53 protein-coding genes, 2 tRNA genes and 1 pseudogene (2 of these 56 cut by a window edge) are annotated in these 54952 nt (G+C 61.7%); 26 read left to right on the top strand and 30 right to left on the bottom strand.

What is annotated here, in order from left to right; genetic code table 11:
- From AC0Z8Z_RS04530 to AC0Z8Z_RS04520, 3 genes are all read right to left on the bottom strand, one after another.
- Nucleotides 1–10, bottom strand: partial view of a transketolase gene (locus AC0Z8Z_RS04530; protein ID WP_272634095.1) — the beginning only. 839 nt of this gene lie to the left of the window's left edge; the window shows 10 of its 849 coding nt (coding positions 1–10); its start codon is at nt 8–10; its stop codon lies beyond the left edge, outside the window.
- 17 nt (nt 11–27) lie between these two features.
- Nucleotides 28–1326 carry an MFS transporter gene (locus tag AC0Z8Z_RS04525; RefSeq protein WP_205902615.1) on the bottom strand — a complete coding sequence of 433 codons (1299 nt, stop codon included), beginning with the start codon at nt 1324–1326 and terminating at the stop codon, nt 28–30.
- Nucleotides 1327–1414: 88 nt separating this feature from the next.
- Complete coding sequence (locus AC0Z8Z_RS04520) at nt 1415–2164, bottom strand: SDR family NAD(P)-dependent oxidoreductase (protein ID WP_485618059.1); 750 nt, start codon at nt 2162–2164, stop codon at nt 1415–1417.
- Between the two features lie 221 nt (nt 2165–2385).
- Here AC0Z8Z_RS04520 and AC0Z8Z_RS04515 point away from each other — a divergent pair, with 221 nt between their 5' ends.
- Both AC0Z8Z_RS04515 and AC0Z8Z_RS04510 read left to right on the top strand, forming a co-directional pair.
- Nucleotides 2386–3303, top strand: a complete 918-nt coding sequence (locus AC0Z8Z_RS04515) for a LysR substrate-binding domain-containing protein (protein ID WP_485618058.1) — start codon at nt 2386–2388, stop codon at nt 3301–3303.
- A gap of 122 nt (nt 3304–3425) precedes the next feature.
- Nucleotides 3426–4610, top strand: coding sequence for a DUF2252 domain-containing protein (locus AC0Z8Z_RS04510; protein ID WP_172611662.1), 1185 nt, complete (start codon nt 3426–3428; stop codon nt 4608–4610).
- A gap of 842 nt (nt 4611–5452) precedes the next feature.
- Here the strand turns inward: AC0Z8Z_RS04510 and AC0Z8Z_RS04505 are convergent.
- Nucleotides 5453–6675 (bottom strand): annotated as a pseudogene (locus tag AC0Z8Z_RS04505) (PAS domain-containing sensor histidine kinase).
- Nucleotides 6635–7450: an alpha/beta fold hydrolase gene (locus AC0Z8Z_RS04500; RefSeq protein WP_485618057.1), complete on the bottom strand. Its 816-nt coding sequence runs from the start codon at nt 7448–7450 to the stop codon at nt 6635–6637. The pseudogene AC0Z8Z_RS04505 and the gene AC0Z8Z_RS04500 overlap by 41 nt, the downstream one beginning before the upstream one ends.
- Before the next feature lie 238 nt (nt 7451–7688).
- On the opposite strand from AC0Z8Z_RS04500, the gene AC0Z8Z_RS04495 reads away from it, so the two are divergent.
- Nucleotides 7689–8165 (top strand): hypothetical protein, encoded by a 477-nt coding sequence (locus tag AC0Z8Z_RS04495; RefSeq protein ID WP_485618055.1) that lies wholly within the window; start codon nt 7689–7691, stop codon nt 8163–8165.
- Here AC0Z8Z_RS04495 and AC0Z8Z_RS04490 read toward each other — a convergent pair.
- Nucleotides 8155–9084 (bottom strand): polyprenyl synthetase family protein, encoded by a 930-nt coding sequence (locus AC0Z8Z_RS04490; RefSeq protein WP_485618054.1) that lies wholly within the window; start codon nt 9082–9084, stop codon nt 8155–8157. The two genes, AC0Z8Z_RS04495 and AC0Z8Z_RS04490, sit on opposite strands and share 11 nt — an antisense overlap.
- A gap of 199 nt (nt 9085–9283) precedes the next feature.
- Here AC0Z8Z_RS04490 and fni point away from each other — a divergent pair, with 199 nt between their 5' ends.
- The 5 genes from fni to crtB are packed head-to-tail and all read left to right on the top strand — an operon-like array spanning nt 9284 to nt 15275.
- Nucleotides 9284–10339, top strand: a complete 1056-nt coding sequence (gene fni, locus AC0Z8Z_RS04485) for a type 2 isopentenyl-diphosphate Delta-isomerase (RefSeq protein WP_485618053.1) — start codon at nt 9284–9286, stop codon at nt 10337–10339.
- Nucleotides 10336–11610 carry a glycosyltransferase gene (locus AC0Z8Z_RS04480; protein WP_485618052.1) on the top strand — a complete coding sequence of 425 codons (1275 nt, stop codon included), beginning with the start codon at nt 10336–10338 and terminating at the stop codon, nt 11608–11610. The genes fni and AC0Z8Z_RS04480 overlap by 4 nt, the downstream gene beginning before the upstream one ends.
- Complete coding sequence (gene crtY / locus AC0Z8Z_RS04475; RefSeq protein WP_485618051.1) at nt 11607–12797, top strand: lycopene beta-cyclase CrtY; 1191 nt, start codon at nt 11607–11609, stop codon at nt 12795–12797. The genes AC0Z8Z_RS04480 and crtY overlap by 4 nt, the downstream gene beginning before the upstream one ends.
- 1 nt (nt 12798) lies before the next feature.
- Nucleotides 12799–14289, top strand: coding sequence for a phytoene desaturase (locus AC0Z8Z_RS04470; protein WP_122538097.1), 1491 nt, complete (start codon nt 12799–12801; stop codon nt 14287–14289).
- Entirely contained in the window at nt 14286–15275 is a 990-nt protein-coding gene (crtB, locus tag AC0Z8Z_RS04465; RefSeq protein ID WP_485618050.1) for a 15-cis-phytoene synthase CrtB, read from the top strand. The genes AC0Z8Z_RS04470 and crtB overlap by 4 nt, the downstream gene beginning before the upstream one ends.
- Here the strand turns inward: crtB and AC0Z8Z_RS04460 are convergent.
- The gene (locus AC0Z8Z_RS04460) at nt 15157–15702 is read right to left on the bottom strand and encodes a sterol desaturase family protein (RefSeq protein ID WP_485618048.1); all 546 of its coding nucleotides are present in this window, start codon (nt 15700–15702) and stop codon (nt 15157–15159) included. The two genes, crtB and AC0Z8Z_RS04460, sit on opposite strands and share 119 nt — an antisense overlap.
- Nucleotides 15703–16039: 337 nt before the next feature.
- On the opposite strand from AC0Z8Z_RS04460, the gene AC0Z8Z_RS04455 reads away from it, so the two are divergent.
- Together AC0Z8Z_RS04455 and AC0Z8Z_RS04450 are read left to right on the top strand one after the other, a co-directional pair.
- Nucleotides 16040–16855 carry a hypothetical protein gene (locus AC0Z8Z_RS04455; RefSeq protein WP_485618047.1) on the top strand — a complete coding sequence of 272 codons (816 nt, stop codon included), beginning with the start codon at nt 16040–16042 and terminating at the stop codon, nt 16853–16855.
- Nucleotides 16856–16957: 102 nt separating this feature from the next.
- Complete coding sequence (locus tag AC0Z8Z_RS04450; RefSeq protein WP_485618046.1) at nt 16958–17206, top strand: hypothetical protein; 249 nt, start codon at nt 16958–16960, stop codon at nt 17204–17206.
- A 98-nt stretch (nt 17207–17304) separates the two neighbouring features.
- On the opposite strand, the gene AC0Z8Z_RS04445 is transcribed toward AC0Z8Z_RS04450, so the two are convergent.
- Nucleotides 17305–19707 (bottom strand): glucose/quinate/shikimate family membrane-bound PQQ-dependent dehydrogenase, encoded by a 2403-nt coding sequence (locus tag AC0Z8Z_RS04445; RefSeq protein ID WP_485618045.1) that lies wholly within the window; start codon nt 19705–19707, stop codon nt 17305–17307.
- A 387-nt stretch (nt 19708–20094) separates the two neighbouring features.
- Between AC0Z8Z_RS04445 and AC0Z8Z_RS04440 the strand changes: the two genes are divergently transcribed.
- A complete protein-coding gene (locus AC0Z8Z_RS04440; RefSeq protein WP_485618044.1) occupies nt 20095–20565 on the top strand; it encodes a hypothetical protein in 471 nt (156 codons plus the stop codon).
- A 223-nt stretch (nt 20566–20788) separates the two neighbouring features.
- Here the strand turns inward: AC0Z8Z_RS04440 and AC0Z8Z_RS04435 are convergent, their stop codons facing one another.
- From AC0Z8Z_RS04435 to AC0Z8Z_RS04395, 9 genes are all read right to left on the bottom strand, one after another.
- Nucleotides 20789–21181: a RidA family protein gene (locus AC0Z8Z_RS04435; protein ID WP_485618043.1), complete on the bottom strand. Its 393-nt coding sequence runs from the start codon at nt 21179–21181 to the stop codon at nt 20789–20791.
- A gap of 333 nt (nt 21182–21514) precedes the next feature.
- Nucleotides 21515–21781 (bottom strand): hypothetical protein, encoded by a 267-nt coding sequence (locus AC0Z8Z_RS04430; protein ID WP_065988488.1) that lies wholly within the window; start codon nt 21779–21781, stop codon nt 21515–21517.
- A 217-nt stretch (nt 21782–21998) separates the two neighbouring features.
- Nucleotides 21999–22421, bottom strand: a complete 423-nt coding sequence (locus tag AC0Z8Z_RS04425; protein WP_485618041.1) for a cupin domain-containing protein — start codon at nt 22419–22421, stop codon at nt 21999–22001.
- 237 nt (nt 22422–22658) lie between these two features.
- On the bottom strand, nt 22659–22973 hold the full coding sequence (locus AC0Z8Z_RS04420; RefSeq protein WP_122538115.1) for a hypothetical protein: 315 nt from the start codon (nt 22971–22973) through the stop codon (nt 22659–22661).
- Nucleotides 22974–23186: 213 nt separating this feature from the next.
- A complete protein-coding gene (locus AC0Z8Z_RS04415; protein WP_485618039.1) occupies nt 23187–24617 on the bottom strand; it encodes a DUF2723 domain-containing protein in 1431 nt (476 codons plus the stop codon).
- A 37-nt stretch (nt 24618–24654) separates the two neighbouring features.
- Nucleotides 24655–25641 carry a lysylphosphatidylglycerol synthase transmembrane domain-containing protein gene (locus AC0Z8Z_RS04410; RefSeq protein WP_485618038.1) on the bottom strand — a complete coding sequence of 329 codons (987 nt, stop codon included), beginning with the start codon at nt 25639–25641 and terminating at the stop codon, nt 24655–24657.
- A complete protein-coding gene (locus AC0Z8Z_RS04405) occupies nt 25638–26378 on the bottom strand; it encodes an SDR family oxidoreductase (RefSeq protein WP_485618266.1) in 741 nt (246 codons plus the stop codon). The genes AC0Z8Z_RS04410 and AC0Z8Z_RS04405 overlap by 4 nt, the downstream gene beginning before the upstream one ends.
- 8 nt (nt 26379–26386) lie before the next feature.
- Nucleotides 26387–27703: an FAD-binding oxidoreductase gene (locus AC0Z8Z_RS04400; protein WP_485618037.1), complete on the bottom strand. Its 1317-nt coding sequence runs from the start codon at nt 27701–27703 to the stop codon at nt 26387–26389.
- Nucleotides 27700–29151 (bottom strand): UbiA family prenyltransferase, encoded by a 1452-nt coding sequence (locus tag AC0Z8Z_RS04395; RefSeq protein WP_122624693.1) that lies wholly within the window; start codon nt 29149–29151, stop codon nt 27700–27702. The genes AC0Z8Z_RS04400 and AC0Z8Z_RS04395 overlap by 4 nt, the downstream gene beginning before the upstream one ends.
- Nucleotides 29152–29530: 379 nt before the next feature.
- Here AC0Z8Z_RS04395 and norR point away from each other — a divergent pair, with 379 nt between their 5' ends.
- The gene (gene norR / locus AC0Z8Z_RS04390; RefSeq protein ID WP_485618036.1) at nt 29531–31087 is read left to right on the top strand and encodes a nitric oxide reductase transcriptional regulator NorR; all 1557 of its coding nucleotides are present in this window, start codon (nt 29531–29533) and stop codon (nt 31085–31087) included.
- Between the two features lie 1117 nt (nt 31088–32204).
- On the opposite strand, the gene AC0Z8Z_RS04385 is transcribed toward norR, so the two are convergent.
- Complete coding sequence (locus tag AC0Z8Z_RS04385; RefSeq protein ID WP_485618035.1) at nt 32205–33641, bottom strand: MFS transporter; 1437 nt, start codon at nt 33639–33641, stop codon at nt 32205–32207.
- Nucleotides 33642–33755: 114 nt separating this feature from the next.
- Between AC0Z8Z_RS04385 and AC0Z8Z_RS04380 the strand changes: the two genes are divergently transcribed.
- Nucleotides 33756–35075: an Nramp family divalent metal transporter gene (locus tag AC0Z8Z_RS04380; protein ID WP_485618034.1), complete on the top strand. Its 1320-nt coding sequence runs from the start codon at nt 33756–33758 to the stop codon at nt 35073–35075.
- 30 nt (nt 35076–35105) lie between these two features.
- Here the strand turns inward: AC0Z8Z_RS04380 and AC0Z8Z_RS04375 are convergent, their stop codons facing one another.
- Nucleotides 35106–35564, bottom strand: a complete 459-nt coding sequence (locus AC0Z8Z_RS04375; protein ID WP_122624181.1) for a DUF2214 family protein — start codon at nt 35562–35564, stop codon at nt 35106–35108.
- A gap of 354 nt (nt 35565–35918) precedes the next feature.
- Nucleotides 35919–37037, bottom strand: coding sequence for a GNAT family N-acetyltransferase/peptidase C39 family protein (locus AC0Z8Z_RS04370; RefSeq protein ID WP_485618033.1), 1119 nt, complete (start codon nt 37035–37037; stop codon nt 35919–35921).
- Between the two features lie 89 nt (nt 37038–37126).
- On the opposite strand from AC0Z8Z_RS04370, the gene AC0Z8Z_RS04365 reads away from it, so the two are divergent.
- Both AC0Z8Z_RS04365 and AC0Z8Z_RS04360 read left to right on the top strand, forming a co-directional pair.
- Nucleotides 37127–38710 (top strand): RimK family protein, encoded by a 1584-nt coding sequence (locus AC0Z8Z_RS04365; RefSeq protein ID WP_205484017.1) that lies wholly within the window; start codon nt 37127–37129, stop codon nt 38708–38710.
- A gap of 4 nt (nt 38711–38714) precedes the next feature.
- A complete protein-coding gene (locus AC0Z8Z_RS04360; protein WP_485618031.1) occupies nt 38715–39647 on the top strand; it encodes a magnesium transporter CorA family protein in 933 nt (310 codons plus the stop codon).
- A gap of 44 nt (nt 39648–39691) precedes the next feature.
- Here the strand turns inward: AC0Z8Z_RS04360 and pbpG are convergent, their stop codons facing one another.
- From pbpG to AC0Z8Z_RS04345, 3 genes are all read right to left on the bottom strand, one after another.
- Nucleotides 39692–40642, bottom strand: coding sequence for a D-alanyl-D-alanine endopeptidase (gene pbpG / locus AC0Z8Z_RS04355; RefSeq protein ID WP_485618029.1), 951 nt, complete (start codon nt 40640–40642; stop codon nt 39692–39694).
- A gap of 335 nt (nt 40643–40977) precedes the next feature.
- Nucleotides 40978–41160 carry a hypothetical protein gene (locus AC0Z8Z_RS04350; RefSeq protein WP_122538145.1) on the bottom strand — a complete coding sequence of 61 codons (183 nt, stop codon included), beginning with the start codon at nt 41158–41160 and terminating at the stop codon, nt 40978–40980.
- Between the two features lie 238 nt (nt 41161–41398).
- Nucleotides 41399–41758, bottom strand: a complete 360-nt coding sequence (locus AC0Z8Z_RS04345; RefSeq protein ID WP_122538147.1) for a hypothetical protein — start codon at nt 41756–41758, stop codon at nt 41399–41401.
- Nucleotides 41759–42007: 249 nt separating this feature from the next.
- Here AC0Z8Z_RS04345 and AC0Z8Z_RS04340 point away from each other — a divergent pair, with 249 nt between their 5' ends.
- Nucleotides 42008–42820, top strand: a complete 813-nt coding sequence (locus AC0Z8Z_RS04340; RefSeq protein ID WP_485618028.1) for a shikimate 5-dehydrogenase — start codon at nt 42008–42010, stop codon at nt 42818–42820.
- A gap of 205 nt (nt 42821–43025) precedes the next feature.
- On the opposite strand, the gene AC0Z8Z_RS04335 is transcribed toward AC0Z8Z_RS04340, so the two are convergent.
- Entirely contained in the window at nt 43026–43712 is a 687-nt protein-coding gene (locus AC0Z8Z_RS04335; protein WP_485618027.1) for a YceH family protein, read from the bottom strand.
- Nucleotides 43713–43821: 109 nt separating this feature from the next.
- On the opposite strand from AC0Z8Z_RS04335, the gene AC0Z8Z_RS04330 reads away from it, so the two are divergent.
- The gene (locus AC0Z8Z_RS04330) at nt 43822–44331 is read left to right on the top strand and encodes a DUF1993 domain-containing protein (protein WP_485618026.1); all 510 of its coding nucleotides are present in this window, start codon (nt 43822–43824) and stop codon (nt 44329–44331) included.
- Nucleotides 44332–44488: 157 nt separating this feature from the next.
- Complete coding sequence (locus AC0Z8Z_RS04325; RefSeq protein WP_485618025.1) at nt 44489–45646, top strand: MFS transporter; 1158 nt, start codon at nt 44489–44491, stop codon at nt 45644–45646.
- Here the strand turns inward: AC0Z8Z_RS04325 and nhaR are convergent.
- Nucleotides 45643–46539, bottom strand: a complete 897-nt coding sequence (nhaR, locus tag AC0Z8Z_RS04320; protein ID WP_122538157.1) for a transcriptional activator NhaR — start codon at nt 46537–46539, stop codon at nt 45643–45645. The two genes, AC0Z8Z_RS04325 and nhaR, sit on opposite strands and share 4 nt — an antisense overlap.
- A 117-nt stretch (nt 46540–46656) precedes the next feature.
- On the opposite strand from nhaR, the gene AC0Z8Z_RS04315 reads away from it, so the two are divergent.
- Nucleotides 46657–47421, top strand: coding sequence for a TerC family protein (locus AC0Z8Z_RS04315; protein WP_485618023.1), 765 nt, complete (start codon nt 46657–46659; stop codon nt 47419–47421).
- Between the two features lie 143 nt (nt 47422–47564).
- Here the strand turns inward: AC0Z8Z_RS04315 and AC0Z8Z_RS04310 are convergent, their stop codons facing one another.
- Nucleotides 47565–47741, bottom strand: coding sequence for a hypothetical protein (locus tag AC0Z8Z_RS04310; protein ID WP_272634145.1), 177 nt, complete (start codon nt 47739–47741; stop codon nt 47565–47567).
- A 226-nt stretch (nt 47742–47967) separates the two neighbouring features.
- Between AC0Z8Z_RS04310 and AC0Z8Z_RS04305 the strand changes: the two genes are divergently transcribed.
- Nucleotides 47968–48669, top strand: coding sequence for a peptidase C39 family protein (locus tag AC0Z8Z_RS04305; RefSeq protein WP_485618022.1), 702 nt, complete (start codon nt 47968–47970; stop codon nt 48667–48669).
- Between the two features lie 25 nt (nt 48670–48694).
- Here the strand turns inward: AC0Z8Z_RS04305 and AC0Z8Z_RS04300 are convergent, their stop codons facing one another.
- On the bottom strand, nt 48695–49978 hold the full coding sequence (locus AC0Z8Z_RS04300; protein ID WP_485618021.1) for an NAD(P)/FAD-dependent oxidoreductase: 1284 nt from the start codon (nt 49976–49978) through the stop codon (nt 48695–48697).
- A gap of 237 nt (nt 49979–50215) precedes the next feature.
- On the opposite strand from AC0Z8Z_RS04300, the gene AC0Z8Z_RS04295 reads away from it, so the two are divergent.
- Nucleotides 50216–50292: transfer RNA gene (locus AC0Z8Z_RS04295), tRNA-Val, on the top strand.
- A gap of 111 nt (nt 50293–50403) precedes the next feature.
- Here AC0Z8Z_RS04295 and AC0Z8Z_RS04290 read toward each other — a convergent pair.
- On the bottom strand, nt 50404–50625 hold the full coding sequence (locus tag AC0Z8Z_RS04290) for a hypothetical protein (protein WP_241043642.1): 222 nt from the start codon (nt 50623–50625) through the stop codon (nt 50404–50406).
- A 163-nt stretch (nt 50626–50788) separates the two neighbouring features.
- Complete coding sequence (locus AC0Z8Z_RS04285; protein WP_485618020.1) at nt 50789–51112, bottom strand: hypothetical protein; 324 nt, start codon at nt 51110–51112, stop codon at nt 50789–50791.
- Nucleotides 51113–51385: 273 nt separating this feature from the next.
- Here AC0Z8Z_RS04285 and AC0Z8Z_RS04280 point away from each other — a divergent pair.
- The 3 genes from AC0Z8Z_RS04280 (at nt 51386) to AC0Z8Z_RS04270 (ending at nt 52725) form a co-directional block, all read left to right on the top strand.
- Nucleotides 51386–51462 (top strand) — tRNA-Val (locus AC0Z8Z_RS04280).
- A 255-nt stretch (nt 51463–51717) separates the two neighbouring features.
- Complete coding sequence (locus AC0Z8Z_RS04275; protein ID WP_485618019.1) at nt 51718–52275, top strand: DUF4174 domain-containing protein; 558 nt, start codon at nt 51718–51720, stop codon at nt 52273–52275.
- Between the two features lie 153 nt (nt 52276–52428).
- A complete protein-coding gene (locus AC0Z8Z_RS04270; protein WP_240356690.1) occupies nt 52429–52725 on the top strand; it encodes a 2-oxoacid ferredoxin oxidoreductase in 297 nt (98 codons plus the stop codon).
- Between the two features lie 101 nt (nt 52726–52826).
- Here AC0Z8Z_RS04270 and AC0Z8Z_RS04265 read toward each other — a convergent pair whose 3' ends face one another.
- Nucleotides 52827–53459, bottom strand: coding sequence for a DUF5666 domain-containing protein (locus AC0Z8Z_RS04265; RefSeq protein ID WP_485618018.1), 633 nt, complete (start codon nt 53457–53459; stop codon nt 52827–52829).
- Between the two features lie 288 nt (nt 53460–53747).
- Here AC0Z8Z_RS04265 and AC0Z8Z_RS04260 point away from each other — a divergent pair, with 288 nt between their 5' ends.
- A complete protein-coding gene (locus AC0Z8Z_RS04260) occupies nt 53748–54839 on the top strand; it encodes an ABC transporter substrate-binding protein (protein ID WP_485618017.1) in 1092 nt (363 codons plus the stop codon).
- Nucleotides 54826–54952, top strand: the 5' portion of a protein-coding gene (locus AC0Z8Z_RS04255) for an ABC transporter permease (protein ID WP_485618016.1). 872 nt of this gene lie beyond the right edge of the window; the window shows 127 of its 999 coding nt (coding positions 1–127); it begins with the start codon at nt 54826–54828; the stop codon falls past the right edge of the window. The genes AC0Z8Z_RS04260 and AC0Z8Z_RS04255 overlap by 14 nt, the downstream gene beginning before the upstream one ends.

Here is a 54952-nt window from a genome sequence, read left to right as displayed (position 1 = left end):
TGATGTTCATGTGAGTGGCTCCTTTTATTAGCGATTGACGGACGCGGCGGGGATGCGCAGCACCAGCAGGGCGCCGATGCACAACACGCCGGTGATCAGGTACATGCCGATGGCGCTTGAGCCAGTTGCGGTGGTGATCCAGCCGATCAGGTACGGCGAGCAGAAGCCGGCGAGGTTGGCGAAGCTGTTGATGCCGGCGATCCCTGCGGCGGCGGAAACCCCGCCCAGCAGCGTGGTCGGGAGCATCCAGAACAGTGACGATGCCGAGAGCACACCGGAGGCGGCGAGGCACAGGCTGAGCACCGACAGCAGCAGATTGCCCCCCAGCAACGCCGCCAGCGACAGGCCAATGGCGCCGGCGATCATCGGGGCCACCAGGTGCCAGCGCCGCTCGCGGTGCTTGTCGCCGCTGCGGCCCATCAACAGCATGGCCGCGATGGCGCACATGTACGGCAAACTGGTCAGCAGGCCGATGTGCAGCGGGTCGGCGACGCCGGCGTTGCGAATCAGCGTCGGCAGCCAGAAGGTGATCGCGTACTGACCCATGACCACGCAGAAATAGATGCACGCCAGCAGCCACAGGCGCCGATCACGAATGAACTCCCCGACTGACGCGTGGGTGACTTTCTGGCTGTTGTCCTCGGCAAGCTCCTTGTTGACCAGCTCCTTTTCCTCATCGTTGAGCCAGGTGGCCTGGTGCACGCCGTCCTTGAGGTAACTCAGCACCAGCAGCCCGACGATCAAGGTGGGAATGGCTTCGATGACAAACATCCACTGCCAGCCGGCCCAGCCATGCACGCCGGCGAACTGGGTCATGATGAGCCCGGACAGCGGCCCGCCGATCATTCCCGACAGCGGGATGGCGATGAACCACAGCACAGTCATTCGCGCCCGGCGGTAAGACGGAAACCAGTAGGTCAGATAGAGCAGCAGGCCCGGTGCGAGACCGGCTTCGGCGATGCCCAGCAGAAAGCGCAGGCCATAAAACTGCCAGGCGGTTTCAACGAAAGCGAAGAGGGCGGAGATGATGCCCCAGGAAATCATGATGCGGGCGATCCAGCGGCGAGCGCCGACCCGATGCAGGATCAGGTTGCTCGGCACCTCGCACAGGAAATAGCCGAGGAAGAACATGCCGGCGCCGAGCCCGTACACCGCTTCGCTCAGGGCCAGATCGTTCATCATCTGCAGCTTGGCGAAGCCGACATTCACCCGGTCCAGGTAGGCGCACAGGTAGCACAGCATCAGAAACGGCATCAGCCGCCACGCGGTTTTGCGGTAGGCATTGGTGCGGACGGAAACGACCGCATCCAGTGAGAGGGTAGTCATGATGGTCTGATCTCTTGTTTTTATGGTCAGCTGCGGCTGAAACGTCGATTCAGAACAGCGCCGGCGGCCTCGGCCGGCGCAAAAGGCATCAATGGATGAGCATGCCGCCGTTCACGTCCAGGGTGATGCCGGTCAGGTAGGACGACAGGTCGCTGGCCAGAAACAGTGCGGCGTTGGCGACATCCTGCGCCGCACCCAGGCGACCCAGAGGAATGCCGTCGATGATCGCGTGACGGCGCTCGTCCTGCATCAGGCCGCCGGTGATGTCGGTGTGAATCAGGCCCGGCGCGATGGAGTTCACGCGCACGTTGTCCGGCCCCAGCTCCCGCGCCATCGCTTTGGCCAGGCCCAGTACGCCGGCTTTTGCTGCGCTGTAGTGTGGCCCGCCGAAAATGCCGCCGCCACGTTGCGCCGACACTGACGACATGCAGACGATGCTCCCGGCCTTTTGCTCGCGCATCAGCGGGATCACCGCCTGGGACATCTGCAAGGTGCCGCGCAGGCTGACGTCGAGCACTTTGTCGTAGTCGCCGGGGCGAATGTCGAGGGTCTGGAGGGGTTGGGTGATGCCGGCGTTGTTGATCAGCACGTCGATGCGGCCGAAGTGCTCGATGACCCGCGCGACGGCTTGTTTGACCTGCGCTTCGTCAGCGACGTTGGCGGCGAGGCCCAGGTGACCTTCGCCCAGGGAAGCGGCGGCGTCGCGGGCGGCGGATTCGTCGAGGTCGAGGATGACTACGCGGGCGCCGTGTTGAGCGAAGGTGGCAGCGGTGGCGCGACCGATACCGCGAGCGGAGGCGGCGCCGGTGATGATTGCGATTTTGCCTTGAAGGAGCATGGGCGTGATCTCGTGTGATTATTGTTATGGGCTGGATCAGCAGGAAGCGAACCTCTTCGCTGTCCGAAATCTCCGGCCGGATCAGCTTGTGCTCCGTCCAAGGGTCGAGCAATGACGCAAAAGTCATTGGATGCTGAAAAAAATTCAGCACTCGTCACGCCTTGTTCGGGGTGATTGAATGGCGGTTCCCGACATAACAAGAACTCACCCGGAGCCGGCCCATGAGGCGTATCGACGAAGCACCGGCCAGCGTGCCACCGCTGAAAGCCATTCAGGCCTTCGAGCAGACCGCGCGCTTTGGCAACGTCGCCCGAGCGGCGGAAGTGCTGGACCTGACGCCCTCGGCAGTCAGCCATCAACTCGCCAGGCTGGAAGCGATGATTGGCCGCCAGCTGTTTGTGCGTGCGGCGCGCGGGGTCACGCTGACGCCGGTAGGCGAGCAGTACCTGAAGGATATTTCCGGGTTGCTGCACAGCCTGGCCATCGCCACGGAGCGGGCGGGCAGCGACGTCAGCCTCGACTGCCTGCGGCTGCATTCCTCGCCCAGCTTCGGGCTGCTCTGGTTGATGCCGCGACTGGAGGCCTTCCGGCTGAGCCACCCCGACATTCAGATCAATCTGTCGTGCTCCTATGAGTCGCTGCATTTCAGTCGCGACAAAATCGACGTCGACATTCGCCACGGCGAGCCGAACTGGCCGAGCTTTGAAGTGCGGACGGTGCGCAACGAAACCTTCGCCGTACTGGCTTCACCCAAGCTCGTCGGCCAGCGTGCGGTCGCTCAGGCCTCCGACTTGCTGGACCGCGATTTGATTCTCTCGGAAGCCACGCTGCTGCGCTGGCCCGCCTGGTTTGCCCAACATGGTCTGGCGCGCCCCGAAAAACCTTACGCGCTGAGTTTTGACCGCTCGTACATGACGCTCGAGGCCGCCAGCCACGGCTTGGGTTTTGCACTCGAAAGCACGTTGCTGGCGCAGAAATACCTGGCAAGCGGAGCGCTGGTCGAGGTGGCGCCCGAAGCGCTGTCAGCCCCGGTCGCGGCTCATCATCTGGTGTTCCCCAAAGCCCACTCCGGATTTCCCCGGGTGCGGCGCTTTCTCAAATGGATGGAGGGGGAGTTGGGGCATGGGTTTGTGTTCTGAGGGCAGTCGGCGGAGGTGGATGATTTCTGTCATCACAACGCGTCATCCCAAAATCGTGAAACATTCCGCAACATTTCCCTTCGTGGTGAGTCAACGCTACATCTCCCTGCAAAGAATTCTTCATGAAGACCCCTCGACCCACCGCCCGTATCAAGCCGCTCAATGAATTACGTAATCTGAAGATGGCCCGCTCGGCCCATGCGTATGTACGCGGCAGCACGGTGCAGTTTTACGAATGGCTGCACAGTCAATCGGGCCGGCGTCTGCCCAGCGGCCCGCCGGTGTGGATCTGCGGCGACTGTCACGCGGGTAATCTCGGGCCGACCGGGGATTCCAAAGGGCGCATCGACATTCACATCCGCGATCTGGATCAGACGGTCATCGGCAACCCGGCCCATGACCTGGTTCGGCTGGCGCTGTCTCTGGCCACCGCTGCCCGGGGGTCCGACCTGCCGGGCGTCGCCACCGCGAGAATGCTCGAAGAGATGATGCAGGGTTATGAGCTGGCGTTCGAAGACGGCGCCGATGAGGAGCCCGCGCGCCCCGCGCAGGTGAAGGCGGGCATGCGCAGCGCGGTGCAGCGGACCTGGAAGCACCTTGCTCAGGAGCGCATTGAAGACACGCGGCCGACCATTCCGCTGGGCAAGCATTTCTGGTCGCTCTCCCGCGACGAGCGTCACGGCCTGAAAGACCTGTGCTCGACGCCGGAGATTCATGCGCTGGTCACTTCGCTCAAAGGCCGTTCGAAGGATGATCGCGTGGAGATGCTCGACTGTGCCTACTGGGTGAAGGGGTGCAGCTCGCTGGGCCTGCTGCGTTATGCGGTCCTGTTGAGCGTGGGCGATGACGAAGATCAGGAATATTGCCTGCTCGACGTCAAGGAAGCCGTCGCTGCCGCCGCACCGCGCACCCCTCGCGCGGGCATGCCCCGAGACAACGGCAAGCGCGTGGTGGAAGGCGCCCGGCATCTGTCTCCGGGCCTCGGCAACCGCATGCTTGCGACGCGCATGCTCGATCATGGCTTCTTCGTTCGCGAGCTCCTGCCCCAGGACATGAAGCTTGAGCTCGATCAACTGAGCGAACGCGAAGCCATGAAAGCGGCCGGTTACCTGGCCCGCGTCGTCGGTCTGGCACACGCCCGGCAGATGGACCTCGCCACGCGCACCTCGTGGATGCGTGACCTGCAGCTCAACCGCTCGCAGACCCTCGATGCGCCGTCGTGGCTGTGGAGCAACGTCGTGCATTTGGTCGGCAGCCACGAGCAGGGCTATCTGGAGCATTGTCGGCGGTATGCGCTGGAGAATTGATTAGCACCATATGCATTCCCGGCTAAAGCCGGTCCCACTATGGGCACGCGGTCGTTCGGTGGGACCGGCTTTAGCCGGGAAGAGGCCAGTGTGGGCGCCATCAATTTTGCAGCGTGACCGCTGACGCTTTCCCGGTTAAAGCCAGTCCTACAATGCGTACGCGGTCCCACTACGGGCACGCGGTCGATTAGTGGGACCGGCTTCAGCCGGGAATAGGCCAGTGTGAGCGCCATCAATTCTGGATCGTGCCTGCCGACGCCTTCCCGGCTAAAGCCGGTCCCACTATGGGTACGCGGTCGATTCGTAGGACCGGCTTCAGCCGGGAAGAGGCCAGTGTGAGCGCCATTCATTTTGCAGCGTGAATACCGACGCCTTCCCGGCTAAAGCCAGTCCTACAATGCTACGCGGTCCCACTGTGGGCACGCGGTCGATGAGTGGTACTGGCTTCAGTCGGGAAGAAACCAGTGTGAACACCATCAATTCTGCAACGTGCCTGCCGACGCCTTCCCGGCTAAAGCCGGTCCTACAATGCGTACGCGGTCCCACTATGGGCACGCGGTCGATTAGTGGGACCGGCTTCAGCCGGGAATAGGCCAGTGTGAACACTATCAATTCTGCAGTGTGACTGCCGACGCCTTCCCGGCTAAAGCCAGTCCTACAATGCCTGCGCGGTCCCACTGGGGGGACGCGGTCGATTCGTAGGACCGGCTTCAGCCGGGAATAGGCCAGTGTGAGCGCTATCAATTTTGGATCGTGCGTGCCGACATTTTCCCGGCTAAAGCCGGTCCTACAATGCGTACGCGGTCCCACTATGGGCACGCGGTCGATTAGTGGGAGCGGCTTCAGCCGGGAAGAGACGCTTCACCTGCACGCCGCGGCAGCCTTACCGTGAAGGTTGTGCCTTCTTCCGCGTCGGACACCACGGATACATCACCACCATGGGCCCGGGCAATTTCGCGGACGATGAACAGCCCCAGACCCACGCTGCGCAGGTCCGCATGGACGTCCGCGCCGCGGGTCAGCGGCTCGAAGAGGCGGGTGCGTTGCGCTTCGGGAATAACCGGGCCGAAGTTGTGCACGCTAATCGACACCGTCCCGACGTCCAGCGCAGAGGTAATGGTCACGGGTCTGGCATTGTCCCCATACGCCACGCTGTTTGCCGTGAGATTGCCGATCACCTGAAACAGACGGTCGTTATCCAGGGCCACCAGCCCGCTGCCGTTGGAGCGGTGCGCCAGCTCAGCACCCGGGAAGGCGACGCGCAGTTCATCAACGCAATGGCCGATGAAGGTGCGCAGGTCGACCTCTATAGGGTTGACGCTGATGCCGCGCCCGACCCGAATCACCGTCAGATCGAGCAGGTCGGCGATCATCCGGGTGGCGCGCTGCACCGAATCCCCGACGTGCTGCAACAGTCGGCTTTCCTGCGCCGTGCGTTGACCACGAGCGAGCAGGTCGGTGGCCATTTTGATCCCGGTGAGGGGGTTTTTCAGGTCGTGACTGACGATCGCCACCATCTGCTCGGCAAACGTCGCGCGCCGTTGAGCGGTTTCGTAAGCCTCGCTGAGTTCGGCCTGAGCCCGACGCAACGCGGCCTCGCGGCGATTTTTTCCTGCAGCAGGTCCTCCGCCGCCTTGCGCGCCTTGAGCAATTCGCGCTCGTATTTGTCTCGGTCAGCGGTGCCGAAAAAGGCCAGCTCGTTGTAGACCTTGCCTTCATGCTCCCGGCGCACGCCATTGAGCAGCATGATGATCTGGCGACGGTCGCGGTGAACGATGCTTAATTTCACCTCCGCCACCGAGCCCTGCAAGCGCATTAATGGCGCCCAGTGGGTCTGGTGGAAAATGCGCCCGCCGACCGTGAGCAGATTCTGGAAAGGCATGCCGCTCAACTCGGCGTCGGTGTAGCCCAGCCAGTCGCAGAAGGTGCGATTGGCGCGCAGAATGCGCCCGTCTTCGTCGGTGACGACCAGCCCGCAAGGGGCGCCTTCGAACAGCTCGAGGAGGTCCGGCGCTGCGACGACGTCACTCGCCACGGACGGTCGCCCACGGCCTGAGGAAGTCATCCATCGAGTCTGAACAGGCCGCCGGCGCACTCAGGTGCGGACAGTGCCCGACGTTGTCCACCAGACTCAGCGTGCTGTTCGGCAACGCAGCACGCAGGTATTCACCCACGGCAACCGGGGCGATCATGTCATCGGTGGATTGCAGGATCAGCGTCGGCGTGGTCAGGCCGTCAATGTCCCTGCGGTTGTCCGAGAGGAACGTGACCCGGGCAAACTGCTTGGCGATCTCCGGATCGGTGCGGCAAAAGCTGTTGGTCAGTTCTTCGCCAAGCGCCGGTTGACCCGGCGCGCCCATGATCACCGGGGCCATCGTGCTCGACCAGCCGAGGTAATTGCTGTCCAGCGTATCGAGCAGCGAATGCACGTCCTCTTCGGAAAAACCGCCAATGTAATCGCCGGAGTCAACGTAGCAAGGGGAGGGGCCGATCATCACGTGGGCGGCGATCAGCCCCGGGGTCTGTCGGTCCGCCAATACGCCGATCATCGCGCTGACCGAGTGGCCGACGATGATCACCGGCCCGGTGGCAAATTCGTGGATGAGCTCGGTGAGGTCGTGGGCGTACCCGTTCAGCGTGGCGTATTTGTCCCGGTCGTAAGCCTCGATCGCCGAATTGCCCGCCCCCACGAGATCGTAGAGCACGACGTTGAAGCGGTCGGCGTAATGGGGGCTGAGCAAGCGCCACATGGCCTGGTCGCAGCCAAAGCCATGGGAAAAAATCAGGGTCGCCCGACCGACACCCATGACGTGCACGTTGTTGCGCTGCTGAAGGTTCATTGAGTGTCCGGAAAATAGCGATGGGCGCGAAAGGTGCCGAGCCTCTAGGGTTACAGGGGATAAATCACCTGCAAAACCCATAACAGGCGAACCGCTTTAACCGCTTGCTGGTAAATTGGCGCACGCTTCATGTGTTGAGCCATCATGGGCGCCAGAAAGGCAGATTCGGGCAGGTACTCCAGCCCTTATCCTCGACGCTTGTTTTTGTTCTAACTCTCCTGCTAAAGGGATTTAAACCATGCGGCAATTTGCGGCCCTCGCTCTGTTTCTCAGTCTCAACGCCTTCGCCCAGGACGCACCCCAGCCGGTGACCAAGTGGACGCTGTTGGATCAATTCGACAAGGCCTACACGCTGGACGACCAGGCCCAGGTGTTGTTGATTGCCCGCAGCATGTCGGCGGCGAAGATGGTCAACGCCGCCCTTGAAGAGGGCCCCGAGGGGTATCTGGAGCAGCGCCACGTCGTTTATGTGGCGGACATCGAGAAGATGCCCTCGCTGGTGAAAATGGTGGCAGTGCCCGCCATGCGTTCGGCCAAATACCGCATCCTGCTCGACCGCGACGCCCGGGTCGCCTCGGCCTACGACGGCGACCGCGACACGGTCCAGTGGCTGACGCTGAAAAACGGCGCGGTCGTGCGTCAGGAGCGCTTCTCCGACGGCGAACAACTCAAGCAGGCCATTGCAAAACTGGGTTCGCAGTCCGCTAGCCGTTGAGCGCGGCTTTCTCGAAGATCAGCCGCAGGTAGCCGGCGATGGTGGAGTCGTCGCCGTACACCTCACGCAGGGCCTGCTCGGCGCTGGACAGGTGCAGGGCCAGTTGCCGCTTGACCTTGTCCTCGCCGTACAGCGAAACGAAGGTGGATTTGCCGTCGTCCTTGCCTTGGTCCTTGTCACTGTCGGCGCAGCGGTCGCGCAGATCGTCATACATCTGGAAGGCCTGGCCCAGCTCCATGGCGAAGTTCTGCAGCAGCGGCCGCTGATCCTCCCGCGCGCCGCTGATCAGCCAGACCATGTCCATGATCGCGCCGAACAGCACGCCGGTTTTCAAGTTATTGGTTAAAGCGATCTCGTCCGCGTTACGGCTGCGCTGGCCGTCGCGCAAGTCCTGGAACTGCCCGCGCACCAGACCTTGCATGCCAACAGTGTTGGCCAGCACTTCGACCAACTCGGTTCGAGTAGTGGCGGCCAGATCACTGATGGTGGCAACGACACCGAACGCCCGGCTGAGCAGGGCGATGGCAGTCAGAACCGCCACGTCTTCACCAAACTTCAGGTGGACCGTGGGCTGACCGCGTCGCAGCGCTGCGTTGTCCATGCAGGGCATGTCGTCAAGCACCAGCGACGCGGCGTGGATCATTTCGACAGCGCAGCCCAGGTCCACGGCCTGGCGCCTGATCGTGCGGCTGTTTTCACGGCCGTCCTCGACCAGCCCTTCGGCAGCGAGCACCAACAGCACCGGGCGCATGCGCTTGCCCGGCGCCAACGTCGATTCGCGCATGGCCAGCGCCACCAGGTCACGCTCGTTGCCGGATTCGGGCAGAAGCTCCGAGAGCCGCGTTTCGATGGCCGCCCGGACGTCTCCCAGTAGCCCGGCAAAGCCCGATTTGATTGTTGTGTCGACGTTACCTGCCATCGGTCTTTCCCTATGCTTTAGCGGTAATACTGTTCGTCGCGGACCGGTGAGGGGGTGCGGGGTCGGTCGTCACGGAACAACTGCTGTTTCTAAATGCCTCAAGATACGGCAAAGTTGTACAGGAAAATCGGTTTTGTACAAGATTGCGTCTGCAGAAGACCGTATAGCCGGTTCAATAATTCAGCTGCATGGAGCGAGTATGACTCACAGCGATATGGGTCGTCGAAAAGACGATCACCTCGATATCGTGCTGGACAGGCGCGCCAGCGTGCGTTCTTCCTTCTCCGGACTGGACGACATCCGCTTCGAACACTGCGCGCTGCCGGAGTTGAATCTGGACGACGTTGACGTGAGCAGCTCGCTGCTGGGCATTGCCTTGCGCGCGCCGCTGCTCATCAGTTCCATGACCGGCGGGGCCGACCGGGCCACCGCGATCAACCGTCATCTGGCCGAAGCCGCCCAGGAGTTGGGTATTGCCATGGGCGTCGGCTCCCAGCGGGTAGCCCTGCAGAGCGGCGGTGATCAGGGCCTGACTCGCGAACTGCGGCGTCTGGCGCCGGACATCGCGCTGCTGGGCAATATCGGCGCGGCGCAGCTGATCGAGCCTGACGGCCTGGACATGGCCCGCCGTGCGGTCGACATGCTTCAGGCCAACGCGTTGATCATCCACGTAAACCCTTTGCAGGAAGCGGTTCAGGCTGGCGGCGACCGGCGCTGGCAGGGCATTCTCGACGCCATCCACCGCGTAGTGCTTGATGTCGGCGTGCCGGTGGTAGTCAAGGAAGTGGGCGCCGGCCTGTCTGCCGATGTCGCACTGGCGCTGGTGAATGCCGGTGTGCAGGTGCTGGATATTGCCGGCCTTGGCGGCACCAGTTGGGCCGCGGTCGAGGCCGAGCGCTCGCAGAATCCGGCGGATCGTGAAGTCGCCATGGCGTTCGCTCAGTGGGGCATCCCGACCGCCGTCAGCCTGGCCATGGTTCGTCAGGCGTTGCCGGACACGCCGCTGATTGCCTCCGGCGGCATTCATAATGGCATCGACGTGGCCAAGGCCATTCGGCTGGGCGCGGATGTTGTGGGTCAGGCGGCGGGCGTGCTGCGTAACGCAACGCTGTCCACCGCTGCCGTCATCGAACATTTCGACATCGTTATCCGCCAGCTGCGTATCGCCTGCTTCTGCACCGGTTCGGCTGATCTTCGCGCGTTGCGCAGTGCCCGCTTGCTGGCGCCCAACACCCTGCAGTCGTTGCTGTCATGACGCATTTTGCCGTCGTGGCGCCGGCGTTCTACAGCCACTTTCAGGCGTTTCAGGCCCTGGCCGGAACGTTGATCGACCGGGGTCATCAGGTCACGTTTTTCCAGCAGGCCGATGCACGCCGTTGGCTGACCGATCCGCGCATCGGCTTCCATGCCCTCGGCGCCCTCAGTCATCCGCCGGGCAGTCTTGAAGCGGCGCTGCGCCGTGCCGCTTGTTCCAATAACCCGCTGCGCCTGCGCCGGGTGATCCGCGACCTGTGCGACACCACGCGCATGCTCTGCGCCGAGCTACCGTCGGCGCTGGCGCTGCGGCAGATTGAGGCGCTGCTGTGCGATCAAATGGAGGCGGCCGGCGGCATGGTTGCCGAAGGGCTGGGCTTGCCGTATGTCTCGGTGGCCTGCGCCTTGCCGGTCAACCGCGAGCCACAACTGCCGCTGCCGGTGATGCCCTTTGCCTACGCCACCGATGAGCGCAGTCAGCATATCTTCGAAGGCAGCCGCAAGGTGTACGACTGGTTGATGGGACCGTTGAGCAAGGTGCTGCGCGAGGCTTCACGCCGCCTGGCCATCGAGCCCCGCGACGGGCTGCATGAATGCCTCTCGCCCTATGCGCAGATCAGTCAGACCATCCCGGGTTTCGATTTCCCCCGACAGCATCCGCCCGCGAATTTTCACGCGGTCGGGCCACTGCGGGAGGCTCAAACCGAACAACGGGGCGAATGGCCGATTGACCCGAGCCGGCCCTTCATCTTTGCCAGCCTCGGCACGCTGCAGGGCAGTCGCTATGACATGTTCAAGCGCATTGCCGCGGCCAGCCGACAGCTGAATGCGCAGCTGCTGGTCGCCCATTGCGGTGGGCTCGACCGCCGGCAAGAGCAGCGACTGGTCAAGGCCGGCGCGACCTGGGTGACCGATTTCGCGCCGCAACAATGGGCGCTGCAACATGCTGATGCGGTGGTCACCCACGGCGGCCTGAATACGGTGATGGACGCGATCGTCGCGCGCACGCCGATGCTGGTCATGCCCATCGCGTTTGATCAGCCGGGCGTCGCTTCGCGGGTTACCCACGCCGGGATTGGCCTGCAACTGCGTCGCGGCGCCGCGGCAGGGCAGATCCGCGAAAGGCTGACGCAGCTGCGCGGGTTGTCCACCGAGCCTTTTGATCGCCTCGCAACGGAACTGGCCCGGGCCGGCGGCACGTCACGCGCTGCCGACATTGTCGAAGCCGTGGTGCGCACGGGTGAGCCGGTGCTGGCGGGGTTGGTGCCATGACCTATGACCTGATTCTCGCCGGCGGCGGCCTGGCCAACGGGCTGATCGCCTGGCGTCTCAAACAGCGGCGGCCGGAGCTGCGCGTGCTGTGCATCGAAGAGCAGACGCACCTCGGCGGCAACCACACCTGGTCCTTTCACGAGGGCGACCTCACCGCCGAGCAGCATCAATGGCTGCAGCCGTTGGTCGTGCAGCGCTGGGCGACCTATGACGTGCACTTCCCGCAACGCTCGCGACGGTTGAGCAGTGGCTATGCCAGCATCACGTCGGAACGCTTTGCCGAGGTCATCGAGCCCGCATTGGGCGACGCGCTGCTGACCGGCCGACGCATCACCGAACTCACCCCGAATGGCGTCGTGCTGGACAGCGGCGAGCGGCTTGAAGCCCGCGCGGTGATCGATGGCCGCGGCGTGCAGGCCACGGCGCACATGGTGTTGGGCCAGCAGGCGTTTCTCGGACAGTTGCTGCGCTTGAAGGCGCCCCATGGCTTGACCGCGCCGATCATCATGGACGCCCGGGTCGCGCAAAGTGAGGGCTATCGCTTCGTCTACGTGCTGCCATTCTCAGCCGACACCTTGCTGATCGAGGACACCCATTACGTCGACCAACATTCATTTACTTCTGACCAGCTTCGTCAGCACATCACTGATTACGCCGGGGCTCACGGCTGGGAAATCGCCGAGTGCCTGCGCGAAGAGCAGGGCGTGTTGCCGATCACCCTGGCCGGGGATTTCGCCGGGTTCTGGCGCGAAGCTGCAGGCCAGCCGCGATCGGGTTTGCGCGCCGGGCTGTTTCATTGCACCACCGGCTATTCACTGCCCCATGCCGTGCGGCTGGCGGAGTGGATTGCTGCTCAGCCAACGCTCCATTCCGACTCACTGGACGCAGGCATCCGCGCCATCGCGCAGCGTGCGTGGGAGTCCCAGCGTTTCTATCGGCTGCTCAACCGCATGCTGTTTCTGGCCGGGCGGCCCTCCAATCGCTGGCAAGTGATGCAGCGGTTCTATGGCCTGTCCGAAGGCCTGATCAGCCGTTTCTACGCAGGCCGCAGCACCCTGGCCGACAAGCTGCGCGTGCTGACTGGCAAGCCGCCCGTACCGATCAACGAGGCGGTCAAAGCCGCGGTCCGTTACCTGCCCAAGCATTACCAGGCCAGGCATCACCTGCCTAAGCACAACGAGAATTGAAATGACTCAAGCAAAAAGCGCAATTGTGATTGGCGCCGGTTTTGGCGGCCTGGCCCTGGCCATCCGGCTTCAGGCGGCGGGCGTGCAGACGACGCTGCTGGAAAAACGCGACAAGCCCGGCGGCCGCGCCTACGTCTACGAAGACGAGGGTTTCACCTTCGACGCGGGGCCGACGGTGATCACCGACCCAACGGCCATCGAAGAGCTGTTCACCGCCGCCGGTAAATCCATCAAGGATTACGTCGAGTTGCTGCCGGTGTCGCCGTTCTATCGGCTGTGCTGGGAAGACGGGACGAAGTTCGATTACGCCAACGATCAGCAGTCTCTGGACACCCAGATCGCAGCGATGAACCCCAAGGACGTCGCCGGTTATCAACGCTTTCTGGCGTACTCCAAAGCGGTGTTTGAAGAGGGTTATCTGAAGCTCGGCGCCGTGCCGTTCCTGTCGTTCCGCGACATGGTTCAGGCCGGGCCGCAGCTGGCGCGGCTGCAGGCATGGCGCAGCGTGTACTCGATGGTGTCGGAGTTCATCGAGGACGACAAACTGCGCCAGGCGTTTTCCTTTCACTCGCTGCTGGTGGGCGGCAACCCGTTCGCGACGTCCTCCATTTACACACTGATTCATGCTCTCGAACGTCAGTGGGGCGTGTGGTTTCCCAAGGGCGGGACCGGTGCGCTGGTGCAGGGCATGGTCAAGCTGTTCCAAGACATCGGCGGGCAGTTCGAGCTGAACGCCGATGTCGCCAGTATTGAGACCAGTGGCCAGAGGGTGACCGGCGTGCGGCTCAAGGACGGTCGGCAGATCAACGCCGATTGCGTGGCCTCCAACGCCGACGTCATGCACACCTACGCCGAACTGCTCGGCGGCCATCCGCGCGGGGTCAAGGAAGGGGCGCGATTGAAGGGCAAGCGCTTCAGCAATTCGCTGTTCGTCATCCACTTCGGACTCAAGCGTCCGCAGCCTCAGTTGCAGCACCATACGGTGTGCTTCGGGCCCCGCTACAAGGCGCTGATTCAGGAGATTTTCAAGGGCGCCGCGCTGGCCGAAGATTTCTCGTTGTACCTGCACGCGCCCTGCATCACTGACCCGAGCCTCGCGCCGCCGGGCTGTTCCAGCCATTACGTGCTGTCGCCGGTGCCGCACCTGGGCAACGCCGATATCGACTGGGAAGTGGAAGGGCCGCGTTACCGCGATCGCATTTTCGAGTACCTGGAGAAGCACTACATGCCCGGTCTGCGCGAGGACCTGGTCACCAGCCGCATCTTCACCCCGCAGGACTTCAAGGGTGAGCTCAACGCGCACCTCGGTTCGGCATTTTCCCTTGAGCCGATCCTGCGCCAGAGCGCGTGGTTCCGCCCCCACAACCGCGACGCGAGCCTGAGCAATCTGTATCTGGTCGGCGCTGGCACGCACCCGGGCGCTGGCGTGCCGGGTGTCATCGGTTCGGCCAAAGCCACGGCCGGACTGATGCTGGAGGAGCTGCACTCATGAGCGTGGCCGATCAGGCACTGCTCGACCACGCCACCCAGAGCATCGAAGTCGGCTCGAAAAGCTTCGCGGCCGCATCACGCCTGTTCGACCCGGTGACCCGTCGCAGCGCGGTGATGCTCTATGCGTGGTGCCGGCATTGCGACGACGTCATTGACGGTCAGGAAGCGGGGCATTCGGCGAAGGTGGTCAGTCAGCAGGAAGTCACCGAGCGGCTGCAACGGCTGATTGCCCAGACCCACGCCGTGTACGCCGGCACCCCCACCCACAGCCCGGCGTTCGAGGCGTTCAGGGAGGTCGTTCTGCGGCATGGCATCGAGCAGCGTTATGCCCTGCAGCATCTGGACGGTTTTGCGATGGACGTCAGCCAGCGCGAGTATCGGCGCATCGACGACACGCTGGAGTACTGCTACCACGTGGCGGGCGTCGTCGGCTTGATGATGGCGCAGATCATGGGTGTGAGCGACGAAGCGACCCTCGACCGTGCCTGCGATCTGGGTCTGGCGTTTCAGCTGACCAACATCGCGCGGGACATTGTCGAAGACGCCTCGGTGGGCCGCTGCTATCTGCCGGGTGACTGGCTGGATGAGTTGGGGATTCCCAGGGATCGGCTCGCGGATCCGCAGTATCGACCCCAAGTGGCCGTGCTTGCCCAGCGGTTGGTGGACATGGCAGAGCCCTATTACGAAAGTGCCAACGCGGGCCTGACCGCATTGCCGTGGCGATCGGCGTGGGCGGTGGCGACGGCGGGCTGCGTCTATCGCGAGATCGGCGTGAAGGTCAGGGCGCGCGGCGCTCGGGCGTGGGATGCGCGGGTGTCGACCAGCAAGCTGGACAAGCTGCGACTGGTGTTGGTGGGGGCGTGGAAGGCTAGCGTGAATCGTGGTCGGCAGTGGCCCGCGCGGCCTGCGAGCCTGTGGCAACGTCCGGGTCGGATTTCTGCAACGGACCGTCGTGCAGGCGTCGAAGCTGGGCGCGCAATCGAGTGACGCTCGGCGCATAGAGAAAGCCGAACGACACGCAACGCTCCTTGCCCGACACCGCGTGGTGCATCAGATGCGCCTGGTACAGGCGCTTGAGATAGCCATTGCGCGGCACGTATTTGAACGGCCAGCGCTTGTGCACCAGGCCGTCGTGGGCAATGAAATACAGGAAGCCGTAAGCGGTCATCCCGGCGCCAATCCATTCCAGCGGGTGCGCGCCCTGGGTGCCGAGCGCGATCAGCACGATGGCGAAACCGGCGAATACCACGGCATACAGATCGTTCTTCTCGAACCAGCCGATTCTCGGCTCATGGTGCGACTTATGCCAGCCCCAGCCCCAGCCGTGCATGATGTACTTGTGCGCAAACACGGCAAAGCCCTCCATGCCGATCACGGTGGCGAAAAATACGAGGGCATTGATCATCGGGTTCATCCGCGCAAGTGTCTCGACGTCAGACCGTAAAAGGGCCGACGGTGTTCGGTGCGTGATTGTCGCATGCCAGTGGCTGGAGGCGGAGGTCGGTTTGTCAGTTGCCGGTGGGCGTGGCTGTCCGTTGTTTTGTAGCGTGACATCCGACGCCTTCCCGGCTGAAGCCGGTCCCACTATGAGTACGCGGTGTGCCAGTGGGAGTGCATGGCTGTTCGTGGGACCGGATTTAGCCGGGAAGGGGCCAGTGTGAGCGCCCTCATTTTAACGGCATGTTCTGGACGCACTGCGCTGAGCAACGGTATCTTCGCGCGCTTTATTCTCTGTCGTTCAAGGATGATCAATGTTGTCTACTCTCCCCGTGTCACGCCTGTCATTGATTCGCCTAATTTCTCCCTGGCTACGCTTGGCCGCAATCGTCGGCGTTGCCTGCGCCCTGCTGGCCTGTCAGTCCCGGCAGGTGACGTCTCCTGCCGCTGCCCCGGCCGTCCCGAGCCCGGAAGACATCAAAAAGCAGCAATTTCACACGTTCGTCGCACGTTTCCAGTCCATTCTCGGAAACAGAGGCCTTGAGGCCAACAGCGAAGGCCTGACGGGTGAGGTTCGCCTGCGCATCAAGATCAATCGCAACAATCAAGTATTCAGCTGCGAAACCCAGGCCACGGGCCTTGCCACGGCGAATGCACCGCTTGCCGACCTTTCAAAAAAGGTGTGTTGGAGCGCGGTGTTCCCGGTCGTACCCGCAGATCGGTTAGACAAAGACGGCAACGTCGAAGTCGTCGCCCCTTTGATCTATATGCCCATGAATGATATCCAGCGCTTGTCCATGCAGCCCCTTTATCAGCACTACGCGCAGAGCCGCTATTTTGCCGAGCGGACACTGCTGAAAGCGCCGCCAGATAGCATTGGCGTGGTCACGTTCGAGTATCTGGCGAATAACCAGGGCAAGGTCGAGGCGTGCGTCGTCAACCTCCAACGCCACCGTGAACGCCCTGAGGCCTTCACCTACGACAACGTCTTGCAAAGCCGACTGACCGAGCAATGCAAGCACCTGGACCTTGCGCAGATGCCGGGTTTCTCGGTGGATGAAACCGGCGTGTCCAGAGGCGCGGTCGCGTTCGAATACAGCCCCTGGATGGCCGGGCCAGGCTTGCGCTAACGACCTTTTTGATCCTGGCGTGGGCGCCGTGGGTCATAACCGACTGAACTGCGCGCGCCTCCTGCGGCCTCAGACTTACACCCGCTAAAGGAGGCCAAGGCCATGAACCACGACGAATTCAATCAGTACGACGCAGAACGCTTCCACGCGCAGGTCGCCGAGCACTTGGGCATCAGCGTGGATGAGCTGAAAACCTGGATGATCAACGACATCGAGCGCGTCACCGAGGGCGGCGAGGAGGTGGGGCACATGGTGGTGTTCCGTGAGTCCACGCCGGATGAGGTGCTCGACAAGCTCAAGAACCCTCAGACTCGTTATACGGCGATGACGGGCGTTATCAAGGCCGACTGAGCCGTCGGCGCCCGACCATCATTGGCGGTTGCTGTACTAAAACCGCAGGCAACAAAAAGCCCGATCACTCGGGCTTTCTGTTGTCGCTCAGCCGCTGATTACTTTGACGGCAGGGCGTAGGCGATCAACGAGTCGCCCATCTTGGTGCCAAACGAGCCATGCCCGCCGGCCATGATCACAATGTACTGCTTGCCATTGCTCTCGTAGGTCATCGGCGTGGCCTGGCCGCCCGCTGGCAGGCGCGCTTCCCAGAGCAGGTCGCCGTTGGTGACGTTGAAGGCGCGCAGGTAGTTGTCCTGGGTACCCGCGATGAACATCAGGTTGCCGGCCGTGGAAATCGGACCACCCAGCATCGGTACGCCGATTTTCAGCGGCGGCAGTTGAATGCCTTTCAGGCTGTCGCGGATGGTACCGATGCGTTTGCGCCACACCACATCGTGGGTCTTCATGTCCACGCCAGCCACATAACCCCAGGCCGGCTCTTTGCACGGCAGGCCCAATGGCGAGAGGAAGGCGTTGATTTCGACGCCATAAGGCACGCCATACTGGGGCTGAATGCCCATTTCGGTACCGGAGCCGGTGGCACCTTCTTTAGGCCACAGCGGGTTGTTCGGGCCGCGTGGGATCAGCTTGGACACGAACGGCAGTGCCATCGGGTTCATCAACGCGACCTGACGGTCGGCGTTCACCGAGATACCACCCCATTCGAAAACACCCAAGTTGCCCGGGAACACCAGCGTGCCTTGCTCGGACGGTGGCGTGTACTGGCCGTTGTAGGACAGCTGCTTGAAGATCACGCGGCAGACCAGTTGGTCGAACATGGTCGCGCCCCACATCTCCTTGTCGGAGAGTGTCTGAATGGACGTCAGATTGAGGTCCGAGCGCGGCTGGGTCGGGCTGACCCGATCGCCTGGCGCGGCTTCACCGGCAGGCACCTGCATTTCATGGACGGGCACAATCGGCTTGCCATCGCGACGGTCCAGCACGAACAGGTTGCCGGCCTTGGTCGGCACGTACACCGCAGGGACGGCTTCGCCGCTGCCGGTTTTCACGTCAGCCAGGGTCGGCTGAGCCGGTACGTCCATGTCCCACAAGTCGTGGTGGGTGGTCTGGAAGCTCCATACCAGCTTGCCGGTGGAACCGTTCATCGCGACGATCGAGCTCGCATAACGCTCCATCACCGGCGTGCGGTTGCCGCCCCAGATGTCCGGTGTCGGGTTGCCGGTTGGCACATAGACCACATCGGTCTTGGCGTCGTAAGCCAGCGGAGCCCAGGCGTTCGGCGAGTTGTTGACCAGTGTCTGGCCATCACCCGGAATCGCGTTCGGGTCCTCGGCACCGGTGTCGAAGATCCACTTCAGCGCACCGGTATTGACGTCGTAGCCACGGATTGCGCCGGAAGGCTCGTGCACGGACAGATTGTCGGTCACCGAACCGCCGATGATCACGGTGGTACCGGTCACGACAGGCGGGGAGGTGGGCTCGAGACCGCCCGGATACGGGTAGGGCTGCAGGTGCAGCAGATCCAGCTCACCGTTTTTGGCGAAGTCGGCGCAGGGTGCGCCGGTGTCAGCGTTGATGGCGAACAAGCGACCATCGTTGACCGGCAGGAACACTTTGCGCGGGCAGCTGGTGGCGACCGGCTGCGTGCCTTCCAGGCTTTTCGCAAACTGGGTGGTGTCCGCCTGATCGAAGTAGGCGACGCCACGGCAGGTCAAGTGCTGGAAGGACGGATCGGATTTGAGCTTGGGATCGAATCTCCACTTCTCTTTGCCGGTGGCCGGGTCCAGCGCCACCAGAATCTGGTGGGTGGTGCAGATGTACATGTTGTCGCCAACCTTGATCGGCGTCAGTTCGTTGGTGGTTTCACCGGAGTCATTGGCGTTTTTCGATTCGCCACTGTTGAAGGTCCAGGCCACCTGAAGGTCTTTGACGTTGCCTTCGTTGATCTGGGTCAGCGGTGAATAGCGCGTGCCCGACTGTGTGCGGCCGTAAGCAGGCCAGTCACCGTTGGCGATGCCCTCGACAGGCTGATGCTGGGCAGGTTGCGCCGTCGCCATGCTGCCGTTGATTTCCTGGGGGTCGTTGAAGATGGCGTAAACCATCACCACAATGGCCAGTGCTAATGTCGCGGATAAAAAGGTTTTGCCCGGCTTCAGACGCTCAGGGATATCACGGGTGACCCCCGGGATCAGCAGCCACAGACCCAACACCCCGAGGATGTCGAAACGCGGCACCAACGCCCAGAAGTCCGTGCCTGCTTCCCACAGGCCCCAGACCACAGTGAGCAGCATCAGCGCGCCGTAGAGCCAGAGCGATGCCGCGGAACGTCGCCACAACAGGACAGCGAACACCAGCAGCGCGACGCCCAGGAACAGATAATAAAAAGAGCCGCCCAGTGAGAGCAGCCAGATACCGCCTGCCAACAGAAACAGGGCAAAGATGCCTGCAATGATGGAAGTGAAACGCCTCAACCCTGAAGCTTTTGATAAGTCATTCATCGATGTTCCCCCTTGGGATGTAGTGCATGGACTGTGCGCGGTATAGGGGGTTCAACCCTCGGACGTGCCGTTTGAATGAAATTTTTCAGCACCACTGCCACCCGCTCTTCCCAAGCATAGGTCGAGTTTATGATCTGATCCTGAGGGAAATGCATACACACGGCCAACGATGCGGCGTTCGGCCCGTTCTTGCCTTGGGCATATGACTGGACGGGAGGGTGGGAAGCGCCCGTGCGGGCTGCCGCTGTTTTTGAAGGTTGCGAGGGCAATGGCTGCGTACTAGAGTCAAACCCACCCTGTTCGACGTCGCGTCAGGCAATGACATGCAGGCGCTTTTGCGCGCCAGCGGTCTGCCGGTCAATCACGCGCTGGAAGTGTAGGTTCACTATGCAAAATGGAATTAGCGTAACGCGAGCCACGGCATTGCTTATCGTGGCGGCTGCTGTCTCATGGGCGTCTGGCTGCGCGAGCAAGCATACGAGCAACGTTTCGCTGGTGGATTACCCGTCGGTGAGCGCCACGCCGCCGCCGGCCAGACACACCGGTCTGTGGGCCGGCCCCCATGCGGGGGGCGTGTTCTTTGTCGAGATTTTCGAAGACGGCAACTTGCGCACATGCCTGAGCGCGCCGCCCTATTACCACGCAATGGAGGGAAAATACACGGACCAGGCGCTGCACCTGGAGGATGGCACCCGAATCGAGTTTCGCCCCGTCGGCGCCCAGCGCATCACGATCTACTCGCCTCCCGGCAAACCGGTGACCACCCTGGAGCGCACGGATCCGGACGCTACGGCTGCCCAGTGCCTGACAGGCGCCGCTGACGTGCGGCGGCAAGTCTCCCATTGGGCGGCGCATTAGCTTGTCAGGTGTTGTCCGGTGACTGACCGACGAGGGTCGACGCTCAGCCGTTATGTCGAATGCTGCGGCGACCCGGACACGGACGGGTCCGGCGTCCGCATAACCCCGTAACGGGTGACGCGCATGATTCGCTGGATGATCAGACAGGGTATTGCAGGGGAAGCGGTATTACTGAAAACGGACGTGCCTGGATGCCTTGGGCAGGAGCCGGGCAATCCGAACATCACCGCTGCACCGCCACGCACTTGATTTCCACCAGCAGGCCGGGCCTGGCCAGTTCGCTGACGCCGAGGCAGGTCCAGGCGCAGGTGCCCCTGGGGAAGACGTTGTCTTTTACCGCTCTGAACACCGGCATGTGACGGTGCAGGTCGACGTGGTAGGTCGTCAGGTCGACGACGTCTTCGAAGGTGCATCCCCCAGCGGTCAAGACGAGTCGCAGGTTTTCCCATGCCGCGAGGAATTGCTGCTCCGGGTCTTCGATGACGGCCAATTCATGGGTGCGCCCGACCTGACCGGCACAGTAGAGCGTTTTACCGACCTTGACGGCAGGGGCATAGCCCGCGCGCTCGGCGAGCAAACGCATTTCGTCCGGGACGATGAGTTGACGATCGGTCATGGAGGGGAGGCCTGGAAGTCGGTAGGAGCCGCACGCTATCTCAGGCGCGGGTATCCGTCCAGATCACGGGCCTGAACGTGCGGTGGAGCGTGGTTGGCGCGCGGTTGGAATCGGCGGGGACAGATTAATTTACGGTGAAGCGTTGTAAATAAATCAGTCCCCTTTCAGCGCAGATCACTGGCCTGAACGTGCGGTGGAGCGTGGCTGGCGCGCAGTTGAATCGGCGGGAACAGATTAATTTACGGTGAAGCGTTGTAAATAAATCAGTCCCCTTTCAGCGTGCGGGGCACCGTCGCAGTGCACCCGCAGCGCTGACGCTTTACCCGCGCTGAATCAATGCACGGCCCACGAACGGGGTGCCGGGGTGTGGCTGAACTTGGAGATGCCTTTGACCCAGAAACGACGATGGGCCGTCTGGTCCGGTGGCAGCAGTGGCTGGCTCGACCACTGATGATGACGCTTGGCTTCATCGCGATACGCTTTCCACTCCATGGCCTCGGCGGTGTCCTGCGCGGCGCGTTCGTCATCGAACCAGCCCAACACAGAAACTTCACCTTGATCGCGGCCATGCTCTACCAGCAGAAAAATGTTTGTGTACATACTTTTGCCTTTCACTGATCCGGTCCGACCCGACATTTCGGGCTCTACGAATAGCGTATCGACAGCGGTGGCAGAAAATTTAGCCTCGGGTTTGTCTGCCCGGTTTTGCAGTGCGTTGCCTGACGCTTTCCCGGCTAAAGCCAGTCCTAAGGATCGCCGCGATCCCACTGTAGGACCGGCTTCAGCCGGGAAGAGGCCGGGGTGATCACCCTCGATGTCACTTCGGCAGCGGCGTGAGGATGTCGGCCTTGTCGTCCAGCAGGATGAACACCAGCAATTTCGCAGGCTTTGTCGCGCTGGCGTTTCGCGATTCGTAGTGCTTTGATCCGGCCGGCTCGTACCATGTCTGGCCCGCCTTGTACGTAATCGCCTTGCCGTCGTTGACTCTCGAAATCACCTCGCCTTCCAGAACATAGGCAATCGCGCTGCCGCTGTGACTGTGGGCGATGGAGGCCTGGCCCGGCAGGTAATCGACGGTCAGCACCATGGCTTTTTTACCGGGCGCATTGAGCATCGGGTGCTGTTCCAGAACGGTCACCTTTTCCTGTTCCCCATCATGGGCCTCGGCGCTGCCGACAGATATAAGGCCAGCGAGGGCGAGCCAGCAGAGCAGGGAGGGGAAGTGATTGAGCGGTTTCATAGGCGGATCATCCGGCAGCGATTGATGACCGCTACGCTAAGGCCGCGGAGGTACAGGGGCTACGTCCAATCGCCCGGAAGATGAGGGGGCCAATGGCCGCCCGCGCGACGGCTTCTAAATCCTTTGGGTCAATAAAACGCCTGAAACGAAAAAAGGGCCGAATCAGATTCGGCCCTTCATCGTATTCGGTGCTGCCCCGGCGCTCTCGCGCTTAAGCACACACGTTCATCAGATGGCTTATTTGCTACCGCTGGACCCGCTCGCGCCACCACCGGTGCCGCCGCCGCTGCCGCCCATGCCGCTGCCGTTTGTCATGCCACCGCCGTCAGCGTCGCCACGGGTGGTGCCGTTGGTGCTGCCCATGCCTTTAGTGCCTGGAGTGGACGTGCCTGGGGAGCTGCCGTCGTTATTCTGACCGCTGGTGGAAGTGCTTGGCTTCGGGCCGTTTTTGTCGACCGGATCGGTCGGGCCTGTGGAGCCGGCGAATGCAGAGCCAGTGGCAACAGCCATCAGGCCAGCGAGGGTCAGGGCAGTCAATTTTGTCTTGAACATGATGTGAATCCCTTTGTTGTCATGGATACCTATTGGTCAATCGCGCGACGCAAGAGGTGCATTCCACCCGACGGACGGTTGTTCCAGGTTCAACGAGGTTCTAGGGCGGCGAACGCTGCAGGACTCTCCTCCCGCCGAATCCCACGCCGCCATAAATGCAAAAAGCCCCTGCAACGATTGGCTCGTCGCAGGGGCTTTCTTCCCTCTGTTTGACTATTTCGCGTGCAGCTCGTATCCCACCGCCAGCGTCTGCAGATCGAAGCGGTCCGAGATGCTTGAGCAATAACTGGTCCGCGCGAGGAAGGCGCCAGGCCCGCTGAGATAGGACTCGATGTCCTGCGCACCTTCGCACAGCGCAATCGTTCGCCCCTTGAGCAGCCCGCTGGCTTGCGCGGAACGCAATGCGCCATTGGGCGTCCAGTCGGCAACGATCAGCGCGCCTGGCGGGGCCGATTGTTCGTAACTCTGGACGAAGGCCTCCGCCGACCGATCACGCAGGTACGGCGCCATGAAGTAATGGATATCGTCACGGAAAGGCAGCGCTTCCTTGTGGGTCGGCAGCGCGACGACGCCACTGGCGTAAATCGCGTACACCGCGAGGATCGTCACCGGGCCGCTGAAGGGCAGGGCATAGGCGACCACGGCGGCATTGTGTCGCGCCAGCCACGCCTGCACATGAATCACGCCGATGATGCTCAACAGCACCGCCCCCGGCAGAAAAAACGTGAAGCGGTCGGTGACGTTGTAAGACACCGCAAAGATGAAGTTCAGCACCGCCGCGCACCACAACAGTCGCAGGCGCCGGCTTTTGGGAAACAGCACCAGCGCCACCAGCTGCGGGCCGAGCAGCGACAGCATCAGCAGCGCCACCGAGTTTTTCTCGTGCCACATGTCGTCGAAGCGAAACAGCGAACCCTGCCAGCTCTGCTCGGTGGTTTTGTCGGGGATGCCAATCAGGTAACGATGACCGATATCGATCAGGCTCAGGCCGTTCTGCAACTCCTGCAAGATGGCGGGGATCGCCACCGCAAAGCCCAGCACAAAGCCCGGAATCGTCAGCAAAGCCCGCGCCCTGTGCTGCCAGACCAGTTGCACGTACAGCGGAAACAGCACGATGAACGTCAGTTGATGAATGGCGGCGGCAAGGCCCGTGAGCATGCCGATGACGAACAGCGCGGTGAGCAGACCCAAGCGCGATTTATCGCGAAAATGCACCATGTACGCCAAGGTCACCAGCAGCGTGTGCAGCAGGTACACTTCCGCTTTGGTCGAGACCCAGAACACGCAATGGCACAGCAGCGCGGCGGCAATCGCCAGCAAGGCTTGCTGCGACGTGGCGCCGACGCCCTTGGCCAGGCGGAAAATCGCCCAGCCCAGTGGAATCATCAGCATCGAGTTCATGAAGCTCAGTACCAGCGGCCCGAAATGAGCGAATAGCGCGGTGGTGACGAACAGGTACAACGGGTGATCCAGCGGCCCGAGGGTGTCGCTGAAGTAGCGGCCCTCCGAGGCGTCGGCCATGAAGATGCCGTTGTCCATCCATTGAATCGGTCCGCTGGACGCCATAAAGCTCCAGAGGACGGCGGCCACCGCCAATAACAGAGGAATGCCAAACAACGCTCGATAACGTACTGCTGCCACCATGACTTGCACTCCTGTCCCTATATTCCGTCGAAAAGCGTTATTGAACCGATTGAACCCGAGGCGTCGTCGCCTCGCCTTTGAGCTTGATCAGCATTACCGCGCCTATGGCCACCGCGAACCACAGGGTGGCCAGACGAATCAGCACGGTGGCGGCCACGGCGTCGGCGCCGTCCATGCCTTTCCAGACCAGCAGACCGACCATCACCGCCTCCGCGCCGCCCAGTCCCCCAGGCATGAAACTCACCGCGCCGGCCAGCATCGCCAGGGCGTAGACGAACACTGCGAAGGTCAGCGGGATGTCGGCGCCCATCCATTTCAGAATCCAGTCGAACGCCAGGGCTTCGGCGCTCCAGGCGACAACGCTCAGCGCGGTCAGGCCGAGCATCAGGCGCAGGCGATGGCAGTGCTGCGCATGCACCAGCACCTGCAGCAGATGGCGAAGCAGCCCGAGTGCCTTGCCGCCACCGGCCGGCACCGTTTCGGTGATGCGCTCCAGCAGCCGACGTTGCGACAGCACGACCAGCCCGACCGCCACCAGCGCCACGCCGACCACAATCATCGGCCACGCCTGGGGGTACAGCGACAGGCCGAACAGGGTCAGCAGAACCACCGCAAACAGGTCCGACAGGCGCTCGCTGAAAAACGCCGCGAAACTCTGCGGGTAGGGCACGCCCCAGCGTTTCAGCAACACGCCGCGCAGGGCTTCACCGGCTTTGCCAGGCGTGGTGGTCAGGGCAAAGCCGGCCAGGTAAATGTTCAGGCTCGGGCGCCACGGCATCGGATGGCCGAGCACCTTCAGGTAGGTCTGCCAGCGCACGAAGCGCAGCCCGTAATTGACCGATGACATGAACAGCGCGATGACAATGCCGATCAGCCCGACCTCGCTCACCGCAGCGCCCACTGCTTGCCAGCCGCCCCACAGCGAAAAGGCCAGATAGCCCAGCGCCGAACCGACCACCGATAGCAGCACCGCGCGGTAGCGCCAGCCGGACAGGTGTGAAGGCTCGGGCACGGCTTCGCTCACAGGTTCAGCCTCTTGAACACCGGCTGCGGGATCGAACGGATGACCAGCATGATCAGCGCCCAGAAACCCGGTGCGTACAGCGTCGGCACCTTGTTGGCGATGCCCTTGACGATGCGCTGGGCGACCTGCGCCGGTTGTGCCAGCAAGGCCGCCGGCAACGACAGGCCCTGGGTCATCGGCGTATCCACGAAGCCCGGCTTGATGGTGGTGACGTGCACGCCGACCTTGAACAGCCGCGCCTGCAAGCCTTCGCAGTAGGTCGACACCGCCGCCTTGGCGCTGCCGTAGAGGTAGTTGGAAGGGCGGCCGCGATCAGCCGCCACCGAAGAAATGATCGCCAGACTGCCGCAGCGCTGGGTCTCGAACTGCATCGCCAGCAGCGTCAGCAAGGCGATCACCGACGTGCAGTTGTTGGCGAATTCCTTCAGCGCCATGTGCACGTCACGCTCGCAGGCCTTCTGGTCGGGCAGTGTGCCGTGGGCGATCAGGGCGATGTCGATCTGGCCCAGGGCGGTCAGGCAACGGCCCATCATCAGGGGGTGCGCCTCGATATCGTTGGCGTCCATCTCGTGCAGCGTGACGTTGGTCGCGCCACGCGCCTTGAGATCGGCGGCGGTCTGCTGCAGCTTCTCGACGTTGCGTGCCACGAGGAAAAAATCGCTGCCTTCCGTGGCCCACAAACGCGCGCACGCACTGGCGATGGCGGAGGTGGCGCCGATGATCAGGACTTTCTTCACTGCAGTTTTCATAAGATCACACGGCTCCAGAAACGGGACATCAAAGAGGGATCACGCAGCGCTTCCAGCTGCTCCCAGGCGGGGTAGGCGCGACGGAAATCGGCGCCAGTCATGTGGGCGTCCTTGGCCGGGTACAAGCGCCCGCCGGCGGCGCGAACGATGTCGTCCAGACGCGGGAACAGCACCTTTTCCAGGGCCTCGCTCTGGGCAAAATCCAGGGCCAGGGAAGTGCCTTCCATGGGGAACGACAGCAGGCCTGGCGAGGCCATATCGCCGCAGCGCTTGAGCACGGCGAGAAACGAACCCTGACCGGCCTCAGCGATGGTGCGCAGCAGTTCGCCCATGGCCGCTTCGGCATTCGCTGCAGGCACAACGCATTGGTATTGCTGAAAACCGCGACGACCGTAAATCCGGTTCCAGTGCAGGATCCGGTCGAGGGGGTAGAAAAACGGTTCGTACGCGCTGCGGCCCGGCTTGCGCTGGCTGGGGTGCAGGCGCCAGTACAGGCTGTTGAAAGCGCTGAGGGAGACGTTGTTGATCAGCGACACCGGCGGCGTCAGCGGCACGCTGAGCTTCTTGCGTTGAACGACGTCGAGGGAGCCGTATCGCGCGTGATCGCCGACGATGAATACGCCACGTCCGGTCTCCACGCCACTGGCCAGACAGTCGACCCAGGCAACGCTGTATTCATGACTCGCGTCGAGTTCGGCAGAGAGCGCAAAGAATTCTGTCAGATTGGCGAAGCGCACCGTGGTGGTGTCAATCTGGCTGGCACGGATCGGCATCAACTGAATCTGCGCCCAGTGAATCACCCCGGTCAGGCCGAGGCCGCCGATGCTCGCGGCGAACAGGTCAGGGTGGGCGTCAGGCGAGCAGATCACTTCCGGCTCGCCGTGGCGCAGCAGGCCGAAGCCCAGCACATGACGGCCGAAGGTGCCGCGCACGTGATGGTTCTTGCCGTGAACGTCGTTGGCGATGGCGCCGCCCAGCGTCGCGAACTGGGTCCCGGGCGTCACCGGCAAAAACCAGCCCTGGGGGATGGCCACGGCCAGCACTTCAGCGAGGGTAATACCGGCCTCCGCCTTGATCACCCCGGTGCTCCAGTCGGCCTCGATCAGCCGATCCAGCGAGCGCATGTGCAGCACCTGATCGCTGGCGGCCAGGCAACTGTCGCCGTAACTGCGGCCGTTGCCGTAGGGCAGGCTGCTGCGGTGGGCGCCGATCACGCGGTCCATTTGCGCAGGCAATTCGTCGAGCCACACACAGCCATGACCGCGTTGCGGGTGGCGGGGAAAACGTCCCCAGGAATACAACGGCGTGCTCATGCGGCGATCCAGAACATCATCAGAAACGCAGCGCCGATCAGCTGGCTGGTGCGGTCGCGGATGGCGAACACCACCGGGTCTTCATTCATCTGCCCGCGATGGGTCAGCATCCACACTCGCGTCACCCAGAACAGCAGCAGCGGGCAGGCCAGCCAGATGATGTGTGGCGTGACGTACAGTTCGGTGGTTTTCGCGTCCTGGATGTACAGCGCCAGCACCATTACCGCGAGGTAGCCCGAAGACGCCCCCAACGAAGCGATCATGTCCAGATCGCCCGGGTGGTAACCACGGCCGCGAGCGAAGGTATTGACCTCCCGGGCGCGGGCGTCACGCAGCTCGGCGTAGCGTTTGACCATCGCCAGGCTGAGGAATATGAACATCGAGAACGCGAGGATCCAGAAGGTCAATGTCAGGCTGAACGCCGCTACGCCGGCGATGATCCGCGCGGTATACAGCATCGCCAGGGCGATCACGTCCCAGGCCATCAGGCGTTTGAGCCTCAGCGAGTAGGTCAGGGTCAGGCCGTAATAGGCGGCCATCACCGCCGAAAATTGCCACGGCAAGAGCAAGAGCGCGGCGCCGAAGGCCATCGCCAGTAACGTCGGCACCATCACCAGACCGGCCTTGATCGACAGACGCCCGCTGGCGAACGGCCGATTGCATTTGCTTTTGTGATGGCGGTCGTCGCACAGGTCCAGCAGGTCGTTGAGGATGTAGACGCTGGAGGCGCACAGGCCGAAGCACAGAAACGCAATGACGCCGTCACGCATCAGTTCGAACTGGGCCAGCCGGTGGGACGCCAGCAGCGGAACGAAGATCAGCGCGTTTTTCAGCCACTGGTGCATGCGCAGGGCCCTGCGCCAGTCTCGCAAGCTCGGCGTGTTGCTGCGAATGGTTGGCTCAACGCGGACTTGCGCTTTTACGTTGGCTTCCACTCCGCGGTCGGGATTGACCACATAGGCCTGCCGAGACACGTTCCATATCGGCAAGTCATCTTTGGAGTTGCCGATGTAGTCGAAACCGCCCTCGCCGAAGTGCGCCACCAACAGGTCCCGCTTGTTGTGGCCGGACAAGTTGCGGTTGGCGTTGGACGCCAGCACCAGATCGAATAACTGAAGGTGATCGGCGATGCGCTCGGCGAGACTTACATGACTTGCCGTCGCCAGCACCACCATGCGTCCGGTGTCTCTTTCGCGCTGGATCATCTCGATGATCTGCGGATCGTAGGGCAGCACGGAGACGTCTATTTCGGTGTTGAGGGCCAGGCCTTCCTTCAGCGCGGCTTTGCCTTTGAACAGCCAGCCGAGCATTTTCAGGGCTTTCAGCGGCTGGCCTCGAATAAACGCCATGGCCGTTTCCATGAGCAGGTCCGAGCGCAGTAACGTGCCGTCGAGATCAACTACCAAGGGAGGGGAAGTTTCAAGAACTCGTCCCTGAATTCTGGCCATAGTGAGTGCTCCTTTAGGGTCAACGGACTATAAACAAAATAAAATTTTCAACACTTTCATTTAAATTAAAGGGCTTCGTTCAATACGTCGGTAGGGTGGCGTCAGAATGACGGGGGACATCTTTTACAAAAGTCTGCGGGGGTTACTTTTGATTGTGGGGACTGCCGCCGCCGTAGCGTTGGCGACCAACGAATGACTTCTAGAGAATGACGGTTTAATGCCGTCTTTAATCCAGCGATCTTTGCCTGGCGGTGTTCAGACCGCCCTCCATTGCGTCGGCAGGGGTAAGATCGGCCAGGGTGTTGTCGTTTAGACTCGCCCCGCCGTCATAATGACCTGCCCACCCCGCCTTCTTCCCATGACATGACCGGGAGCTTTGATGACTCATCCTCTACTGCTGGCGCTGATTCCGCTGGTCGCCGACCTGTCCCGGGACCTGCCGGACGATGAGCGCTATCGCCGGCTGCTGCGCTCGTTGCGACAGTTATTCCCCTGCGACGCGGTAGCGCTGCTCAAGCTGGAGGAGGAGGCGCTGGTGCCGTTGTCCGTCGAGGGCTTGAGCCCGGACACGCTGGGGCGACGATTCCGGCTGGGGGAGCACCCGCGGCTGGACATCATTCTGCAAAACCGCGAACCCACGCGGTTTTCCACCGACTGCGATTTACCAGACCCGTACGACGGGCTGGTCGAGGGCGTGCATGGCGATCTGGAAGTGCACGATTGCCTCGGCTGCCCGCTCTATGTGCAGAACACGCTGTGGGGCGTGATTACGCTGGACTCCCTCGATCCGGCGCGCTTTGGCCGGGTCGATCTGGGCGATCTTCAGGCGTTTTCCAGCCTGGCGGCGGCGACGGTAATGGCCAGCGAACGGATCAGCCAACTGGCGCGCGGTTTTGAGGATCAACGCCTGTTGGCAGAGGTTTACAAACGCGCTGCAGGCGGACGCGGGCCCCGGGAGCTGATCGGGCAGAGCCCGGTGCACAAGCGTTTGCAGCAGGAAATCCAGTTGGTGGGCAACAGCCCGCTGACGGTGCTGATCACCGGCGAAACCGGCGTTGGCAAGGAACTGGTCGCGGAGGCCATTCACGTGCAGTCGCCCCGGTCGCAGAAGCCGCTGATCAGCCTCAACTGCGCCGCGCTGCCGGAACTGTTGGTGGAAAGCGAGTTGTTCGGTCACGTCAAAGGTGCGTTTTCCGGCGCGGTCAGCGGCCGCAGCGGCAAGTTCGAGCTGGCCCATGGCGGTTCGCTGTTCCTCGACGAGGTGGGCGAGTTGCCGCTGCCAGTCCAGTCGAAGCTGCTGCGGGTGTTGCAGAGCGGCCAGTTGCAGCGCGTCGGTTCCGATCAGGAGCATCGCGTGGACGTGCGCATCATCGCTGCGACCAACCGCGATCTGGCGGAGGAGGTGCGCGCCGGGCGCTTCCGCGCGGATCTCTATCACCGCCTGAGTGTTTACCCGTTGGTGGTGCCGCCGTTGCGCGAGCGGGGTCGCGATGTGTTGCTGCTGGCGGGGTATTTCCTGGAGGAGAACCGGGCGCGGATGGGGCTGCGCAGTTTGCGCATGAGTCCTGAGGGGCAGGCGGTGCTGTTGGCGTACCCATGGCCGGGGAACGTGCGGGAGCTGGAGCATTTGATCAGCCGGGCAGTGCTCAAGGCGCTGTCGGTGCATCGCGAGCGGCCGCGGATTTTGACGATCGATGCGGATGTTCTGGGGCTGGATGAGTTGCGAGTGGCTGCGCCTGCTGTGTTGCAGGTGAGCGAGGACCTGCCGGCGATTCAGCCGGGCGAGGGGCTGAAGGGGGCGGTGGACGGGTTTCAGAGGCGGTTGATTGGTAAGGCGCTGGAGCGGCATGGCGGGAAATGGGCAGATGTGGCGCGGGAGCTGGACGTTGATCGCGCGAATCTGAGTCGGCTCGCCAGGCGGTTGGGGATCCGGTAGGTTTTTTCAGATCAAGATCAAGATCAAGATCCTTAAGATCAACATCTTTAAGATCAAGAGCGTCTGCCTGGGGGCAGACTGTTTCGCCTTCGGCGAGTTACTTGGAAAAGCACCCCAAGTAACCAAGGGTGCTTGCTCCTGGTTGGGCCCCTCGTACCTCGGGGTTCCTTCACTCCGGTCTCGCTCCGTGGGCCCGCCGCCATCCGCCATCCATGGCGGGGGGCGGCTCTCGCGGCATCCATGCCGCTCGGCCCACTCCGCAAGACCTGCGTTCAGCCTGCACCCAAGTCGCGTTCTGCGGTGTCTGAGCTTTCTGTGTTCGAAGATCAAAAGCAGATCAAAAGCAGATCAAAGGCTTCCCGGCTGAAGCCGGTCCTACAGAATTCACAAGCTGCTTTTAGTGGGACCGGCTTTAGCCGGGAAGAGGCCAGCCCAGGCGCCGACAGTATTGCGGATCAGCCACACTTCCTGTGGGAGCGAGCTTGCTCGCGAATGCTTTATCTCAAACACCAGATATCCGTCTGATCGTCCCCCCGCTCCGCGTGGTAACGCCGCCCCGGACGCTCCGCGTCCCGCATTTGACGCGCATTCAGGCCGGTGGAGGTGACGCGGAGCGTCACGGGATGCATTCCCACGCAGAACGAGGGAACGATCAATTTCAAACAACAGATATCCGGTGGATGTCCTGCCCCCTTCGTGAGCAAGCTCACTCCCACAAGTCCTCCGCGCCTGATCTGCCCTTGATCTGCCCTTGATCTGTTCCTGATCTGCTCCTGATCTGCTTTTGATCTTCATACCCAAAAAGTCCAGACACCACCAATCGCGACTTTGGTGCAGGCTGAACGCAGGTCTCGTGGAGTGGGCCGAGCGGCATGGATGCCGCGAGAGCCGCCTCCCGCCATGGATGGCGGATGGCGGCGGGCCCACGGAGCGAGACCGGAGTGAAGGAACCCGACGCAGTCGGGCCCAACCGAGAGCAGGCACCCTTGGTTACTTGGGGTGCTTTTCCAAGTAACTCGCCGAAGGCGAAACGGTCTGCCGTTAGGCAGACGCTCTTGATCTTGATCTTGATCTTGATCCTAAAGATCTTGGTGTTCTCTCAGCCGCACCGCGAACCCTAGCGATGAGCAATATCTTCCAACGCCAGATTCCGCGTCTTCGGCCCAAACCCGCCAATCGTAATGATCACAATCAACATACTCATCACAATAAACGTCAACACCCCCGGCGTGCCGAAGTGATCCAGAAACAACCCGATCAACAGACTGCTGAACACCGTCGACAGACGACTGAACGAATAACAGAACCCTACCGCCCGGGCGCGAATATTGGTCGGGAACAACTCACTCTGGTACGAGTGATAACTGAAACTCAACCACGCATTGCAGAACGTAATCATCACCCCGCAAAAAATCAGCCCCGCCGCCGTCGTCTGCTGCGCGAACAGCGTGCCGAAAATCATCGAGCCCAGGGCCGAGCCAACAATTTGCCACTTGTTCTCGAAACGGTTGGCAAACTTCACGAACAGCAGCGGCCCAAGCGGATAGGCGAGGGTGATCACGAACGCATACGCCAGACTGTGGGTCACGCTCACGCCTTGACCCGAGAGCAACGCAGGCAGCCAGTTGCCGAAGCCGAAAAAGCCGATCGCCTGGAACACATGAAACACAATCAGCATCAGCGCGCGGCGACGATACGGCGGTTGCCAGATGTCGGCGAAGCGGCCTCGGCCTTCGACGGCCACATTGTGGGTTTCCGGTTCGTCCAGCGCCTGGCCGTGGTCCTTGACGCACCGGGCTTCGAGGTCATCCATGATCTTTTCCGCCTCGCTGAAGCGGCCGTGTTGCGCCAGCCAGCGCGGCGATTCGGGCAGGCGCGAGCGCAGCCACCAGATGAACAGCGCGAACACCGCACTGGCCAGCACCACCCAGCGCCAGCCGGCGACGCCGAACGGGTCCTGCGGCACCAGCCACCAGGACATCAATGCCACCGACGGCACTGACAGGAACTGCACGAAAAACGCGAAAGCGAACGCCGAGCTGCGCATGCGCTTGGGCACCAGTTCCGACAGGTACGCGTCGATGGTCACCAGCTCGATGCCCAGACCGATGCCCACCAGAAAGCGCATGCAGATGATGCCCAGTGCCGACGTCTGAATACCCATCAAAACGGTGGCGACGGTGTACCAGATCAACGCGAAGGTGAAGATCGCGCGGCGACCATAGCGATCCGCGATCGGGCTCAGCAGGCTGGCGCCGAGGAACAGCCCCAGGAACGTCGCCGACGCAAACGCCGCTTGATCGGAAAAGCCGAAGACACCCTGGGCGCCGGTGGCAAACAGCCCGTCGCGAATCAGGCCGGGGCTGATGTAAGCGGTCTGGAACAGATCGTAAAGTTCGAAGAAACCGCCAATGGACAGCAGCGCCACCAGCTTCCAGATCGTGGCGACGGCGGGCAGTCGGTCGATGCGGGCGGAAATTTGCGCAGCGCGTATCGGGTCGATTCCGTCCTGGGTCGGGCGGGCGTGATCAGGGCTATCAGAAGCGGCATGCATTATTGTTTTTTCCGAATCGGTGAGACGCAGCATGTTAGTGCCCCAGAGATTCAAGACAAAACATTTCTGCGCGTTTAAGCTCCGGGGCTGACCGCCACCACGTTTCGGATTCCCGTGAAGTACAAACTCCCGACCACCGCCACCGCGCCATTCTGCCCGTCGGCGACCACCGACAGCGTCGCCATTCCCGCCAATGCGTCTTTCCTGCGCAAGCTGATGCTGTTCGTCGGCCCCGGGCTGTTGATTTCCATCGGCTACATGGACCCCGGCAATTGGGCCACCGCCATCGAAGCTGGTTCGCGCTTTGGGTATGCGTTGTTGTTCGTGGTTGTGCTGGCCAGTCTGTCGGGCATGGTGCTGCAGAATTTGTGCTCGCGCCTGGGCATTGCCACCGGCCGCGATTTGGCCCAGCTGTCCTCCGAGCGCTACAGCCACCGGGTCGGCATGGGGCAGTGGGTTCTTGCCGAGCTGTCGATCCTCGCCACCGATCTGGCGGAAGTGCTGGGTGCGGCATTGGCGTTCCACTTGCTGCTGGGCGTGTCGATCACCACCGGCGTGGCGCTGACGGCGTTCGATACGGTCATCGTGCTCGCGTTACAGGGCGCCAATTTCCGACGTCTCGAAGCCATCGTGCTGGGACTGATCGCGACCATCGCGACGTGCTTCTTTATCGAACTGGTGCTGATCAAACCGTTCTGGCCGGACGTCGTGGCGGGGCTCAAGCCGTCGTGGGAGATGCTCAGCAATCAAGAGCCGCTGTACATCGCCATCGGCATTCTTGGCGCGACGGTTATGCCCCATAACCTGTACCTGCATTCATCGGTGGTGCAGACCCGCGTCAACGGCACGTCAGTCGAAAGCAAGGCCAGCGCCATTCGCTACGCCCGGGTCGACACCATTGCCTCCCTGAGTCTGGCGCTGGTGATCAACGCCGCCATCCTCATCCTGGCCGCCGCCGCGTTCCACGGCACCGGTCACACCGACGTCGTGGAAATTCAGGACGCGTACCATTTGCTCGATCCGCTGGTAGGCGGCGCCGTGGCGAGCGTGCTGTTCGGGGTCGCGCTGCTCGCGGCAGGGCAGAGTTCAACGTTCACCGGGACCATCGCCGGCCAGGTGGTGCTGGAAGGGTTCCTGAAGGCGAAGATCCCGTGCTGGCAACGGCGCCTGGCGACCCGTGGGCTGGCGCTGATTCCGGCGCTCATCGGCGTGATCTGGTTCGGCGATGGCGCGGTGGGCAAGATGCTGGTGCTCAGCCAGGTCGTCCTCAGCCTGCAACTGCCGTTCGCCCTGTGGCCGTTGATTCGCTTCACCAGTGACAAACAATTGATGGGCCCGTTCGTCAACAGCCGCCTGACCAAAACCCTGGCCTGGGGGCTGTTCGGACTGATCTCGGGCGCGAACCTGACCCTGATGTTCTTCTGGGTGACCTGACCGCTGGAGGTCTGGGCATCGGCTCAGGCCTCAACTCAGCAATATCCCCCGCGCCATGCCCGTGGCGGCGATGACGATGATTACCATCAGCAATGCCTCCATGTGGCTGATCCGTGCGAAGCGGCGCGACAGGGACGTATCAATGGGCTGGTTCTTCTTGAACGCGATGCGCCACTTGATCAGCGCAAACATCGGCACCACTTCCAGCGCCAGCATGGCCACGAACGCTGCCATCTTCAGGTGAAACAGCGGCTGATGCAGGTAGTAATAGGAGCCTTTCTCCAGCCCGCCGAACGCCCGGAACGCCCCGGTGATCAGCAGAATCCCGGCCGAGACGCCCCAGATATTGTCGACCACGAACACATCCCTGAAGGATCGCGGATCGTCTGTGCGCAACCGTCGCAATGCCCGTCCTCTCGCCAGCACTGCGGCTATCGCAAAACCGAACGCCAGCAGGTGCAACGCAGCCAGTACCCATTTGATGAGCATGTTTGAACTCCCCCGAGCAATGTGCAAAACCAGCGTCACCTGCACAAGCTTAGCGGGTCGTTGGCGTTACGCCTTTGCCGAGCAGGCGCGGCGAAAAAATAATCCGTCGGGCGCGCCACCTGTCATTTCTGCGGGTTTTTGCGTTTGCGGTGGGGATGAACAAAATCAAAGTAAAACGCGGAAGCGCCAAACAGCGCGATCGCTGAAAGAATCATCACACCGATCACCGAGTTATCCATCACGCTTCATCCTGCTGATTGCCCAAGGGCCGAACGCCTATTCATTACGATCGCCTGTTCAACTGCAATCAATACGACGGGATCTTTACGCCAACAGCGCTTTGCCTGACGCCGTTTATATAAGCGACTGACCGTGTCGATATAAAACGACGGCCGCGCGAAGTTTGTCGGCGCCAAAACAACTCATGCCGGCGAACTCTTTATGACTGACCGGCATGTATTGGCAATCCATGGCCTGACGCTGTTGGCTGTGATCGATATCGGGGTCGTGCAAGTACACGAAGTCGTCATCGCAACCGGTGACCAATACCCAGTGCGGTGCTTTGGAACGAGTCAGTCGGTAGCTGCTGATCAACACCAGTGCCAGGCCATTGTCCTGTTGCAGTTGCCGGAGATTGAGCGGCGCACTGCCCATCTGACGGACCATGCTGTCGGCCAGTTCGCGGCTGAACTCCTCATGCACCAGGCGCATGACTTCGCGCTTTTCTTCGCTGCGCACGCCAGCCAGAAACAGCGGCCCGCGCACCGACACCTGCAGGCCGACCTCGAATCCCCGGCGCAACGCGGCCAGCGCCAGGCCCTGCGGGCTGCAACCGCCATGGCCGGAGGTCATGAACACCGTGGTCGCCTCGCGCCAGATCTGCAGTTCTTCGTGGCGCTGCATGGCGCGTGGCGGTTGCAGCGCTTTCATCGCCATCAACAGGCACGCCGGGCCACAGCTGAAGTCCAGCGTTTGCGGGTAGTAGGGCACATGGCGGGCGACGCCGGTGGCGTGTTCGCGGATGCGTTTTTCGTAGCGCAATGCCGGGGCGTGGTCTTCGTAGTAGTCGTCGATGCGGTCGAACAGCCGATAGCCGTTGCGCTCATAAAGGCGAATCGCCGGGGCGTTGTCCGGCCGGACTTCAAGGCGCAGATAGGCGCACTCACGCTCAAGGGCATGCTGTTCGGCCTGGGCCAACAAGTGTTGCCCGAGGCCTTGGCCCCGGGCACCGTCGCTGATCGCCAGCGAGTAAAGCCGGCCCAGGGACGTGCCGCGATGAAACAGCACCAGCGCGTAACCGGCCAGGCGTTGTTCGGGCTGATCAGTCAGCGCCACGATCAATCGTGCATTGGCCCGCGTGACCATCCAGTGAAAGCTGCGGGCATTCAGGCGGTCGGATTCAAAGCACTGGTTTTCCAGCGCCAACAGTTCATCCACATCGGCAGGCTGGGCGAGGCGATATATAAAGTTCATGTCCGACACCGTAAAGAGTGAGTAACGAAACGGGACATTTCTACAAAGCCATGTTTTATAGAAAGGACTGTTTCCCGAAGGATCAACTCATGAATGCGGTGCCGGTGAAGACCGACGAAGTATCAGCACAACCTCAGCGTTCGGCAACTTTTAATGTCAATCCGCTGAAACCTGTTTCAACCCGAAGCCAACTGTTGATTGTCGTGGAGCGGCTCGAAGACTGGTCGTCTTACTTGCCCAGCGAACACTTGATCAGCGCCCAGGACTATCTGGAAAACCCGCCCCAGGACAATGCCGGGCAACGGGTGCAGGTGATCAACCTGTGCCGCAGTTACCGCTATCTGGGCCATGGGTATTACTGCTCGCTGCTGGCCGAAGCCCGGGGTCACCATGTGATCCCGTCGGTGAAAACCATCAGTGAGCTGACCCGCAAGTCCCTTTACGGCCTGGCCCTGGATGACCTCGACAAGCGCCTCGAACATGCGCTGCGTGACCATCCGTATGACGAAACCGAAGGCTTCACCCTGAGCCTGTATTTCGGTCAGACCGATCTCGCGCCGTTGCAGGATCTGGCCCGTCAGCTGTTCGAAGCGTTTCCGGCGCCGATCCTGCTGGTGGAGTTTCGCAAGCGCGACAACTGGCACATCGTCGGCATCAAGACCGGCGCCTTGACCCGCCTGCGCGATCACCAGCAGGACCAGTTCGCTCAATCCCTCGACAGCTTCAGCCGCAAGATCTGGCGCCAGCCGCGCTCGCGCCGCACCTATCGCTACGACCTGGCGATTCTGCACGACCCCCAGGAAGCGTTGCCGCCGTCCAACCGCAAGGCGCTGGACAACTTCATCCGCGTCGGCCAGCAACTGGGCGTCGATGTCGAGCTGATCGAGAAGAAGGATTACTCGCGGCTGGCCGAATACGACGCGCTGCTGATCCGCGAGACCACCAGCGTCGACAACCACACCTACCGCTTCGCCAAGAAGGCCGAGAGCGAAGGGCTGGTGGTGATGGATGACCCCGCGTCGATCCTGCGCTGCACCAACAAGGTCTACCTGACCGACCTGCTCAAAAGCCACAAGCTCGGCATGCCGGCTACGGAAATCCTCTACAAGGAGCGACCGGATGACCTGGAGCACGTCGCGGCACGACTGGGCTTTCCGCTGGTGCTGAAAATTCCCGACGGGTGTTTTTCCAAGGGCGTAATCAAAGTGCAGGACGCGCAGCAGTTGCAGGACGCGGCGCGGGAGCTGTTTGAGCACTCGGTGCTGCTGCTGGCCCAGGAATACCTCTACACCGAATACGACTGGCGCATTGGCGTGCTCAATCGCAAGCCGGTGTTCGCCTGCCAGTACTTCATGTCCAAGGGGCACTGGCAGATTTACAACCACAAGGCCATCGATGCGGAGGTCAATGGCGAGTGCCGGACCCTGGCGGTTCATGATGCGCCGCGGGCCGTGGTGGACCTGGCGGTGAAGACCGCCAACCTGATCGGCGACGGTCTGTATGGCGTCGATCTGAAGCAGTCCGGCGACCGCGTGGTGGTCATCGAAGTCAACGACAACCCCAACCTCGACGCTGGCATCGAAGACGCCTGGTTGCAGGACGATCTGTACGCGCTGGTGCTGGAGGAATTCATTCGCCGCCTCGACATCAAACGTCGCGGTCTGGCGGGTTAGGCCGGTGATCAAAGGCCACCGCCTGGAGGCGGGCAGGTTATGGGAATGCTCTGACGCCGAGGCGAGCGTGCTGTCGTTCAGCGACCCGGATGCGACGGAGAAGACGCTGCTGCTGGAGCGCTTCAAGCTGGATGACCACGCCCTGGCCTCGGCGCTCGACCCCGACGAGGTGTCGCGCATCGAGTTTCATCCAGACGCGCTGTTCATGATCTGGAAGCGCCCGGAGAACTACTCGGGCAAAGATACCTTTTCCTTTGACGTGTCATCGTTCGGGGTGCTGCTCAGCCCCCATCACATGGTGCTGATCTGCGCCGACGAGCGACAGTTCGGGGACCTGGGACAGCACCGGCCGATGCACACGCTGCTGGACGTGTTGCTGGAGGTGTTGTTCCACAACATCCATCACTATCTCGGTCACCTCAAGGTGATCAAGATGATTGCCCGGGAACTGCAGCAGCAGTTCAATGCGTCGATGGACAGCCGCCATCTGGTGCAGATGTTCAACCTCAGCGAGAGCCTGGTCTATTACATCAACGCCATCGACAGCAACGGCTCGGTGCTGACCCGCCTGCGCAATCACGCCCACAAGCATCAGTTTTCCGGCGACAGCCTGGCCTTGATCGAAGACATGATCATCGAGAACGAGCAGTGCCACAAACAGGCGAATATCTACTCCACGGTGTTCGCCAGCCTGATGGACGCGCGGGGCAATCTGGTCAACAACAACACCAATAACCTGCTGCGCAAGCTGACGCTGATCAACGTGGTGTTCCTGCCATTGAATCTGGTGGCGGGAATTGGCGGGATGTCGGAATACAGCATGATGACCACGCCGATCCCGTGGTGGATCAGCTACCCGGCGTTGCTGGTGGGCATGGCCGGGCTGGGCGTGGGGATGGTGGTGATACTCAAGCGCATGGCGAGGGCAAATCATTGATCAGTGGGCGCCCGGCGGGTGCCCACTGAATGCGGCGCGAAGGCTTATTCCGACGCCTGCAAACCCTTCTGCCGCATCACCTGGTTCTTCTCTTTCTTGTATTGCAGCGCGACTTCCGGCGCCGGACCGCTTTTGCCGGTTTCCATCCACAAGCGCATGCGGCTGGCGTCGGCAAAGTGGGTGTATTTGCCGAAGGCGTCGAGAATGACTACGGACACCGGACGATTGGCCATGCTGGTCAGCAGCACCAGACAGTGCCCGGCCTGGTTGGTGAAGCCGGTCTTGGTCAGCTTGATGTCCCAGTTGGATTTACGCACCAGATGGTCGGTGTTGCTGAAACCGAGGATGTAGTTCGGCTTGCGGAAGGTGACGGTCTTCTCCGGCGTTGTGCTCAGCTCGCGCAACATCGGGTAATTGCGGGCGGCGAGGGCCAGTTTGGTCAGGTCACGTGCGGTGGAAACGTTGTACACCGACAGCCCGGTGGGCTCCATGTACACGGTATGGTTCATGCCCAGCGACTTGGCCTTGGCGTTCATCGCCCGGATAAACGCCGGATAGCCGCCCGGATAGCTGTGGGCGAGGCTCGCCGCGGCGCGGTTTTCCGACGACATCAGGGTGATGAGCATCATGTCGTGACGGTTCAGCTCACTGCCCAGCTTGACCCGGGAGAACACGCCTTTCATTTCGGGCGTTTGCGAGATATCGACCTTGATCATCTCGTCCATGGGCAACTTGGCGTCGAGGGTCACCATCGCGGTCATCAGTTTAGTTACCGAGGCAATCGGCACGACGATGTCGGGGTTGCTCGAATACAGAACCTGACCGGTTTGCAGGTCGGTGATCATGGAGCTGCCGGAGGCCAGATGCAGATTGGCCGGGTCGCGCTTGAACGCCGCCGGCTCATTGGCCAGCGCCGTCGCGGAGAATGCGACAGTGGAAAGTGCGCAGCCTGTAAGTGCAAATAATAGGCCGATGACGGTTGGGCGAATTTTCAAGAGCCAAGCTCACTAAATGATGGAAATAGCGTGGAACGTCGGACTTTCTTCAAGCACGACAACAAGTTCGGCGCATTTTAGGAGCAAGTTTCTGAAGTTGTCGATGGGGTGGTGCGGGGTTTCGGTAATAAACCGCGATTGTATAGCTCAGGTTCAGGTGGCGGATCCAAAAAGCCTGTATTTAAAAGGGTCAAATTGCCTTTCATGGCGCCTGTCGAACAGGGTTTGGCATCAAAGCCGGATCACCGCGCAAAAAAAAGCCCGCTTCATTAAAGAGGCGGGCTAAAGGGGTGTGCGGAGCAACGCACGATTCACAGGGAAGAGCGAATAGGGTTTCAGCTGTTGAGCGAGCGGCATTCAAGTTGCTGGGACAGGGCCTGCGCTGCCGGCAGTGAAGGCAAAGGACCACTCACGGGCTCGCCGTTCTGCATCAGGTACCAGCACGCCAACAGCCCGCGCTCACGAAGCTGAGGGGGAACTGCGCTGCCGACAACCGACATGATTTGAACCTTGGTCATAAGTGCCTCCATCAATCTATGGCGCTACTGTACGGCGCGATCGCTTGAGGCAAAAATCACCGCTCTCGATAGTTGTCATTGATGAGCGGGTAGGGACGCTGATGGGGTGATGTGCGCACACCGTGCGTTCCGGCCTAAACGCCCCGGAAACAAAAACCCCGCCGGGGAGGCGGGGTCAGTAGTGGGTGAGGGCTGGCGACCACGGATCGACAGCCCTGCTGGCCGGAGCAGACCGCCGTTACCAGCGACCGCCACCGTGGTAGCCGTGGTAGTAGCCCGGTGGTGGGCCGTAATAACGTGGCGGACCGTAGTAACGCGGTGCGTAGACAACCGGGCGTTCAACGACATAAGCCGGCTGGTAGTAAACCGGCGGTGGCGGCGGTGGCGCGTAATAAACAGGCGCCGGGGCCGAGTAGTACACGGGCGCGGGCGATGCGTAAACCGGACCGGACGCCACTGCCGCGCCGACAACACCGCCGACGACCGCACCGATCACGGCGGCTCCACCCCAGCCCGGGCCGCCGCCATGGGCTTCAGCCTGGCCTGCGAGGGCGAGGGCGCCTAACAACAAGGCAACTTTGGGGATCTGACGAATCATGACTGTTCCTCGGTGTTCATTCCCGTTGTCGCGAGCCTGCGTTACGCTCAGGCACTGCCACGGGATAACTTCTCAGACAACGGCTTCGTAATTATCTGCGAGGCCGTTGGGTAAATTTTGTGTAAGGTATTCGACAACTTTCATGACAAGGGCTGGCGCCGTTGTAACGCGGTTAAAAACGTGTAGCGCCAGAACGCCGCGATTCTACGCCTTTCCCCAGGCGTCTTCTAATACCACTCGGGAGATTTCATGTTGGTCACTGCCAGTAAGGAAACGCTGTTGTGCATGTCGCTGGCCGGACGTCCGGGCAACTTCGGCGTTCGCTTCCATAACCACCTGTATCAACAGTTGGGTCTTAACTTCTATTACAAGGCCTTCTCGCCGAACGACCTGCCTGCGGCCATCGCCGGCATGCGTTCTTTGGGCATTCGCGGGTGCGGCGTTTCGATGCCGTTTAAAGAGGCCTGCATTGCACTCGTCGATGAACTTGACGCGTCCGCCGCCGCCATTCAATCCATCAATACCATCGTCAATACCGATGGCCACTTGAAAGCGTACAACACCGATTACATCGCCATCGCTCAACTGGTCGACACCCATGAAGTGCCGCGCACCCGCTTCGCCCTGCGCGGCAGCGGTGGCATGGCCAAGGCTGTCGCCTGTGCCCTGCGCGACGCCGGGTTTACTGACGGGCTGATCGTGGCCCGCAACGAGCAGGCGGGCAGGGCGCTTGCACAGACTTGCGGCTTCGAGTGGCAAGCCGAACTGGGCAGTGAGCGTCCGCCGCTGCTGGTGAACGTCACGCCGTTGGGGATGGCAGGTGATCAAGCCGAAGCGCTGGCCTTCGACGTGTCCGCCATCGATCAGGCTGATACCGCGTTTGACGTCGTCGCCACGCCGGTGCGAACCCCGTTCGTTGTCGAGGCCGAACGGCTCGGCAAGCGCCTGATCACCGGCGACCAGGTGGCGGCGATACAGGCGCTGGAGCAGTTCATTCTCTATACCGGCGTGACGCCAAGCGAGGTGCAGTATCAGGCCGCGGCGGCGTTCGCCCGGGGTTGATGCTTGCGCTTGGGTAACGCGAGGGTGTGCTTGACTACCGATCTTCAGGCAGCACGCTGTCGCGCGGCAGGGGACATGTGGGAGTGAGCTTGCTCACGAAGACAGCGTATCAGCCACCGGATATGTAGCGGATGTACCCGCCTCTTCGCGAGCAAGCTCGCTCCCACAGGTTTTGCACCAGGCTTAGGATTCCTCGGAGCCGCTCTCAACCTTCCAGCATTGCCAGCCGCTCTTCCAGGGCGGCGATGCGGGCTTCGAGGGCTTCGACCCGCTCAGCCATCGCCGAGCTGCCCGCGCTGCCCGAATTGCCGCTACCGCTGCGCTCCGCCGGGTTCGCGCGGGCGGCGAGGATGCTCTCGATGTCTGCCGGGTCACCCAGCGCGTGCATATAGCGGTCCTCGCGCTGGCCTGCCTGTTTCGGGATCAGCACCGCCAGCCTGCGCCCGATCAGCCGATCCAGCTGATGCACGACTGCGTCAGTATCTTCGAAGTCGTGCATGCGCTGGCTGCGGGTCAGCAGCTCGTTGGCGGTTTGCGGGCCGCGCAGCAACAGCAGGCCGATGAGGATGAGTTGCGCCGGCACCAGCTCCAGGGTTTTGTCGACGCGGTGTTCCCAGCGGTCCGCCCGGCTGCCCATCACCAGGCGCGTCAGTTGCAGGCTTTCCAGCGCGCGCAGGCTCTGGCCGACCTGGCCGGGCGTCAGGTTCATCACCGGCTCGCGGCTGGTTTTCTGGTTGCAAGCCAGCACCAGCGCGTTGAGAGTGAGGGGATAGGTCTCGGGATGGGTCGCCTGCTTTTCGATCAGGCAGCCCAGAATGCGCACTTCGGTGCTGTTCAGCTGCAGCGCACCCGAGGCTTCAACGGTGTTTTCGGAATCCAGCTCGTCAGACATGACCCATTTCCCAGACGTTGAAAAGGCTATGAGGGTAGGGGCTGGATGAGGTAAAAGACAAGCCGCGTTCGCGTCCGCCTCTGTGCGACTCATTTCCCCAGGAACTGCCATGACACTTTCTCTTTACGCTGCCTCGATTCCTGTCTTCAAGCAAATGCTTACCGCCCTCAGCGCCGTTCTGGCCAAAGGCGAAGCCCATGCCACCGCCAAAAACATTCAGCCGGATGCCCTGCTGCAGGCCCGTCTGTTCCCCGACATGTTTCAGCTGGTGCGTCAGGTGCAGATCGCCGTCGATTTCGCCAAAGGCGCCGGCGCACGACTGGCAGGCCTTGAGCCGCCGAAGTATGAAGACACCGAAACCACTTTCGCCGACCTGCAGGCGCTGCTGACCAAGGTGCTGGCGTTCCTCGATACGATCAAGGCCGCACAGGTCGATGGCAACGAGGCGCGCGAAATCGTCCTTCGCCCAGGTACCGAGAAGGAAAAGCGTCTGAACACCCAGACCTACCTGCTGCATTACTCGCTGCCGCAGTTCTTCTTCCACGTCACCACGGCCTATGACCTGCTGCGCCACAACGGTGTGGAAGTCGGCAAGCGCGACTACATGGGCGCTTACTGACAGGCCTCGCTGCCCGGCTCTGCTCGGGCAGCGAAATGTGGCTCGTCCGGCGCCTGGCTCCCAAGCGCCTGGTTCTGATACCCTCCGCGTCCTGATTCAAGCCACATCCGATCGACCGCTCCGCAAGGACCGGTCGTTTCGTCGTTCTGGAGATTTCATGTTTTTCCCCATTTACCTGCTCTCGGCCGCCGGTTTTACCGTGCTGACCACAGAGTTCGTCATCGTCGGTCTGCTGCCCGCCATCGCTCGCGACCTGGCCGTCACCATTCCTCAGGCCGGCCTGCTAGTCACGCTGTTCGCCTTTACGGTGGCCTGCTTCGGGCCGTTTCTGACCGCGTATTTTTCGCGCTTCGAGCGCAAGCGCCTGTTCATTGCGGTGCTGATCATGTTCGGCGTCTCCAACGCCGCTGCAGCGCTGGCGCCTAATATCTGGGTCATGGCGGCGGCGCGGCTGATCCCGGCACTCGGGTTGCCGGTGTTCTGGGCGCTGGCCAGCGAAACCGCCGTGGACATCGTCGGCCCTGATCATGCCGGCCGTGCGATCGCCAAGATCGGCTTCGGCATCGTCTGCGCCACGGTATTCGGCATCCCCGTTGGCACCTTGATCTCGGACGCCATCGGCTGGCGCAGTGCCTTCGCCATTCTCTCGGTGGTGGCTTTCGCCAAGGCGCTGCTGCTGTTCATCTATTTGCCCCATAGCGTGCACAAGGATCAGGCCTCGTTCCGCAGCCAGTTCCGTATTCTGCGCAGCCCGTTGATGCAGGGCCATGTGCTGCTGTCGGTGCTGGTGTTCAGCGGCATGTTCACGGCTTACACCTACCTGGCGGACATGCTCGAGCGCCTCGCCGGTTTCGACGGCACAGTGGTCGGCTGGTGCCTGATGGGCTTCGGTGCGGTGGGCCTGTTGGGCAATTCACTGGGCGGGCGGCTGGTGGATCGCCATCCGCTGATCGCCAGCCTGACCTTCTGCACGTTCATGATCGGCGGCATGGTCATGGTGGTGCCGAGCATGCACTCCCTGCCTGCTCTGGCCCTGGCGCTGGCCGTGTGGGGCGCAACCCAGGCGGCGCTGTTTCTGGTCAGCCACGTGCGGCTGATGAAAGCGGCGCCACAGGCCCCGGCCTTCGCCGCATCGCTGAACATCGCCGGGGCCAATCTGGGCATCGGCATTGGCGCGATCATTGGCGGGCGGGTGATCGATCATCTGGGCCTTGGCAGCCTGGGCTTCGCGGCGGCCGGGATTATCCTGCTGTCGATCCTGCTGGCCCTGCTGCTGATGACAGTCCGCCCACACCCGGCAACCTGCGACGCCTAATCCGGAAACAACTGGCGGCGTGCCCCCTCGGTGATCGCAACGATGCCGGGGTGCTTGACCTTGCGTTCGACCGAGATCGCGTAGAACGACTCGGTCACGGCGTCGGTATGGCCGATCAGCTCGACGTCGTATTGCTCGATCACTTCATCGGCGATCACGCTCGGCGCAATGAAAATCCCGCTGCCGGACTTGCCGAAGGCCTTCATCAGGGCGCTGTCGTCGAACTCCCCGACAATCTTCGGCTGGATATTCTGCTCGGCGAACCAGCGCATCAGGCGGCTGCGCACCACCGTTTGCTGGCCGGGCACCAGTAGCGGCGCCCCTTGCATGCCGTGGGGGAAGTTCTCGCCGTACAGGGCGGCGAGGGCGCGGGTGGCAAAAAAACTCACGCCGCATTCGCCCAGCTTCTGGCTATAGCCTTTAATGTCCAAATGAGAGGGCATCGGGCTGTCGGAAATCACCAGGTCCAGACGCTGAATCGCGAGGTCTGCCAACAGGCGTTCGAGCTGGTCTTCCCGGCAACTGATGCGCACCAGCTCGTTGAGGGCCATGCTCGGCGCGATCAGACGATAGACAATGGATTTGGGCACGACGTCGGCGACCCCGACGCGAAAGAGGATTTGCTGTTCGTCCGGTTGCGCGCGCAGAACCGCTTCGAGCTCGCCACCCAGCTGGAACATCTGTTCGGCGTAGGGGAGGGCGACGCGGCCGGTTTCGGTCAGTTCCAGTTGGCGGCCGACACGCTTGAACAGCTCGACGCCGTAGGTCTGCTCCAGCAGGCTGATTTGCCCGCTGATGGTCTGTGGCGTGAGGTTCAATTGCTCGCAGGCCCGGACAATACTGCCGGTCTTGGCCACCACCCAGAAATAATGCAGTTGTCGATAATTGAGCATGGGGGACGTCACTTCGGGAAAACCGAAGTATACGCCTGAAAAATACGAATTTTACTGAAGTGTTTCCGTCCCTAGAATGCCGCCCTATCCCCTGAACTGATCCTGGACACTCGTTATATGGAATACCTTCTGGAACTGGCCGCAAGCCCAACGGCGTGGATCGCTCTGGCGACACTGGTCGTCATGGAAATCGTGCTCGGTATCGACAACCTCATCTTCATCTCGATTCTTACCAACAAACTGCCGGTTCACCAGCGCACCAAGGCGCGCCGGATCGGTATCAGCATGGCGCTGATCCTGCGTCTGGGCCTGCTGACCACCGTGGCGTGGATTGTCCAGCTGACCGCGCCGGTGGTCGAGGTGTTCGGCCAGACGTTCTCCTGGAAGGACATGATCCTGATCGCCGGCGGCCTGTTCCTGGTCTGGAAAGCTACCACCGAGATCCATCACAGCGTCGACATCAAAAGCGAAGCCGAGAAAGCCGCGTCCAGCACCGTCACTCTGGGTATGGCTGCCGCTATCGGGCAGATCCTCATGCTCGACCTGGTGTTCTCCATCGACAGTATCGTCACCGCCGTTGGCATGACCGAGCACTTGCCGATCATGGTGATCGCCGTGATTGCTGCCGTGGTCGTCATGCTGGTGGCGTCGGAACCCCTCGCCAAGTTCATCAACGACAACCCCACTGTGGTGATGCTGGCTCTGGGCTTCCTGATCATGATCGGCATGACGCTGATCGCCGAAGGCTTCGGCGCCCACGTCCCGAAAGGCTACGTATACACCGCCATGGCGTTCTCGGCCCTGATCGAAGTGCTGAACATGCTGGTTCGTCGGTCCCGCCAGCGCCGTCTGGACGCTGAAGCGCAGGCCCAGAAGGTCTGACACCGAAGTAAGCTCCGCCTGGCGTTGAGGATGGAGCAGGAACCGCGAAGCTGTCAAAGGCAGGGCAATAAAAAACGGTCGGGAATGGGGTGCCATTACCGACCGTTTTCATGTGTACGGTGATTGATCAGTCCACAGCGATATCAGTGCGCTGTGGCATGACGGATCTTGCGTTGTGCACGCTCTACGGACTTCGCGGCTTCGGTTTCCCGATAATGCGGATGATGGCGACGCGAGATCCGCATCACCCCCCACAACATGGCGGCCGCAACGGCCATCCAGGCAGCGATCAACATCACAATGGTCATTCCGAGGCTCATGGCTTCCTCCGGCTCTTCTCTTCGTCTCTTAGTAACCGACAGTCTAGTCTCCCTGTTGTTGCCAAAAATTGACCGGTGGTAGAAATCTCGTGACCGTTTTGTTCTATCCACTCGCGTTGACAGCGTTTCGGGCTATACCGCAACCAGTGGCGGCTCTATCATCCGCGTTCCGGCCGGATCTCATGATCCCTCGCCATCAGTCAAGTGAGTGAAGAACGTGCGGGCATTGACGCGATTGGATAGCGTTGCAGGTCGACGCAAATGGCTGGCGCTTGCGGCCGTGCTGGTCTTGGCAGGCTGCTCGAATGCCCACAACTGGAAGCCCGGCTACCCGCCGATGTACAAGACGCTGCCTGACCGGGTGGAAATCAACGCAGTGCCGTCGTTCCGGGGCAAGGATTATCAGAGCGCGCCGTTCGCGCTGGCCAGTATGCTGACCGTGCATGGCGTACAGACCACGCCGGGCCTTCTGGAAAAACCGCTGAAACTGCCGGGCGCCGAAGACAGGCTCGAGCGCAGCATGTTGGACCTGGCTCGGGAATACGGGTTTGTGGTGTACCCCGTCGACCCTGGTCTGCCTGATCTGCTGGCCCAGGTGTCGGCGGGTTATCCGGTCATGGTGCGGTTCTCGGACGGCTCCATGTTCTGGAAAGAGCAGCGCTACGGCGTGCTGGTCGGGTTCGATCAGAACAAGCGCACAGTGCTGATCTACACCGGGCCGGGGCGCGTGACGACGAGCTTCGATTCGTTTACTTCGGACTGGAATGACGCCGGCAACTGGGGCGTGCTCATCCAGGGTCCACGACAAGTGCCGGTGCCGGTGGACCGTGAGCGCTGGTTGAAAGCCGCCAATGATCTGGCCCAGGCCGGGCAGGAACAGGCGGCGGGTGAGGCGGTCAAGGCGCTGAACAATCCAGCTGCCCGTTAACGGTTGGCCGTTCATCGCATCTGATTCAGAACCCCAGCTTGTCCCGCAGGCTGTAATACCAGGCACCCAATGCCGTCAGCGGCGTGCGCAATAGTTGCCCGCCGGGGAACGGGTAATGGGGCAGGCCGGCGAAGGCGTCGAAACGTTCTGCCTGTCCGCGCAACGCTTCGGCCAGCACTTTGCCCGCCAGGTGGGTGTAGGTCACACCGTGGCCGCTGCACCCTTGGGAATAGTAGATGTTGTCCCCCAGTCGCCCGACTTGCGGCAACCGCGACAAGGTCAGCAGGAAGTTTCCGGTCCAGGCGTAATCAATCTTCACGTCCTTCAGTTGCGGAAACGCCTTGAGCATCTTCGGCCGGATGATGGCCTCGATGTTGGCTGGATCGCGCGCGCCGTACACCACACCGCCGCCGAAGATCAGACGTTTGTCGGCCGAAAGCCGGTAGTAGTCCAGCAAGTAGTTGCAGTCCTCGACGCAGTAATCCTGGGGCAGCAACGTGCTCGCCAGTTCTTCGCTCAGAGGTTCGGTGGTGATGACCTGAGTGCCGCAGGGCATCGACTTGGCCGCCAGTTCCGGTACCAGATTGCCCAGATAGGCATTGCCCGCGACGATGACGAACTTCGCCCGAACCTTGCCCTCGGCGGTGTGCACCACCGGGCTGGCACCGCGATCAATGCGGGTTGCCGCGGACTGTTCGTAAATGACCCCACCCAGCGATTCGACCGCCGCCGCTTCGCCCAGCGCCAGGTTCAGTGGGTGGATGTGACCGCCGCTCATGTCGAGCAAGCCGCCGATGTATAGGTCGCAGGCCACCACTTCACGGATGCGTCGCTGGTCCATCAGCTCCAGCTGCGTATGGCCGTAGCGTTCCCAGAGACGTTTTTGCGATTCCAGATGGCTCATCTGCTTAGCGGTGATCGCGGCGAAAACGCCGCCGTCTTTGAGGTCGCACTGGATCTGGTACTTGGCGACGCGGTCGCGAATGATCTGCGCGCCTTCGAAGGCCATGTGGCCGAGCAGTTGTGCCTCCCTGGGCCCGACGGTTTTTTCGATGGTGTCGATGTCGCGGCTGTAACTGTTGACGATCTGCCCGCCGTTACGGCCCGAGGCGCCGAAACCGACTTTGGCGGCTTCCAGTACCGTGACCTTGAAGCCGTGTTCGAGGAGAAACAGCGCGCTCGACAAGCCGGTGTAACCTGCACCGATGATGACCACGTCGGTTTCGACGTCCCCTTGAAGCCGAGGCCGAACCGGAACCGGATTGGCGGAAGCGGCGTAGTAGGAATGGGGGTATGGCGTGTTCGTCATCCTGGAAGCCCTGTTTTATATTTTTTACGAATGGGCGGATCCTACCTGAGATGAAATTGGCCGGCCAGCCGAGGTCGCAGGTTGGAAGCGCTACTGGCGCTGGCGAGGCGCCGGTTGTTGAGGCATGCACTCGATCCTATTCGCTCCCGTCGGCGCAAATAGCTTGGGCATTCAGAGGCTTAGGGATGAATCGACGTTGACAGCAATTCGATTCCCGGTAGAATGCCGCCCCACAGCAGGCACGTAGCTCAGTTGGTTAGAGCACCACCTTGACATGGTGGGGGTCGTTGGTTCGAGTCCAATCGCGCCTACCAAACAAATCCGCTCTGCTGGGCGGTAACGAAAAAGGGTGGCCCGAGAGGGTCACCCTTTTTTTGCTTATGCATGTCTGAATACCTTAAGCGTTCGGTCATCTGCCGCCCTCGTCACTCGGCCTTGGCGCGAGTAATGCGGCCCGCTCTGATCTCGTCCACGTAGGCGCGCAGGCGGTCAGCGTCCTTGTATTGCTGATTCATCAAGTGCAGCACCGCGACCACGTCCACATCGTTGACCCGTTCGGCCAGTCGGCTGATTTCCCCTGCGGTACTCTCCAGATTCGCCGCAATCGTACTCAGGTCACGCTTGAGTTCCAGCGCTGATTTCTTCATGCCCACGGTGCCGCTCTCCACTGTTGATGACGCCCGGTCCCGAGACCCTGGTTCAGGCGCGGCGGCGGCGCACTATATCAAAACACCACGGCCAGCCACGACATCCAGGCACGAAAAGGGCGCTGTTCAAGCGCCCTTTCATTTCTAAGATGTACGAGAGGCTTCAACCGCCTGCGCCGCCCGCGCTCGACGAACCCGAGCCTTTGCTACCGCCACCATTGGTGGTGTCGCCACCGGGCAGGTCGGCATCGTTGTTATTGCCGGTGCCATTGCTCATGGACGTACCGCCGCCAATGCTGATGCCCTTCTTGGTTTGCGTGTCCACATCGGCGCCTTGGCGAGCGGCATCACTGCCCTGGACGCGCGGGTCGATGCCGGTCTGTGACGGTGGCGGACCCATGTCCGGTGAAGTGGCGCCCGCCAGCGCCGCGATGGAAGTGCAGGTCAGGGCGCAGCCGAGCGTGAGTGCAGCAAGTGATCTGTTCATCGAGTGATCTCCGTGTCGTTATTCCTTACCCATTCGGCATCTGGAGTTCGGCAGTAGTGCCATTACGGCGACAAGCGGCACATGCCTTTCAATCCTGCAGTCATGGAGACCCGTCACGCCGAGGTCGTAGCAGCAGAGGAGGGCTAACGTGCTGTCTATGACGTCGATCAACAGGTGTTGGCGCCGGGCCTAAATAATTTGCATATTCATAGGCTTACTGCCCAAAAAGACGTTGACAGCCATTTGAATATCCGTAGAATGCCGACCCACAGCAGGCACGTAGCTCAGTTGGTTAGAGCACCACCTTGACATGGTGGGGGTCGTTGGTTCGAGTCCAATCGCGCCTACCAAACAAATCCGCTCTGCTGGGCGGTGACAAAAAAGGGCGAATCGAAAGATTCGCCCTTTTTTATTGCCTGAAATTCCCTCGTCAGACCAGCCTTCCTCGATCCCGCCTCAGCCCCTATGGCCGGACGTTTTGACCCCATTTGATACCCGCGAGCCTCTGCGCGCCGCGAAATAAATCCGGTTTTTTTCCCGCTACCGTCTGGACCTTTTCCCATGATGCGCGATCATCAGTGCATGGAAAACCAGAGGAGGTGTGTATGTTGAGCCGGTCGTTGACCCTTGCCGTTTTGTTCGCCGTGTCGAGCCCCTTGCTGGCTGCCGACGGTGATGGCCCACTTTTCCAGGAGCGCGACAAGACCCGTCCACTGATCGTTATCGCGTCGAGTTCGGTGGACCCGACGCTGGTGAGTCTGAAGAAAAATCTGGACGAACCCGCCAACAAGGAGGGTTTCGCCAAGCGCGACATGGTGCTTTACACCATCATCAATACCGTGGGGCAGCGTAACGGAAAAGACCTTGATGCCCAGGCCACCATGGCCCTGATCCGCGAACTCAAGCTTGGCGCTCAGACAGAAAAGCAGGCGCAGGTGATTCTGGTGGGCAAGGACGGTGAGAAGAAAATGACTCACAACGGTCCCATCGATCCGAAGGACATTTTCAGCACCATCGACCAGATGCCAATGGCCGAGAAAGAAGCGGCCGCCGCTGCTCCGCCTGCGCCGGTCGCCGAGCCGAAGGCCGCCACCCAGTCGGGCAAACCGGCCAAGCCCGGCAAGGCCGCTCCCGCTGCACCACCCGCCGGGCTGGATGATTAAGCGCTCAGACGGCTTTGCCATGGGGCTCGCTTGACGTAGCTGGTAACATCGCTCCTTTTTTAAGGAAGAGGGCGCTTGATGAACGGGACTGGCATGAAACGTTGGGCGGGCGCTGTGGCGCTGCTCCTGTTATCGGGTGGATTATCGGGCTGCATGAGCTTGAATCAGACGCGCTCGGCAGGGCCGGCGCAGGTTTACACCAGCCAGAAACCAGCAGTAGCCGTTGCCGAGTGCATCAAGGTCACGTGGGCCAACGTGCAACTGTTCGGTGACGTGGCCGACGTGTTTATGGCCAAAGGTGACCCTGGCGCGTTCACGGTCTATACCACCGAAGGCGAGTATTTCGCCGACGTCGCTGGCAAGGCGGGCATGACCAAGGTCAATTTCTACGCCAAGCCCGGCGCGAAGGCCATTGAGCAGCGTGGCGCGGTGCTCGCGACCTGTCTCTGAATCAGCCCTCCATTCATTGACCTGCGCGTGCTGACCGGTGCTGTTTCATCTATCGGCGCCACGCAGGTTTTGAACGCTACAAGCCCTGCACATTGGCCGCTTCACATTGGCGGCGTCACGCCATTTTCCCCCGCAGAAATCGACAGCGCCGTCAGCGCGTTGTCCGAACCTTTCTGCGCCTGCAGCACCACCTTCACACCGGGCTTGAGCAAGCTGCGATCGCCTGGCATCAGGTTGACGATCGGCACGTCATCAGGGATGACGATCTTCTTCTGCCCGCCCTTGTAATTCACCGTGATGGTGCGGCCATTACTGGCGACCAGATCGCCGACCGATCCGTTGGTCATCGTGCTGTCCGGCGTCAGGTCAAAGGCCCGATGGCCATCCCCCGTACCCGCCATCTCCGGCGGGAAAACGTGCACCTCCAGCGCCTTCAACGAGCCGTCCGGCAGCGGCACCGCCGCGGAGCCGATGTAGCTGCCTGGTTTGATTTCCGACACCTGCGCCAGCGTGACGCCGCGAATCTGCGTGTCAGGGGTCAGCACGACCTGCAAGTCCTCACCACGATTGCTGTGAATCTTCAACGCGTCTCCCTCGGCCGCGGTGATGGCGCCGCGCACGCGGGTGGGTTTGCCGTCTTCGGCGTGTGCTGGCAGGGCTGCCGATAGCAGCGCGCTGAGCAATCCCGAGATGAGAAGAGAGTCACGGAGGGTCTGAGTCTTGGAGGTCTTCATGGGCGGCGTGAATCCGGTGATGGGTCGAGCACGCAGCATAGCGGTAGTGCACGAGGTGATGCATGACATTGCCGTCAGCACACACCCACTAGAGGCGTTGACGTTGCCGGGGGTGCATAACAGTCCCTTCGATAGATAGACTATTTGCATAGTCATATAGAACAAAAATGAATTTAATTAATTAAATGGTCGGTGCTAATGTTTTAAGCAGTCGGCGGAACCCCAGGATTTGGTTATTAACATTCTTGTTCGGCGACGACCATTTCACTCACCGGGTAAGGGAACACCATGGCCGTTTTCGATCAACTGAGCCGTCGGCGGGTGCTCGGCCTCGCCGGCGCTGCGCTGGCGTCACCACTTCTGCTGTCATTGCCGCGCGGCGTCTGGGCAGCGGACGAACACGCGGAGCATGCCGGGCATGGCACCGACGCCAGTGACGGGGCAAGCGAGCCCGCGGGCACGGGGGAGTTCATCAAACTCGACCAGCCCAGGGCATTGAAGCTCGCGATCAACTTGAACGCCGTGTGCCTGGCACCCGTGGTCATCGCCCACGGGCAGGGCTTCTTCAAGAAGCACAATCTGGACGTCGAGCTGGTCAATTTCGGGAATTCAACAGAGGTGCTGCTGGAAGCCATCGCAACGGGGAAGGCCGACGCCGGGATCGGCATGGCATTGCGATGGCTGAAAGCGCTGGAGCAAGGTTTTGATGTCAAGTTGACGGCCGGAACCCACGGCGGTTGCCTGCGTTTGCTCACGGCGGCCAGTGGCAGCGTGAAGACACTCGAAGACCTCAAAGGCAAGGCCATCGGCGTGACCGACATGGCCAGCCCAGACCGCAACTTCTTTTCCATCCTGCTCAAGAAACATGGCGTCGACCCGGTGCGCGACGTCGAGTGGCGCCTGTATCCGGCCGACCTGCTGGGTACGGCGCTGGAGCGTGGGGAGGTGCAGGCGGTCAGCGGCAGCGACCCGTTCATGTACCGATTGATCAACGCCGGCAAGGCCCGCGAGCTGTCGTCCAACCTGGTGGAGGACTACGCCAACCTGAGCTGCTGCGTGGTGGGCGTGACCGGCAAACTGGCGCGTGACGACAGACGCGTCGTGGCCGCGCTGACGCAGGCGATTCTTGAAGCTCACGATTATTCGGTCAAGCATCCGGAGGAGGTGGCCAAGGGATTCCAGGCCTACGCGTTAAACACCACGACCGAGGAGGTCGTCGCCATCCTTCACGATCATACCCATGGCCATCATGCCGTCGGCGCGGCGTTGACTGCGGAGATCGCCACCTACGTGCGTGATCTGAAAACCGTCGAGGTCATCCGTCAAAGCACCGATGCCAACGCCTTTGCTGCGGAGATCACTGCCGATGTCTTCAGTTGATCTGGTTGTTGAACTCGAACGGTCGAAACCCTCTGCAAGAATATTCTGGCTGCAGGGTGTGGTGGCGGCTGTGGTCTGGTTCGTGGCGGCGCTGTTGATCGTGTATCTGCCCA

The sequence above is a fragment of the Pseudomonas sp. 1L-C-7-B-C1 genome (genome assembly GCF_057291635.1).
Note: the sequence above shows the minus strand (reverse complement) of the source record. Positions and strands in the feature narration are given on the sequence as shown.

What these genes read in the sequence shown, in the direction of transcription:
- AC0Z8Z_RS04525 (WP_205902615.1), bottom strand. Translation starts at nt 1,326, where the DNA reads ATGACTACCCTCTCACTGGATGCGGTCGTTTCCGTCCGCACCAATGCC.
- AC0Z8Z_RS04520 (WP_485618059.1), bottom strand. Translation starts at nt 2,164, where the DNA reads ATGCTCCTTCAAGGCAAAATCGCAATCATCACCGGCGCCGCCTCCGCT.
- AC0Z8Z_RS04515 (WP_485618058.1), top strand. Translation starts at nt 2,386, where the DNA reads ATGAGGCGTATCGACGAAGCACCGGCCAGCGTGCCACCGCTGAAAGCC.
- AC0Z8Z_RS04510 (WP_172611662.1), top strand. Translation starts at nt 3,426, where the DNA reads ATGAAGACCCCTCGACCCACCGCCCGTATCAAGCCGCTCAATGAATTA.
- AC0Z8Z_RS04500 (WP_485618057.1), bottom strand. Translation starts at nt 7,450, where the DNA reads ATGAACCTTCAGCAGCGCAACAACGTGCACGTCATGGGTGTCGGTCGG.
- AC0Z8Z_RS04495 (WP_485618055.1), top strand. Translation starts at nt 7,689, where the DNA reads ATGCGGCAATTTGCGGCCCTCGCTCTGTTTCTCAGTCTCAACGCCTTC.
- AC0Z8Z_RS04490 (WP_485618054.1), bottom strand. Translation starts at nt 9,084, where the DNA reads ATGGCAGGTAACGTCGACACAACAATCAAATCGGGCTTTGCCGGGCTA.
- fni (WP_485618053.1), top strand. Translation starts at nt 9,284, where the DNA reads ATGACTCACAGCGATATGGGTCGTCGAAAAGACGATCACCTCGATATC.
- AC0Z8Z_RS04480 (WP_485618052.1), top strand. Translation starts at nt 10,336, where the DNA reads ATGACGCATTTTGCCGTCGTGGCGCCGGCGTTCTACAGCCACTTTCAG.
- crtY (WP_485618051.1), top strand. Translation starts at nt 11,607, where the DNA reads ATGACCTATGACCTGATTCTCGCCGGCGGCGGCCTGGCCAACGGGCTG.
- AC0Z8Z_RS04470 (WP_122538097.1), top strand. Translation starts at nt 12,799, where the DNA reads ATGACTCAAGCAAAAAGCGCAATTGTGATTGGCGCCGGTTTTGGCGGC.
- crtB (WP_485618050.1), top strand. Translation starts at nt 14,286, where the DNA reads ATGAGCGTGGCCGATCAGGCACTGCTCGACCACGCCACCCAGAGCATC.
- AC0Z8Z_RS04460 (WP_485618048.1), bottom strand. Translation starts at nt 15,702, where the DNA reads ATGAACCCGATGATCAATGCCCTCGTATTTTTCGCCACCGTGATCGGC.
- AC0Z8Z_RS04455 (WP_485618047.1), top strand. Translation starts at nt 16,040, where the DNA reads ATGTTGTCTACTCTCCCCGTGTCACGCCTGTCATTGATTCGCCTAATT.
- AC0Z8Z_RS04450 (WP_485618046.1), top strand. Translation starts at nt 16,958, where the DNA reads ATGAACCACGACGAATTCAATCAGTACGACGCAGAACGCTTCCACGCG.
- AC0Z8Z_RS04445 (WP_485618045.1), bottom strand. Translation starts at nt 19,707, where the DNA reads ATGAATGACTTATCAAAAGCTTCAGGGTTGAGGCGTTTCACTTCCATC.
- AC0Z8Z_RS04440 (WP_485618044.1), top strand. Translation starts at nt 20,095, where the DNA reads ATGCAAAATGGAATTAGCGTAACGCGAGCCACGGCATTGCTTATCGTG.
- AC0Z8Z_RS04435 (WP_485618043.1), bottom strand. Translation starts at nt 21,181, where the DNA reads ATGACCGATCGTCAACTCATCGTCCCGGACGAAATGCGTTTGCTCGCC.
- AC0Z8Z_RS04430 (WP_065988488.1), bottom strand. Translation starts at nt 21,781, where the DNA reads ATGTACACAAACATTTTTCTGCTGGTAGAGCATGGCCGCGATCAAGGT.
- AC0Z8Z_RS04425 (WP_485618041.1), bottom strand. Translation starts at nt 22,421, where the DNA reads ATGAAACCGCTCAATCACTTCCCCTCCCTGCTCTGCTGGCTCGCCCTC.
- AC0Z8Z_RS04420 (WP_122538115.1), bottom strand. Translation starts at nt 22,973, where the DNA reads ATGTTCAAGACAAAATTGACTGCCCTGACCCTCGCTGGCCTGATGGCT.
- AC0Z8Z_RS04415 (WP_485618039.1), bottom strand. Translation starts at nt 24,617, where the DNA reads ATGGTGGCAGCAGTACGTTATCGAGCGTTGTTTGGCATTCCTCTGTTA.
- AC0Z8Z_RS04400 (WP_485618037.1), bottom strand. Translation starts at nt 27,703, where the DNA reads ATGAGCACGCCGTTGTATTCCTGGGGACGTTTTCCCCGCCACCCGCAA.
- AC0Z8Z_RS04395 (WP_122624693.1), bottom strand. Translation starts at nt 29,151, where the DNA reads ATGGCCAGAATTCAGGGACGAGTTCTTGAAACTTCCCCTCCCTTGGTA.
- norR (WP_485618036.1), top strand. Translation starts at nt 29,531, where the DNA reads ATGACTCATCCTCTACTGCTGGCGCTGATTCCGCTGGTCGCCGACCTG.
- AC0Z8Z_RS04385 (WP_485618035.1), bottom strand. Translation starts at nt 33,641, where the DNA reads ATGCATGCCGCTTCTGATAGCCCTGATCACGCCCGCCCGACCCAGGAC.
- AC0Z8Z_RS04375 (WP_122624181.1), bottom strand. Translation starts at nt 35,564, where the DNA reads ATGCTCATCAAATGGGTACTGGCTGCGTTGCACCTGCTGGCGTTCGGT.
- AC0Z8Z_RS04370 (WP_485618033.1), bottom strand. Translation starts at nt 37,037, where the DNA reads ATGAACTTTATATATCGCCTCGCCCAGCCTGCCGATGTGGATGAACTG.
- AC0Z8Z_RS04365 (WP_205484017.1), top strand. Translation starts at nt 37,127, where the DNA reads ATGAATGCGGTGCCGGTGAAGACCGACGAAGTATCAGCACAACCTCAG.
- AC0Z8Z_RS04350 (WP_122538145.1), bottom strand. Translation starts at nt 41,160, where the DNA reads ATGACCAAGGTTCAAATCATGTCGGTTGTCGGCAGCGCAGTTCCCCCT.
- AC0Z8Z_RS04345 (WP_122538147.1), bottom strand. Translation starts at nt 41,758, where the DNA reads ATGATTCGTCAGATCCCCAAAGTTGCCTTGTTGTTAGGCGCCCTCGCC.
- AC0Z8Z_RS04340 (WP_485618028.1), top strand. Translation starts at nt 42,008, where the DNA reads ATGTTGGTCACTGCCAGTAAGGAAACGCTGTTGTGCATGTCGCTGGCC.
- AC0Z8Z_RS04335 (WP_485618027.1), bottom strand. Translation starts at nt 43,712, where the DNA reads ATGTCTGACGAGCTGGATTCCGAAAACACCGTTGAAGCCTCGGGTGCG.
- AC0Z8Z_RS04330 (WP_485618026.1), top strand. Translation starts at nt 43,822, where the DNA reads ATGACACTTTCTCTTTACGCTGCCTCGATTCCTGTCTTCAAGCAAATG.
- AC0Z8Z_RS04325 (WP_485618025.1), top strand. Translation starts at nt 44,489, where the DNA reads ATGTTTTTCCCCATTTACCTGCTCTCGGCCGCCGGTTTTACCGTGCTG.
- nhaR (WP_122538157.1), bottom strand. Translation starts at nt 46,539, where the DNA reads ATGCTCAATTATCGACAACTGCATTATTTCTGGGTGGTGGCCAAGACC.
- AC0Z8Z_RS04315 (WP_485618023.1), top strand. Translation starts at nt 46,657, where the DNA reads ATGGAATACCTTCTGGAACTGGCCGCAAGCCCAACGGCGTGGATCGCT.
- AC0Z8Z_RS04310 (WP_272634145.1), bottom strand. Translation starts at nt 47,741, where the DNA reads ATGAGCCTCGGAATGACCATTGTGATGTTGATCGCTGCCTGGATGGCC.
- AC0Z8Z_RS04300 (WP_485618021.1), bottom strand. Translation starts at nt 49,978, where the DNA reads ATGACGAACACGCCATACCCCCATTCCTACTACGCCGCTTCCGCCAAT.
- AC0Z8Z_RS04290 (WP_241043642.1), bottom strand. Translation starts at nt 50,625, where the DNA reads ATGAAGAAATCAGCGCTGGAACTCAAGCGTGACCTGAGTACGATTGCG.
- AC0Z8Z_RS04285 (WP_485618020.1), bottom strand. Translation starts at nt 51,112, where the DNA reads ATGAACAGATCACTTGCTGCACTCACGCTCGGCTGCGCCCTGACCTGC.
- AC0Z8Z_RS04275 (WP_485618019.1), top strand. Translation starts at nt 51,718, where the DNA reads ATGTTGAGCCGGTCGTTGACCCTTGCCGTTTTGTTCGCCGTGTCGAGC.
- AC0Z8Z_RS04270 (WP_240356690.1), top strand. Translation starts at nt 52,429, where the DNA reads ATGAGCTTGAATCAGACGCGCTCGGCAGGGCCGGCGCAGGTTTACACC.
- AC0Z8Z_RS04265 (WP_485618018.1), bottom strand. Translation starts at nt 53,459, where the DNA reads ATGAAGACCTCCAAGACTCAGACCCTCCGTGACTCTCTTCTCATCTCG.
- AC0Z8Z_RS04260 (WP_485618017.1), top strand. Translation starts at nt 53,748, where the DNA reads ATGGCCGTTTTCGATCAACTGAGCCGTCGGCGGGTGCTCGGCCTCGCC.